This window comes from Cyclobacterium sp. 1_MG-2023 (genome assembly GCF_030546805.1).
In the GTDB taxonomy this organism is placed as follows: domain Bacteria; phylum Bacteroidota; class Bacteroidia; order Cytophagales; family Cyclobacteriaceae; genus Cyclobacterium.
The window spans coordinates 115,344-171,030 of record NZ_JAUOPC010000015.1; the positions used below are offsets into that span (position 1 = coordinate 115,344).

The 55,687-nt window shown below is 39.4% G+C and carries 39 protein-coding genes (1 of these 39 running past the window's edge); 31 read left to right on the plus strand and 8 right to left on the minus strand.

Annotation, left to right across the window (positions count from 1 at the left end; genetic code table 11):
• The 17 genes from Q4534_RS20615 to nagB all read left to right on the plus strand — a co-directional run.
• Positions 1-1,568: the 3' portion of a hypothetical protein gene (locus tag Q4534_RS20615; RefSeq protein ID WP_303615046.1), read on the plus strand. 787 nt of this gene lie to the left of the window's left edge; only the last 1,568 of its 2,355 coding nucleotides appear in the window; its start codon lies off the left edge, out of view; its stop codon occupies positions 1,566-1,568.
• A gap of 280 nt (positions 1,569-1,848) precedes the next feature.
• Positions 1,849-2,421 carry a DUF6515 family protein gene (locus tag Q4534_RS20620; RefSeq protein WP_303615047.1) on the plus strand — a complete coding sequence of 191 codons (573 nt, stop codon included), beginning with the start codon at positions 1,849-1,851 and terminating at the stop codon, positions 2,419-2,421.
• 325 nt (positions 2,422-2,746) lie between these two features.
• The gene (locus Q4534_RS20625) at positions 2,747-4,084 is read left to right on the plus strand and encodes a sulfatase-like hydrolase/transferase (protein WP_303615048.1); all 1,338 of its coding nucleotides are present in this window, start codon (positions 2,747-2,749) and stop codon (positions 4,082-4,084) included.
• 45 nt (positions 4,085-4,129) lie between these two features.
• The gene (locus Q4534_RS20630; protein ID WP_303615049.1) at positions 4,130-5,299 is read left to right on the plus strand and encodes an MFS transporter; all 1,170 of its coding nucleotides are present in this window, start codon (positions 4,130-4,132) and stop codon (positions 5,297-5,299) included.
• Between the two features lie 109 nt (positions 5,300-5,408).
• Positions 5,409-6,728, plus strand: coding sequence for a gluconate:H+ symporter (locus Q4534_RS20635; RefSeq protein WP_303615050.1), 1,320 nt, complete (start codon positions 5,409-5,411; stop codon positions 6,726-6,728).
• A gap of 21 nt (positions 6,729-6,749) precedes the next feature.
• Positions 6,750-7,214, plus strand: coding sequence for a RidA family protein (locus tag Q4534_RS20640; protein ID WP_303615051.1), 465 nt, complete (start codon positions 6,750-6,752; stop codon positions 7,212-7,214).
• Positions 7,207-8,334 (plus strand): D-TA family PLP-dependent enzyme, encoded by a 1,128-nt coding sequence (locus tag Q4534_RS20645; RefSeq protein ID WP_303615052.1) that lies wholly within the window; start codon positions 7,207-7,209, stop codon positions 8,332-8,334. The genes Q4534_RS20640 and Q4534_RS20645 overlap by 8 nt, the downstream gene beginning before the upstream one ends.
• A gap of 34 nt (positions 8,335-8,368) precedes the next feature.
• The gene (locus tag Q4534_RS20650; RefSeq protein ID WP_303615053.1) at positions 8,369-9,439 is read left to right on the plus strand and encodes a dipeptidase; all 1,071 of its coding nucleotides are present in this window, start codon (positions 8,369-8,371) and stop codon (positions 9,437-9,439) included.
• 227 nt (positions 9,440-9,666) lie between these two features.
• Positions 9,667-10,179 carry an RNA polymerase sigma factor gene (locus tag Q4534_RS20655; RefSeq protein WP_303615054.1) on the plus strand — a complete coding sequence of 171 codons (513 nt, stop codon included), beginning with the start codon at positions 9,667-9,669 and terminating at the stop codon, positions 10,177-10,179.
• A 4-nt stretch (positions 10,180-10,183) separates the two neighbouring features.
• Positions 10,184-11,665 carry an NAD(P)/FAD-dependent oxidoreductase gene (locus tag Q4534_RS20660; RefSeq protein ID WP_303615055.1) on the plus strand — a complete coding sequence of 494 codons (1,482 nt, stop codon included), beginning with the start codon at positions 10,184-10,186 and terminating at the stop codon, positions 11,663-11,665.
• 26 nt (positions 11,666-11,691) lie between these two features.
• Positions 11,692-12,534 (plus strand): phytoene/squalene synthase family protein, encoded by an 843-nt coding sequence (locus tag Q4534_RS20665; RefSeq protein ID WP_303615083.1) that lies wholly within the window; start codon positions 11,692-11,694, stop codon positions 12,532-12,534.
• 170 nt (positions 12,535-12,704) lie between these two features.
• A complete protein-coding gene (locus Q4534_RS20670; RefSeq protein WP_303615056.1) occupies positions 12,705-13,550 on the plus strand; it encodes a 4-hydroxy-3-methylbut-2-enyl diphosphate reductase in 846 nt (281 codons plus the stop codon).
• Positions 13,551-13,581: 31 nt separating this feature from the next.
• Positions 13,582-14,292 (plus strand): fatty acid desaturase, encoded by a 711-nt coding sequence (locus Q4534_RS20675; protein ID WP_303615057.1) that lies wholly within the window; start codon positions 13,582-13,584, stop codon positions 14,290-14,292.
• 58 nt (positions 14,293-14,350) lie between these two features.
• Positions 14,351-16,753: a TonB-dependent receptor gene (locus Q4534_RS20680; RefSeq protein ID WP_303615058.1), complete on the plus strand. Its 2,403-nt coding sequence runs from the start codon at positions 14,351-14,353 to the stop codon at positions 16,751-16,753.
• Positions 16,754-17,080: 327 nt separating this feature from the next.
• Entirely contained in the window at positions 17,081-17,710 is a 630-nt protein-coding gene (locus Q4534_RS20685) for a class I SAM-dependent methyltransferase (protein ID WP_303615059.1), read from the plus strand.
• A gap of 8 nt (positions 17,711-17,718) precedes the next feature.
• Positions 17,719-18,321 carry a trimeric intracellular cation channel family protein gene (locus Q4534_RS20690; RefSeq protein WP_014019352.1) on the plus strand — a complete coding sequence of 201 codons (603 nt, stop codon included), beginning with the start codon at positions 17,719-17,721 and terminating at the stop codon, positions 18,319-18,321.
• A gap of 96 nt (positions 18,322-18,417) precedes the next feature.
• Positions 18,418-19,149, plus strand: a complete 732-nt coding sequence (gene nagB / locus Q4534_RS20695; protein WP_303615060.1) for a glucosamine-6-phosphate deaminase — start codon at positions 18,418-18,420, stop codon at positions 19,147-19,149.
• A gap of 39 nt (positions 19,150-19,188) precedes the next feature.
• Here the strand turns inward: nagB and Q4534_RS20700 are convergent, their stop codons facing one another.
• Positions 19,189-22,173, minus strand: coding sequence for a PAS domain-containing sensor histidine kinase (locus tag Q4534_RS20700; protein ID WP_303615061.1), 2,985 nt, complete (start codon positions 22,171-22,173; stop codon positions 19,189-19,191).
• Positions 22,174-22,313: 140 nt separating this feature from the next.
• Positions 22,314-23,573, minus strand: coding sequence for a retropepsin-like aspartic protease (locus tag Q4534_RS20705; protein ID WP_303615062.1), 1,260 nt, complete (start codon positions 23,571-23,573; stop codon positions 22,314-22,316).
• A gap of 362 nt (positions 23,574-23,935) precedes the next feature.
• Here Q4534_RS20705 and Q4534_RS20710 point away from each other — a divergent pair, with 362 nt between their 5' ends.
• Positions 23,936-24,406, plus strand: coding sequence for a Fur family transcriptional regulator (locus Q4534_RS20710; RefSeq protein ID WP_014019348.1), 471 nt, complete (start codon positions 23,936-23,938; stop codon positions 24,404-24,406).
• 39 nt (positions 24,407-24,445) lie between these two features.
• Here the strand turns inward: Q4534_RS20710 and Q4534_RS20715 are convergent, their stop codons facing one another.
• The 4 genes from Q4534_RS20715 to Q4534_RS20730 all read right to left on the minus strand — a co-directional run bounded on the left by Q4534_RS20715 (position 24,446) and on the right by Q4534_RS20730 (position 27,709).
• Positions 24,446-24,895 (minus strand): hypothetical protein, encoded by a 450-nt coding sequence (locus tag Q4534_RS20715; protein ID WP_303615063.1) that lies wholly within the window; start codon positions 24,893-24,895, stop codon positions 24,446-24,448.
• 18 nt (positions 24,896-24,913) lie between these two features.
• Positions 24,914-25,852: a protease modulator HflC gene (hflC, locus tag Q4534_RS20720; protein ID WP_303615064.1), complete on the minus strand. Its 939-nt coding sequence runs from the start codon at positions 25,850-25,852 to the stop codon at positions 24,914-24,916.
• Between the two features lie 36 nt (positions 25,853-25,888).
• Positions 25,889-26,866, minus strand: a complete 978-nt coding sequence (gene hflK / locus Q4534_RS20725; RefSeq protein ID WP_303615065.1) for an FtsH protease activity modulator HflK — start codon at positions 26,864-26,866, stop codon at positions 25,889-25,891.
• A gap of 222 nt (positions 26,867-27,088) precedes the next feature.
• Positions 27,089-27,709 carry a cytochrome C oxidase subunit III gene (locus Q4534_RS20730; protein WP_303615066.1) on the minus strand — a complete coding sequence of 207 codons (621 nt, stop codon included), beginning with the start codon at positions 27,707-27,709 and terminating at the stop codon, positions 27,089-27,091.
• 321 nt (positions 27,710-28,030) lie between these two features.
• On the opposite strand from Q4534_RS20730, the gene mfd reads away from it, so the two are divergent.
• From mfd to Q4534_RS20745, 3 genes are all read left to right on the plus strand, one after another.
• On the plus strand, positions 28,031-31,375 hold the full coding sequence (mfd, locus tag Q4534_RS20735; protein ID WP_303615067.1) for a transcription-repair coupling factor: 3,345 nt from the start codon (positions 28,031-28,033) through the stop codon (positions 31,373-31,375).
• A 261-nt stretch (positions 31,376-31,636) separates the two neighbouring features.
• Positions 31,637-32,881, plus strand: a complete 1,245-nt coding sequence (gene gldJ / locus Q4534_RS20740; protein ID WP_303615068.1) for a gliding motility lipoprotein GldJ — start codon at positions 31,637-31,639, stop codon at positions 32,879-32,881.
• Between the two features lie 188 nt (positions 32,882-33,069).
• Positions 33,070-35,880, plus strand: coding sequence for a YCF48-related protein (locus Q4534_RS20745; RefSeq protein ID WP_303615069.1), 2,811 nt, complete (start codon positions 33,070-33,072; stop codon positions 35,878-35,880).
• A gap of 124 nt (positions 35,881-36,004) precedes the next feature.
• Here the strand turns inward: Q4534_RS20745 and prfA are convergent, their stop codons facing one another.
• The gene (prfA, locus tag Q4534_RS20750) at positions 36,005-37,081 is read right to left on the minus strand and encodes a peptide chain release factor 1 (RefSeq protein WP_303615070.1); all 1,077 of its coding nucleotides are present in this window, start codon (positions 37,079-37,081) and stop codon (positions 36,005-36,007) included.
• 231 nt (positions 37,082-37,312) lie between these two features.
• Between prfA and Q4534_RS20755 the strand changes: the two genes are divergently transcribed.
• Both Q4534_RS20755 and Q4534_RS20760 read left to right on the plus strand, forming a co-directional pair.
• Positions 37,313-37,981, plus strand: coding sequence for a DUF3365 domain-containing protein (locus Q4534_RS20755; RefSeq protein ID WP_368509166.1), 669 nt, complete (start codon positions 37,313-37,315; stop codon positions 37,979-37,981).
• Positions 37,982-38,153: 172 nt separating this feature from the next.
• The gene (locus Q4534_RS20760) at positions 38,154-38,756 is read left to right on the plus strand and encodes a DNA-3-methyladenine glycosylase I (RefSeq protein ID WP_303615071.1); all 603 of its coding nucleotides are present in this window, start codon (positions 38,154-38,156) and stop codon (positions 38,754-38,756) included.
• Between the two features lie 112 nt (positions 38,757-38,868).
• Here Q4534_RS20760 and Q4534_RS20765 read toward each other — a convergent pair whose 3' ends face one another.
• Positions 38,869-41,295 (minus strand): TonB-dependent receptor domain-containing protein, encoded by a 2,427-nt coding sequence (locus Q4534_RS20765; protein WP_303615072.1) that lies wholly within the window; start codon positions 41,293-41,295, stop codon positions 38,869-38,871.
• A 501-nt stretch (positions 41,296-41,796) separates the two neighbouring features.
• Between Q4534_RS20765 and Q4534_RS20770 the strand changes: the two genes are divergently transcribed.
• The 8 genes from Q4534_RS20770 to Q4534_RS20805 all read left to right on the plus strand — a co-directional run bounded on the left by Q4534_RS20770 (position 41,797) and on the right by Q4534_RS20805 (position 55,438).
• The gene (locus tag Q4534_RS20770; RefSeq protein ID WP_303615073.1) at positions 41,797-44,865 is read left to right on the plus strand and encodes a TonB-dependent receptor; all 3,069 of its coding nucleotides are present in this window, start codon (positions 41,797-41,799) and stop codon (positions 44,863-44,865) included.
• 18 nt (positions 44,866-44,883) lie between these two features.
• Positions 44,884-46,464, plus strand: a complete 1,581-nt coding sequence (locus Q4534_RS20775) for a RagB/SusD family nutrient uptake outer membrane protein (RefSeq protein WP_303615074.1) — start codon at positions 44,884-44,886, stop codon at positions 46,462-46,464.
• Positions 46,465-46,672: 208 nt separating this feature from the next.
• Positions 46,673-48,385 (plus strand): PQQ-dependent sugar dehydrogenase, encoded by a 1,713-nt coding sequence (locus tag Q4534_RS20780; protein ID WP_303615075.1) that lies wholly within the window; start codon positions 46,673-46,675, stop codon positions 48,383-48,385.
• A gap of 1 nt (position 48,386) precedes the next feature.
• Entirely contained in the window at positions 48,387-49,250 is an 864-nt protein-coding gene (locus Q4534_RS20785; protein WP_303615076.1) for a sugar phosphate isomerase/epimerase, read from the plus strand.
• A gap of 3 nt (positions 49,251-49,253) precedes the next feature.
• Positions 49,254-52,091: a PVC-type heme-binding CxxCH protein gene (locus Q4534_RS20790; protein WP_303615077.1), complete on the plus strand. Its 2,838-nt coding sequence runs from the start codon at positions 49,254-49,256 to the stop codon at positions 52,089-52,091.
• Between the two features lie 41 nt (positions 52,092-52,132).
• Positions 52,133-53,599, plus strand: a complete 1,467-nt coding sequence (locus Q4534_RS20795; RefSeq protein ID WP_303615078.1) for a glycine--tRNA ligase — start codon at positions 52,133-52,135, stop codon at positions 53,597-53,599.
• 1,086 nt (positions 53,600-54,685) lie between these two features.
• On the plus strand, positions 54,686-55,033 hold the full coding sequence (locus tag Q4534_RS20800) for a cupin (protein WP_303615079.1): 348 nt from the start codon (positions 54,686-54,688) through the stop codon (positions 55,031-55,033).
• A gap of 6 nt (positions 55,034-55,039) precedes the next feature.
• Positions 55,040-55,438, plus strand: coding sequence for a group III truncated hemoglobin (locus tag Q4534_RS20805; protein WP_303615080.1), 399 nt, complete (start codon positions 55,040-55,042; stop codon positions 55,436-55,438).
• The last annotated feature ends 249 nt before the right edge of the window (positions 55,439-55,687 follow it).

A 55,687-nucleotide genomic window follows, 5' to 3' on the forward strand; every position in this document is an offset into this window, starting at 1 on the left:
TCAATCAAATTATACGCAGGTCCGAAAGCAGGCCTGCGAGTTCTTTTGTGCTCGAGGAAGGGGGGAATCTGGTGCTTTCCGGAGAGCAACCCATAATTGATGCGGTCAGCGTGCAACTGGATGGAAATGTTATCTATGCCGGAGAAGGGAGTACCCAAGCGTTTTTAGAAAGTAGCATGACAGCATCTGAGGATGACTTTGTCTACAACCATTTGTATTTTTCAGGTAAGGCAGAGAAGGTCTTGCCACCACTATTAAAGGGTGTAGGAGACATAATGTATTTGGATGGAGGAATGGTCAACGGCACCTCAACCCGCCTGATTGTTGAGGGAGTTACTGACCAGCAGATTTCCATTCCATCTTTTGAACTGGCTGAACTGGATGTGAATAAAGGTTCCGGGATGCTAATTATTGAATATGACCTGAGTATTCTTCAAAACTTTGAGCAACTCGCCGGAGATATTAATTTTTTAAACAATTCGCTTTTATTGGATTTTGGGTCCTCAGGAAGCTATAATTACAGTAGCGGGAATTGGCATAATTTGGAGGAAATAGTTTATCATAATCTTCCTGAATCTCCGGATCAAGGAAATGCTTTGTTTCCATTTTTTGACAATGAACTAGGGTTTCCGAGACATTTATTATTGGACGGAGACCTTCCAGATCAGGGTAATAGTATTGTTATTCGTTATTTTAATAATCCCGGCGTTACCTATGATCCCGGTTTCACTGATGTAGATGGGACAAGAATTGTTTACGAGCTGAACAGTTATTTTGAAATAACTGCTGCGGCCGCACCTTCTTCAACGATTAACCTCTGGGTTTTGTCAGATGATCTGGGTATTCAAGATGTTGATCATTTGAGATTGACTGGGAATGGAGCGGCAGCAGCAGGCTTGCATTTACCTGCCAGTGAGCTGTCAGGTAAATTATGGGCAGGAAGGACGGTGGCTTTGGAGGAAATGTTGAACAATGCTTTTGCTATTTCAAGTATCGATGAATTAAGTGTATTGCCTTTGGACTGGTTGGAGTTTGAGGCCTTGCTTAAAGGAGATGCTGTAGAAATAGCTTGGCTGAATGACACCAAATTGCCTGCAGTCTATACTGTTTTAAGAGCTGATGGTCAAAGCATGGAGTTTATTCCAATAGAAGTAATATCGAGTCAGGATTATGGAGACAAGGTGAGGTTTAAAGATGGTTTTTTAACTTTTGATCAACCCTATTGGTTTTATCAGGTCAAAGCTGAAGATGAAGAAGGCGAGTTAAGTTTCAGTCCGGTTTTAAGGGTGGATAATCCCAGATTTCTCTACCAAGAGCCACGGATTTACCCCATGCCATACACAGGAGGCGATGTTCATTTGAAGCTATTTGATTTACAAGATCGTCGGGATTTCACCTATATGGTGTGGAATTCAGGAGGCTTGTTGTTTTTAGAAGGAAACATCTTGGATTCGTTTGGGAAGATTAAATTAGAGGAAGATTTGAAAGGCCTTCCTCCCGGGAGTTATTTCATTCAGTTTAGCTCTCACAACAGACGGTACAAATTAAGGTGGATAAAAGTTAATTGATTTTAATAGCCTATAATTTACAAATGACTGCCTTGGCATGCTTCAATTGTTGGTTAGTTTTTTTCTAATACCGCTCCTATTTTACTTTATTTCTTGATAATGCAGGTAGGTTTTTATTATTCCCATTAAACCATCCCCTCTATGAGCTGTCAAAAGGATATGTTTAACACCGAGAAAAGCAATGGTTTTTTTATTGCCTTTGGAATTGCAGCTTTTGAGAATACGCTAGGCTGATTGCCAAAAAAAACTATTGCATAAACCGGGTCAAAATTTTAAGATTATGAAAAATATAATTAAAATTTCCAGCCTTTTAATATTCTTACTTTCTGTCTCCATTCCTGAAATGGCCACAGCTCAAAAATCGAGAGAATCAAAAAAAGCTGTTGTCATAAATAAAGAAAATAGACGGGTTCCAAGCAAAAAAGTGGTATACAAAAAACCCAATAAAAAGGTAATTACCGTTAGAACTTTGCCCAGTAGAACCGTTATTAAACACAAAAGTATTAATTACTATTATGCCAATAATAAATTCTATACTTATTCAGGGGGGAGGTATATAGCTATTGCTCCTAAAAAAGGGTTTCGTATAAAAACCCTGCCGATGGGTTATATTAGGGTTAAACACCCGCAAAGAAATTATTTTTGGTTCAATGGAATATTTTACATTCAAGTTGACAATGCCTATGAAGTAGTAGAGCCTGAAGTTGGAACGATAATTTATGAATTACCCAAAGATTATGAAAGGGTCACCATTGATGGTTATACCTATTATGAATTTTCAAATGTGCTCTATGAAAAAATTCAAATTGATGGGACCAGGGCCTATGAGGTGGTTGGCTTTATTGATCAGTAGTCTCTTATTTACTTCCAAAAACGTTCTCCCCTATAATCGCTTGTAATAGCGGTTTAGGGTGTGTCCGGTTGTTTAATTTGAGTTAAGCTGTGAAAAAGTTTTGCGAAGGGAATTAGTGAGGAGGGAAATCTATCACTGAATATTTCCAAAAAGAAGGAAATGTTTTTTTCTATTCCTAACTTAGCTAGGTCATTGATGATTTGTCTATCGACCGGCGTTCGCGTTAGTGTTGGGTTTCTATTCAAGGACAATTCTTTTGGGATCCGACAATATTTCCCCTTTTTCTGCAAATCTTAATTAATCAAATTTAACATACCTGTATAAAATGAAAAATAACTTATTCCTTTTGTTGGTAAGTGCTTGGATAGTGTCATGTAGTGGTAATAAAGAGAACTTGCCGATGCAACCAAATATTGTGTTAATAATGGCCGACGATTTAGGTTATGGGGACATCTCTTGTTATGGGAATGCGTACATTAATACACCAAATTTAGATTTGTTGGCCTCTAATGGGGTTTTGTTTACAGATTATCATTCCAATGGCTCGGTATGTAGTCCCACTAGAGCAGCGTTAATGACAGGGAAGTACCAGCAACGTACGGGCGTGGAAGGGGTTGTTACGGCCAAAAGTCATAGGGAGGTAGGCCTTGCTTTAAGTGAAGTTACTTTGGCAGAGGAGCTTAAACAGGATGGCTACAATACAGGTATGTTTGGTAAATGGCACTTGGGGTATGACAAAGCTTTCAATCCCACCCTTCAGGGTTTTGATGAATTTGTCGGATTTGTTAGTGGCAATGTTGATTATCATGGGCACATTGACCAAGAAGGATATCTTGATTGGTGGAAAGGTGCTGAAATTGAGAATGAAAAAGGCTATACCACGGATCTAATTTCTGATTATGCTGTGAAATATATCCAAGAAAACAATCCCCATGTTGCAGGGAAGCCCTTTTTTCTATATCTACCTCATGAAGCACCCCACTCTCCTTATCAAAGACGTATTGATAAAGTTTTGAGAGAAGTTGGAACAGCAGGTACCCAAGAGGTAATCCAGGATAGTATATCCTCTATTTACAAAGAAATGGTGGAGGTGATGGATGAAGGCGTTGGGAAGATTATACAAACCCTAAAAGAAACAGGTCAATATGAAAACACTATTGTCGTATTTATTTCTGACAATGGTGCCAATCATTATGGGAATAATGGAGGGTTGAGAGGATTTAAGGCAGGGCCTTATGAAGGAGGAAGTAGGGTTCCCGCTATCTTCAGCTTTCCTAAACAGATAAAAGGAGGAGGTGTCAATGATCAAACGGTCCTCTCCATGGATTTGCTACCAACTTTGTTGGATTTTATCGGCAAGGAACCCGGCTCAGCAATAGATGGGATTAGTATTAAAGAGAACCTACTTGAACAGAAAAAACTACCCGAAAGAGATGTTTTCTTTGCCTATGGCAATAAAAGTTTTATCAGAAGTGGTGATTGGAAGTTGGTGTTGGTTGAAAATAAAGCAGGTAAAAAAATTGAACTTTTTAACTTGTCTGAGGATTTAGAAGAGCGGAATGACTTGGGTTCCAAAGTGCCCGACTTAAGTAAAAGGCTTTTGAACAAACTTGAAACCTGGGCTGTAGAAGTTAGAGAAGGAGTGGATTTGGTGTCAAGATAAAATGTTCTCCAAAAGTCACCTAAGGGTCCATTGAAAATATAGCATTTGAAACACTCTAAAATAATTCTTCCTGTAATTGTATTCTCCCAGTTTTGCTGTACCTCCCTTTGGTTTGCAGGAAATGGTGTGATCAATGACCTTGTTTTGAATTTTGACTTGAAACCAGGTGCTTTAGGGCATTTGACTTCAGCCGTACAGTTTGGTTTCATTATAGGTACCTTGGTTTTTGCACTCTTAACAATTGCGGATCGATTTTCACCTTCGAAAGTGTTTTTTTTCAGTGCCTTGATAGGAGCTTTGTTCAACTTAGGCGTGACTTGGGATGGCAATGGATTGCTGAGTTTGATTTTTTTGCGATTTTTCACGGGCTTTTTTCTTGCAGGGATTTATCCCGTGGGGATGAAAATAGCGGCTGATTACTATGAAAAAGGGTTGGGTAAGTCGCTTGGATTTTTGGTAGGTGCACTGGTGCTCGGAACAGCCTTTCCTCATTTGCTAAAAGAAATGGGTGGATCCTACCCATGGAAAGCTATATTGGTTGCCACCTCCGGATTGGGCCTTTTGGGTGGCTTTTTGATGTTGATTTTGGTACCGAATGGCCCTTTTCGTAAACCCGGTCAGCCTGCGAAAATTTCCGCTTTTTTTAAGATTTTTGAAAACAAAAAGTTTCGTTCCGTATCCTTTGGGTATTTCGGTCATATGTGGGAACTTTATACCTTTTGGGCCTTTGTGCCTGTGATTTTATTAAAATTTATTGCTGAACAGCCGGATTCGACTTTGAATGTGCCATTGCTTTCCTTTTTAATCATTGGTGTAGGAGGTCTTGCTTGTGTGTTTAGTGGTTTTCTGGCTTCAAGTTTTGGTATTAAACGTTTGGCTTTTATCTTTTTGCTGTTGTCAGGCCTTTGTTGCCTTTTATCTCCCCTATTGCTTTCTAGTCATAATGAGTTTCTGTTTGTTGGTTTTCTTTTTTTCTGGGGAATCGTGATCATTGCTGATTCTCCTTTACTGTCTACCCTAGTGGCACAGCATGCAACGGCTGATATCAAAGGAACAGCGCTTACAATAGTAAATAGTATAGGTTATACAATATCGATCATTAGCATTCAATTGGTCACTGGAATGATGGTCTTTACGGATTCCAATGCGATATTCCTTGTTTTAGCCATCGGTCCCTGCCTAGGTTTAATAGGCTTACTCAACGAAAAAAAATAGTGACTTCATCTGTTCTAGCTAAAAGTCAAATTAATTATTGAAGTTTTTTATAGCGAAATAGGCATTTAGCAGAATATGCTGTAATTTTTGGCTTAGTTTAAAAACCACTATGACTTTTATTATTGTCGCCTCAAGTATTTTGTTTTTGGTTGGACTGATCGTTTGGATCAAGGTTGAGCCATTTATAGCATTCCTAATAACCTCCATTATAGCGGGGCTATTGCTAGGAATACCTCTTGATGAGATCTCTAGTGCGGTGCAAAGGGGGATAGGAAACCTGATGGGAGCATTGGTGATTGTAATTGTTTTAGGAGCTATGCTGGGTAAGATCGTGGCAGATAGTGGAGCTGCTCAGCGGATTGCTCAATTCCTAATGAACAGCTTTGGGCAAAAACATGTCCATTGGGCGATAGGGCTTACCGCTTTTATCGTGGGCATTCCATTGTTTTTTAATGTGGGTTTTGTACTGTTGGTGCCGCTGGTCTTTGCGGTAGCTTACCAATATAAAGTTCCAGTAATGATTTTGGGTATGCCAATGCTTGCTGCCTTGTCCATTACCCATGGTCTTCTTCCTCCACATCCGGCTCCGGTAGCGTTAGTCGCCCAATTTGGAGCCAATATGGGAACTACTCTGATCTATGGATTTATTATTGGGATTCCGGTAATAATTTTGGGTGGGCCTTTATTGGGAAGGCTTCCCTATTTACGCAAAATGCAGATTACTCCTTTAGATGTTTTTAATGTGAAACCAAAGGAAGAAAGTGAATTGCCAGGCTTGGCGAATAGCCTTTTTACTGCCTTACTTCCAGTCTTCCTTCTGATAGTGTTGTCTTTGGTAGGTCTTAAAATGGATACAGATAGCCCTGCGTATGGATTCATGATGTTTATTGGAGACCCTAATATTGTCATGTTAATTTCTTTGACTTGGGCGACCTTTAGTCTTGGTATCCTGAAGAAGATCAAAGTGGCAGAGGTTATGAATGGTTATGCATCAGCGGTAAAAGATATTGCGCTGATACTTTTGATTATAGCAGGTGCAGGAGCCTATAAAGAAGTGTTGGTGGAAAGTGGGGTTAGTGGAGATATTGGTGCTTCGTTGCAGCAATTGTCCATCAATCCTCTTTTATTGGGCTGGCTGATCGCTGCAGTAATTAGGGTTTCCGTAGGATCTGCCACAGTTGCAGCCCTTACCGCAGCAGGTATAATTGCTCCCTTGGTTGCTTCAGGGGTTGGAAATCCTAACCTTATGGTATTGGCGATTGGAAGCGGGAGTTTGGTTTTTTCTCATGTCAATGATGGAGGATTTTGGTTGGTAAAAGAGTATTTTAATTTAAGTATAAAGCAAACCTTTCTCTCATGGACCATGCTGGAAACAGTATTGTCAATTTTGGGTCTTTTAGGTGTGCTTATTTTGGATTTATTTATATAATATAAACTAAAAAAAAATAATATGTCTGCAGAAGCAAAAGTTAAAGAGTTGGGTTTAGTATTGCCTCCTGCACCACCTCCAGGTGGTGTATATCGTCCTATTGTTATCACCGGTAATCTACTGTTTCTTTCAGGTCATGGGCCGGTTTTACCAAATGGTGACATGATCAGAGGGAAAATAGGTATAGACTTGGACAAAGAGCAAGGAAAAGAGGCTGCGCGCCAAGTAGGCTTGACCATGTTGTCAACACTTCAAACCCAGTTGGGAAGCCTTAATAAAATCAAAAGGGTGGTCAAGGTATTGGGGATGGTAAACTGTGCCCTAGACTTTGAAGAGCATCCTTTCGTTATCAATGGGTGCAGTGAATTATTTGCCGATGTCTGGGGAGAAGACAATGGTCTTGGCTCTAGAAGTGCTGTAGGGTTTGGTTCTCTGCCGGGAAATATATCCGTAGAGATTGAGGCCACATTTGAATTAAATGAATAGAAATAATATGCAAGACAATTGGTTTAAATTAAACCATCCCGAAAAAATTGATAGTCCTGCTTTGCTGGTCTATTTGGATAGGGCCAAAAAAAACATTGAGAAAGTAATCCAAGAGGTAGGTACCGCTGACCGGCTTAGACCTCATGTGAAGACCAATAAATCTGCCGAGGCCTGCCTACTCATGATGGATGCGGGAATCACAGCCTTTAAAGGCGCGACAATTGCTGAAATTGAATTGCTTGCTACTGTTGGGGCAAAGGATATATTAATGGCTTATCAGCCAGTAGGTCCTAAGGTTGATCGGTTTTTGACTTTGGTTGCCGAGTATCCGGAAGTTAAGTTTCAGTGTTTAATAGACCATGTGGACGCGGCCAAAGCCTTGAATGAAAAAGCATTGGAAGCCGGTCAAACGATTGGTGTTTATATTGACCTGAATGCAGGGACAAATAGAACAGGTATTGCTCCCGGAGCAGCTGCAGAGGAATTGTTTGAGGAATTGGTGGCCATGGAAGGCTTACAGGTAGTGGGTTTTCATTTGTATGATGGTCACTTGCGAGATCCAGACCTTAAAAAAAGGGAAGCAGCTTGCGATGCTGGTTTTGCTCCAATCGCTCAAATGCGAGAAAAACTGGAGAAAAAACACCATATAACTTTAGATGTTATTGCCGGAGGGTCAACCACCTTCCCTTTTCATTCCAAAAGGGAAAGAATCACTTGTGCGCCCGGTACATTTATTTACTGGGATGAAGGGTATGCAAGTGGGCTTCCTGAGCAGTCTTTTTTATATGCAGCATTGGTATTGTGTCGGGTGGTGTCTTTACCTACTTCCAATTACATATGTGTCGATCTAGGTTATAAAGCAATTGCTTCCGAAAACCCTTTAGATAATAGGGTTAAATTTCTTAATGCCCCGGAACTGGAGCCGGTAAGTCACAGTGAGGAACACTTGGTCTTGGAAGCCAAAGAGGGACATTCCTATAAAATAGGAGATGTTTTATATGCGGTTCCGATTCATATTTGTCCTACAGTTGCTTCTTACCAAGAAGCACTGGTTATTCAGGATGGAGAGCAAGTAGCAAGCTGGAAAACCCTAGCCAGAGACAGGAGAATTACTTTTTAGGTATACTCATTTAACACATAAATTAACAACAAAGATGTTTACTATAGATGCCCATTTGGATTTAAGCATGAATGCCCTTGAATGGAATAGGGACCTTACCCAGCCTGTGGAAGCCATAAATGCCCGAGAAAAAGGGATGACTGATAAAACAGACCGTGGAAATGCTACTGTTTCTTTACCTACCCTAAGAAAGGGAGAAATTGGTCTGGTAGTGGCGACACAAATTGCTCGGTACGTGGCACCGGACAACCCACTCCCGGGATGGAATAGTCCTGAACAAGCTTGGGCTCAAACCCAAGGGCAGTTGGCTTGGTATAAAGCCATGGAGGACAAAGGGGAGATGGTTCAGATTAGAGATAAAAAGCAATTGAATGAGCACGTCAAACTATGGATGAATGGAGAGCCGAATGATAAAAAACCGGTTGGGTACATTCTTTCCTTGGAGGGAGCAGATTCCATTGTAGAGCTAAGCTATCTAGAAAAAGCCTATGAAAATGGATTGAGAGCCCTTGGACCCGCCCATTACGGGCCGGGTAGGTATGCGCAAGGAACCGATGCTTCCGGTCCTCTAGGAGAAAGTGGCAGGGCCTTGCTCAAAGAAATGGAGCGATTAAATATTATTTTAGACGCCACCCATTTATGTGATGTGTGTTTTTGGGAGGCATTGGATCATTTCAATGGTCCCGTTTGGGCTAGTCACAATAATTGTAGGGCGCTGGTTGATCACAATAGGCAGTTTAGCGATGATATGATCAAAGCCCTTGTAGATAGAGGGGCAGTTATTGGTGGTGCTTTAGACGCTTGGATGATGGTGCCGGGTTGGATTAGAGGGAAGTCTTTACCTAAGGAGATGGATTGTGATCTGGAGAAAGTGGTGGACCATATGGACCATATTTGTCAAATTGCAGGTAATGCAAACCATATTGGGATAGGTACGGATTTAGATGGTGCCTATGGTAGAGAGCAGAGTCCTTATGACCTCGAAACGATTGCGGATATCGCAAGAATCCCGGGAATGTTGCTGAAAAGAGGCTATACAGAAGACGATGTTGAGAAGGTGATGCATAAAAATTGGTTGCGATTTTTGAATGAAGCTTGGTCATAATCGGATTTTTGTTTAATTATATATAGTAAAATTAAACAAAAATATTTCAGGTTTTTGTAGGTTTAAAGCCTTTGAAACCCCTTTCTAATTGGTTAGAAAGGGGTTTTTTGTTTATTATTGAATTGGTCGGTAATTTTTTGTTTAACAATAAAATAAAAAAATTAGACAAAATATTTGGTGTATTGTTTAACAATGTTTAAGTTTGATTAAACAAAAACACAGGATCCATGACAACTTTAGAATTTAGTTATTCGCTTACAAAGCTCAGTCCTTCCTTAAAGCCATTTGCTTTAAAATTGACAAGGGATATGGATGATGCAAATGATTTATTACAGGATACAATGGTAAAAGCCTTTACCAATAAGGACAAGTTTACCGATGGGACCAATTTAAAAGCTTGGTTGTATACCATTATGAAAAATACTTTTATCACCAATTACCAAAGAATGGTGAGGAGAGGGACCTTTGTGGATACAACCGAAAACCTTCATTTTATCAATTCCGGTGCAACAATCATTGAAAATGGTGTTTATGGAGATTTTGCAATGAATGACATAACCAAGGCCATCAATCAATTGGATGAGGTGTATAAATCTCCCTTCCTAATGCATTACAGGGGTTTTAAATATCATGAAATAGCCATGAAATTAAATATTCCAATTGGGACAGTAAAAAACAGGATACATATTGCAAGGAAGCTTTTAAAAGACGATCTTAAGGTTTATACCACCATTAACTAATTAAATGAGACCAAAAGAGATTGTTGTAATCGGCTCCGGTTTTTCCGGATTATCTACTGCTACCCATCTGGCGGCAGCAGGGCATAGTGTAACTGTTCTGGAAAAAAATGAGGTCTTGGGAGGTAGGGCCAGAAAATTCAATGCGAAAGGTTTTACATTTGATATGGGGCCAAGTTGGTATTGGATGCCGGATGTATTTGAAAATTATTTCCGAAATTTTGGTAAAAAAACCGCCGATTATTATGATTTGGTCAGGCTTGATCCTTCCTATGCTGTTATCTTCGGTAAAGGAGAAACCCTTAACATTCCTGCAAAATTAAATGAATTTAAAGCAGCGCTTGAGGAATTGGAGCCTGGCGTATCAGAAAAGTTAGATGCTTTTTTGGAACAAGCAGCTTTCAAATACCAAAGAGGAATCAATGATTTGGTCAAAAGGCCTAGCCTTTCTCTGATGGAGTTCGTAGACTTAAGGCTTTTTAGAGATGTATTGAAAATGGATATTTTTCAATCCATGTCTAAACACTTACAAAAGTATTTTACCAATGAGAAGATTATCAGGTTGATGGAGTTTCCAGTGTTGTTTCTCGGAGAGACCGCACAGAAAATACCAGCATTGTACAGTCTTATGAATTATGCAGACATTGTCTTAGGTACTTGGTATCCTATGGGAGGCATGCATAAAATTATTGAAGGAATGGTTGCCTTGGCCAAAGAAAAGGGAGTGGTCTTTAGAAACAAGGCAGAGGTAGTTTCGATAACAGCGGATAATGGTGCTGCAAAAACTGTAAAACTGGCTACCGGAGAAGAGATTTCCTTTGATTTCTTGGTGGCAAGTGCTGATTATCACCATGTAGATAAAAATTTATTAAATCCTAAATACAGTAATTACAGTGATAAATATTGGGACAGCAGGGTACTGGCCCCTTCGTCCCTTTTGTTTTATCTCGGAGTTAATAAACGCTTAAAGAATTTACAACATCACAATTTGTTTTTTGATGAGCCTCTGGAACCACATGCTGATGCCATTTACACCAATCCACGATGGCCGGAGAAACCTTTGTTTTATGTTTCTGCTCCTTCTGTAACAGATCCTTCCGTAGCTCCGGAAGGAATGGAAAATCTCTTTGTACTGATTCCCTTGGCCCCTGACCTAAAGGACAATGAAGGGTTGAGAAATAAATATTTTGACAAAGTGATGGATAGACTTGAAAGGATTACAGGGCAGGAAATCAGATCACATATTGTATACAATCGTTCCTATGCACACAGCGATTTCAAAAAAGATTATTTCGCTTTTAAGGGAAATGCTTATGGTTTAGCCAATACTTTAAAACAAACAGCGATTTTAAAGCCAACTCTTAGGAATAAAAAATTATCTAACTTATATTATACAGGACAGTTGACTGTTCCAGGGCCAGGAGTCCCTCCATCTTTGATCTCCGGAGAGGTAGTAGCAAAAGAGATTTTAAAGCGTTTTAAAAATTAAAATTTTCAACCAATGAAAATGTTATGATGGATTCGAAGCAACTTTTTGACGATACGGCCTTGGAGTGTAGTAAATTAATTACACAGCGCTACAGTACTTCATTTACATTAGGTATCAAGACTTTGTGCAAGGATCTTCACAAGCCCATCTATGGGATTTATGGATTTGTAAGGTATGCAGATGAAATTGTGGATACTTTCCATGACAAAGATAAAAAGAGATTGCTTGAAAAATTCAGGCAGGACACTTATACAGCAATTGAGGAGGGGATAAGCATGAATCCGGTGCTACATGGGTTCCAATTAATTGTGAACAAATACCATATTGAAACGGAACTCATAGAAGCTTTCCTTAAAAGCATGGCCATGGATTTGGATTTCGCTACCTACAATGATTCCAAGTACAAAGAATACATATATGGCTCTGCGGAAGTAGTTGGCTTGATGTGTTTACGGGTGTTCTGTAATGGAAACAAAGAAAAGTATGAACATTTGAAGTATGCGGCTTGTAAACTAGGCTCTGCATTTCAAAAAGTCAACTTTCTGCGTGATTTGAAAAGTGATTTTGAAGACAGAGGTAGGGTGTATTTTCCGGGAGTGGATTTCAAAACTTTCAACACTACCGTTAAGTCGGAAATTGAGTCTGATATTGAAAAAGATTTTGACGAAGCACTAATTGGAATTAACCAACTTCCAAGAGGAGCTAAATTAGGGGTAAAAATTGCCTATCTCTACTATTTGAAGTTATTTTATAAAATTAAATCTTTGTCTCCTGAAACAATTACCCAAAGGAGAATTAGAATTCCCAATACAAGAAAATTTGCCTTATTGATAGGGACCTATTTTGGTTATAAGGTGGGATGGAATTAAGCAGTAAAATAAGTGTTTTCCTGAGTTGTTTAATTCACTCTTTAGCCGGTTTATAAGGAACTGTTTTTGTGACTTAAAGCGTTAATGGAATGGGGTTTAGTTCTCCTAAACTATAAAAATTAAAATAGGCATATTAACAAACAATTGGATAAGTAGTCGGTTTATTATATATGTTAAAACTTGATGTACATATTGATCAATTTTCAGGCTTTTGCTTTGGTGTGGTTTACGCAATAGAAATGGCGGAAGACATTCTAAATGAAGAAGGTCATCTTTATTGTTTGGGAGACATTGTGCACAATGATGAGGAGGTTAAAAGGTTAACGAAGAAAGGACTAATTATCATCAATCACGAAGAATTACAAGATTTGACCAACGAAAAGGTTTTGATTAGGGCTCATGGAGAGCCTCCCGCCACCTATGAATTGGCTATAAAAAACAACCTCACCTTGGTGGATGCCAGTTGCCCGGTGGTTTTAAAGCTTCAGAATAGAATTAAAAATTCTTTTGACAAGGATGAAAACATTTACATCTATGGAAAACATGGGCATGCTGAAGTAATCGGACTTCTTGGACAAACCAGAAATAAAGCGGTGGTTTTCCAAGATATTAATGAATTGGATCTTGAAAATATCCCTAAAAATATAACTCTCTACAGCCAGACAACCAAGAGCACAGACAAGTTTTACGAGATCAATAAAATATTGCAAGAAAATGGTATTACTATCAATACGAATGATACCATTTGTCGCCAAGTTTCTAACCGTGACAAAGAGCTAAGGGGCTTTGCTGCACAGTTTGACCATATTGTTTTCGTAAGCGGTACTAAATCTTCCAATGGAAAAGTACTGTTCAATGTTTGCAAAGAAAAAAATCCTCAAACTTATTTTGTTTCTTGTCCTGAAGAGGTGGATCCCAAATGGTTTAAAGAGGGGCAGAGCGTTGGGATCTGTGGCGCTACATCAACGCCGATGTGGCTGATGGAAAAAGTGGAGGAGACAATCAAGACATTTTGATTTTTTTATCCCATAACCCATGCGCACATTCATGAATACTTCAATAAAAAGACAGTTGTCTACATCCATTGATCCAAAAGGTGTCATCATCGCTTTTTTGATTATTTTACTTTGGGGGACTTCTTTGATGTTTTTGCTGCATTATCCAATAAATTATTCAAGTCCAATTTTGTATCTAGGTATTTTGGTGCAAACGCACCTTTATACGGGTCTTTTTATTACGGCACATGATGCCATGCATGGGGTAGTTTCGAAGCATAAAAAATTAAATCATTTTATAGGATGGTTAGCTGCCATTTTGTTCTCTTTTAATTTTTATTGGAGGTTATTTCCCAACCATCACAAGCATCACCAACATGTGGCAACTGAGGAAGATCCTGATTTTCACACCTCAGATAATTTTATTTTTTGGTACCTTAGTTTTATATTAAATTACCTTACCATTTGGCAGTTTCTTTTGATGGCAATTACATTTAACCTATTGCAATTAATTTTTCCTGTAACCAATCTGATATTGTTTTGGATGTTGCCCGCTATTTTGTCTACCTTTCAATTGTTTTATTTTGGCACCTTTCTTCCGCACAGAGGAAAACATTCCAATAAACACCATTCAGGAACATTGAAAAAAAACCATGTATGGGCATTTATATCTTGTTATTTTTTTGGTTATCATTTTGAACATCATGAGTTTCCCAATGCTCCATGGTGGAGGCTTTGGAAAACAAAAAAGCTTACTAATTAATATTTAAGTCACAAATTTTTATCTAAACCTAATTCGACTGCTGATACACTCGCTTGCTATGAAGAAGTATTTATTGTCAACCTTAATGTTTTTTTTCTTCCTCACATTATATGCCCAAGAAGGGGTAATTCAGGGAAAAGTCCTTAACCCGATCAACAATGATCCCATACCCTTTGCCAATATTATTGTTCAAGGCCTGGAGGTTGGGGCTGTTTCAGACTTGGAAGGAAATTATGTTATAAGTGGATTGGAACCGGGCTTGTACAATGTGAAGGCTTCTTTTGTAGGCTTCAAATCAAAGACTGTATTTGAGGTTCAGGTTACCAAAGCCAGTGCTGTTCAATTGGACTTTGAGTTAGAAGAAGATGCTTCCAATTTGCAGGAAGTGGTGGTGGATGCAACATTCAGTAGAACGGAGGAAACGCCGGTGTCTGCCCGCCAACTCAATTCCAATGAAATTGAACGATATCCCGGAGGAAACAGAGACATTAGTAGGGTAATTCAGTCCTTACCGGGTGTGGCAAGTTCTGCAAGTTTTAGAAATGATATCATTATTCGAGGAGGAGCGCCCAATGAAAATAAATTTTTTGTTGATGAAATAGAAGTGCCCGTAATCAATCACTTCGCTACCCAAGGATCCTCGGGAGGACCGGTGGGGATTTTAAATGTTAACTTGATACAAAATGTTGAAGTACTAAGTGGAGGCTTTCCCGCCAATAGAATGAATGCCTTGAGTTCATTTTTCGAGTTCCAATTGAAAGATGGGAGACGAGACAAAATGCTTACTCAGGTCACCTTAGGGGCCAGTGAGGTAACCCTCTCCAATGAGGGGCCAATTGGAGAGAAAACCACCTATATTTTTTCTGCAAGGAGGTCATATCTTCAAGGACTTTTCAGATTGATAGGGCTACCTTTCCTGCCAACTTTTAACGACTTCACTTTCAAAACCAAGACTAAAATTAATGACAAAACGGAATTGACAGTGTTGGGGGTTGGAGCCATAGATCAATTTGCCCTAAATTTTGACGTTCCTGATGGGGAAACAGAAGAAGAAAGAGACGACAGGCTGTATTTGTTGGACAACTTGCCCATATCTACCCAGTGGAATTATGCCATGGGCGCTAAATTAAAGAAGTTTAGAGACAATGGCTTTTGGGCCTTTATTTTAAGCCGAAATATGCTTAACAATCGTTCTTATAAGTATTCAGGAAACGATGAGTCCAGTGAGGACAATTTACAATTCGATTACCTCTCTCAGGAAAGCGAAAATAAATTTAGAGCGGAAAACAGTATTTTCTCAAAAGGATATACCCTGCAATACGGAGTAAATTATGAATTCAGTCGGTATTTGATAGAAAACTATGATGTCAAATTTACGGATCAAAACGGGCTGCCTCGGGATGTTTCTTCCGTCTCTCTATTTAATAGCTATGGAGCCTTTGTGATGGGAAGTAAAAAGTACTTTGAGGATCGGTTGGTAGTGAATTTGGGTCTTCGTATGGATGGCAGTGATTTTGGCGAAACGGCTAAGAATCCCTTGAACCAACTTAGTCCCAGGTTTTCTACCAGTTATCAGTTAAAAGACAATTTGTTTTGGAATGCGAATGCAGGCATATACTACCAAAAACCACCCTACACTGTCTTGGGCTTCCAAAATAATGAAGGGATATATGAGAATCAGGTAAATGATGTGAAATTTATGCGGAGCACACATTATATCACAGGTTTTGAATGGCAATTTCCGGCAAAGAACAGAAAACTCTCTGCGGAAGTCTTTTATAAAAGTTATGCAAATTATCCCAGTTCTATTAGAAATGGGATTGCCTTGGCAAACCTTGGAGCTGATTTTGGCGTGATAGGAAACGAGCCAGTTACCTCTGACGCCAAAGGTCGGGCCTATGGTTTGGAGCTTCTTGCCCAGCAGCGTTTGTACAAAGGCTTTTATGGCATTGCAGCACTTACACTTGTGAGGAGTGAGTTTACCAATCCAAATACGGGATACCTTCCTTCTTCTTGGGACAATCGATTTATTGTTAGCCTAACAGCAGGAAAGCGGTTTAAAAAGGATTGGGAATTGGGGGCCCGGTGGCGGTTTTTGGGTGGAACGCCTTACACACCTTATGATCTGGAATCCTCCTCTTTGCGTGCCAATTGGGATTTATATAACAGTGGAAGGTTTGATTTTACAAGGATAAATGGCGAGCGATTAAAAAGTTTTCACCAGCTAGATCTGAGGGTAGATAAAAAATATTACTACAATAAATGGAATCTCAATTGGTATTTTGATATTCAAAATGCTTATAATTTCCAAGCCGAACAGCAAGCGAATTTAGTTCCCAATCGGGATGATCAGAACGGTCTGGTTGTGGACCCTGAGGACCCAAGCCGCTATTTAATAAGAGAAGTAGCAAACCCTGCAGGCACGGTGTTGCCAACTATTGGAGTGATCGTGGAGTTTTAATATTGGCTGGGTTATATGAAGTTATAAAAATCGGCTTTTATACATTATGGTTTCTTATTCCTCTATCTACGCTCTTTCATGTTTGCCAGGGTTTATCTTATTTTCTCATTCAGAAGGTAAAACGTAAAGTAAAGGAAAATGCTTCTTTGCTACTCCCCGTCTTCATGCGTTATTTTTAATTTTTAGTTCTATTTCTTTGGCTTAAATGAATGAGTTTTTATCAAGTAAAAGAACGACCTTTGTTTTTATGGGGTGATATTTTAGTTTCAATTTGAGATTAATAAAGCTTTTGCTTCGGAAAAACTTGCTGCAATTAAGGCACAAATTATGGAGATTAATGAACTAAATAAATTGCTAGGAAACATAGACCTTTATCTTTTAGATCAATTGCTAAAGGGGAGGTTTACCAAGGAGATGATGATCCTTGATGCAGGCTGTGGAGAAGGAAGAAATACCCACTATTTCATTCAGAAAGGTTATCGAATAGTTGGGGTAGATGGCAATTCATCCGCAATTAGCATGGCCAGGATTTCTGGTAAAACTTTGGATCCAAATTTTGACCCATTGAGGTTCCAAGTTGCCGAGCTGAAAGATATTCCTTTCCATTCCGAAGCTTTTGATGCAGTGCTGAGCAGTGCAGTGTTGCATTTCGCCAAAAATAAGGTTCATTTTCTTGAGCTTTTTCAGGAACATATGCGCGTGTTAAAGCCCGGCGGACTCTTTTGGTTGAGAATGTGTACAGATGCCGGAGGCGCTTTTGTCCTAAAAGATCAGTCCTCTGATTTGATGCAAAATCTACCAGATGGAACGGTGCGATTTGTATTGACTGAACCCTTGATCAAGGAAATAATGAATAAACATCAACTTAGCTTGCTTGAGCCGGCAAAATCGGTATTGGTACATAATAAAAGAGCCATGGGTGTTTTTGTTTTTCAAAAAAAAGCCAAAAAGAAATAATGGGAATAGTGGATTTGCAATATGCATTAGAGTTGGTAGGGACCTACTTTTTTGCAATTTCAGGTGCGTTGGCAATTCAAAATAAGGACCAAGATTTATTTGGTGTTGGATTTATGGGCTTTATCACGGCCATAGGAGGGGGGAGTCTGAGGGATATTCTTATCGATTCCTACCCCTTGGTTTGGATTGAAAATGTTAATTTTCTATATGCCATTTTTGCAGGCTTGATCACAACCTTTTTATTTTTTAATCACATGACCAAACTAAGGAAAACTTTGTTCCTATTTGATACCTTAGGGATAGCTTTTTTTACGATTTTGGGAGTGGAAAAGTGTTTGAATTTGGGCTTCAGGCCGGAGGTGGCAGCCATTATGGGGATGTTTAGTGCTGTGATGGGAGGCGTTATCAGGGATACACTGACCAATGAAATACCAATTCTTTTTAGAAAAGAAGTATATGCCTCAGCTTGTCTAGCCGGTGCGGTATTGTACCTCTCTTTGGATTATTTTGGTGTGGTTAGGAATACAAATTTGTTGGTTTCTATTGCATTGATTATTATAATCCGCTTGGTGGCTGTAAGGTTCAAGCTTAATTTACCCATTCTCAATTAATGAATGATTTCGATTTTAATTCTTTAACAGACAGATGGTCATTTAACCTTAATTTGAGTATCTCATTAACCATTTATATTTAATTACTATTGAATTATGCAAATACAGATTTTTCAAGACAAGGAAAGTTTACACCGTGCTGTTGCACAAATGTTCATTGAGGCAGTAAAGGTAAAGCCAAACATTATATTGGGTTTAGCCACCGGAAGCTCTCCCTTGGAAACCTATGAAAATTTGATTAAAGACCACAAAGAGAATGGTACCGATTATTCAGAAGTGGTTACTTTTAATCTGGATGAATACATTGGTTTAGAAGGATCCCATTCACAGAGTTACAGGTATTTTATGAATACTTCTTTATTTAATGGGCTTAACATCCCTTTGGGGCAAACCAATGTGCCTAGCGGAACCGGAGATGTCAATGAAACCTGTGAGGCTTATGAAAATGAAATTACCAATGCTGGAGGAATTGATTTACAATTACTGGGTATCGGCACGAATGGACACATAGGGTTTAATGAGCCGGGAACGCCTTTTGATACACGAACGCATGTGACCGCATTGACTCAAGAAACCATTGATGGAAATGCTCGATTTTTTGAAAGTGCTGATAGCGTACCCAAAAAAGCAGTAACCATGGGGATTCAGAGTATTATGGGTGCCAAAAAAATTGCACTGATTGCCTATGGTAGTAAAAAAGCTGCAGCCATTAGAGATATGGTGAATGGTCCTATTACGGAATCAATGCCTGCTTCAATTCTTCAAAATCATCCTGATGCGACTTTATTTCTCGATGAAGAGGCTGCAGCACTTTTGAAGCCTCAATAATTTTGTAATTGGTAAGAAGAAGGGAGCCATTATTTAGGGCTAGGACTGATTAATGATTAGGTTTCTCAGATAAATTCTAAATATGGTTCCTTTACCAACTTTACTTTCTACCTCAATTTTACCATCATGAGCCCTGATTTGCTCCCTAACTAGGTAAAGCCCCAGTCCCTTGCCTTCAACATGGGTGTGAAACCTTTGGTAGAGTCCAAAAATACGGTCTCCATATCTCGATAAATCTAGCCCTATGCCATTGTCTTCAAATCTTATGACACAATACTTTCCATCTTTATAAGTTTTGATGTTGACAATAGGACTGCGCTCTGGATGCTTGTATTTGACGGCATTAGTCATGAAATTCATGAAGAAGTTTTCCAGATGTGCATAAATATAGTTGATATCATTTAAAGCTTTGAAATCTTTATGGATGATAATACCCGATTCTTTGAGTTGGTTATATAAGCTTTTTTCAATATTGTTGAGCAGCAATTTAAAATCTATATGCTCAACCTTAGGTATTTTCTGTTTTTTAATGGAAACTACTTCTATCAGGTCCTGAAGGGTGGAGTCCAATAAATTGGTTGAGATTTTTAGGTTTTCCCAAATTTCGTGATTTTCAGGATCACCTGGATTTTCCTCATTATAGAGATCTAGCAAGAGCGAAATGTTAACTATTGGTGCTCTTAGGTTATGGGAAACGATATACGCAAATCTCAAAAGTTCTTCATTATGGGATTTAAGGTCTTTAATTAAGTTGACACGATCGGATTCAAGTTTTTTGGCTTCCGTAATATTTTGCTTTACCAACAAAATTCGGGCTACTTCATCGGAGCCATTCATTAGAGGTACGGCACTTTGTAGGTATTTTTTGCTCTTGGTCTCAGTCTCAAAACTAACTCTTTGGCCTTCCAGTACTTTGCTAAGCTTGCTCTTGACAATTTTTAGGTTTTTACCTGTAAACTGTTTTAAGAGGTTGGTTCCTAATAAGGATCTGGGATCTGTAGCCGACAATTTATATTCTTCACCATCCGTGAATAAATAATGATAGTTTTTGTCTAACACATCTACAGTTCCTTGTGGGAAATTTTCTGCAATGCTTCTGTAAAGCTGCTCAGATGCTATAAGTTTCTTCTCTGAGAGGGTTCTTTCCGTAATGTCATCCACGAAAACTACATAGGACTCCTTGTTCTCTTTTCCGTATAAGATCTTGGTAAATGATATTTTCAGCTCCCTGTCAATGTTGTTTTCACAAGGCAGATGAAAGTAGGCTACTTTTCGATCGGTTTTTAAAAAGTTGATAATTACTTGACGCAGTGATTTCCTAATATTATCCTTTATTAGGATGGTTTTTAGTAAGTCTTCTTTCTTCTTAATATTGAATACCGGGAGGGTCTTATTGTTTATCAGGATAGGTTCAAATTGATGGTTGACGGCAAAAATGGCATAAGCTGTGCCATTCAGTATGGCATCGTGCATGTAATTGGTTTCCTGCAGCTTGTTTTCAAATCGGAAACGGTATAGCTCTTTGCTTACCCAATCTCTAAGGATGCTAAACAACTCACTGTAGTGGGCCTTATTTTTAATGGGCTGATCATGAAGCAAACACATAGTGCCTATTTCATTTCTTTCAGTGTCGTAAAGCTTGAGCCGTATTAGTGATTTGATTTGCTGTTCAGCCAAACTTGAAATGTTTGCTAAACTCTCACTATTTCCGGTACTGATCATCAAAAAATTATTTGTGCTGTCCAAAGAAAGCAATTCTTCATTCAGAATTTCGCCCCATTTCCCATCCTTGTCTAGTAACTTTTTTCCGTCTTCACAAAGCGCAAGGACTTTCATTTCCTTCTTTTCATGAGCTAAATTTCCTATAAGACAATATTTGAACCCTAACTTTCTGAAAAGAAGGGAGTTTATTTCTTCAAATAAATTTTTCCCTTTAAACAAACTGGAGATGGCAGACACCTCTGTCAACATACCCTGAATAAATTTTTTTTCGAAAAGCTTTTTTATGAGGCCTTCTTTGCTATTTGGCCTAATAGGGTTGGGCTGAGGAGGAGTGATATTGATGATGTTGCCTGTAAGCCCTTCTTCTAACGTATATGGGCTTTGAAAGAAGCGAACATTATTCTTTATTTCTTGGTAATGCCCTTTATTATGTTTAACCCTATAAGAAATAGAGTAGTTATTTTTCCCGTATTGGTCAAGAGATAAAAAGTCTTCGATTTTTTGCTTATCCTCCGGATGAATTAAATTCAGCCAATCCCATATGTGAAAACTTCTAAAGTTCCCATCCTCATAGCCCAGTAAGTTCTGCAATGGCCCGGCCCATAATACTTCTTTAGTTTTCCTGAGGTATTTGAAGTAGACTTTTTCATGGTATTCAAGATCAACAATCTTATGCTGCTTTTTTATTTTTTTTAAGGAAGACTTAAAGGTCTGTGACTCCTTTAAGGTTACCAACCGGTAATCAGAAGTAATATTTTTGATTTTGATATTTAAACCATTGGTATCTAATGTGGCATTACCTATATTTTGTGGGCTCAATAGATCAAAATATTTCTCCTTAAGTTGAGGGTGCTTTGCTAATAAGTACTCATGAAGATCATTTACATTGTATACTTGATTCTTGTCTGGGCTTCCTAGCTCTGTTAATATCCTTTGCTCATCGGAATGGATTAACCAAGCACTCCCGGAGCTGCAAGGGGTATGGTTGATCATAGCATTCACCAAAAAACCATTGTCTCCATGGGAGACAATGCAGCCTTCAATTTTCAACCACAGAAAGGATTGCTTGTTAAATAAAAGAGGAGTTTTGAATTGATTGTTCTTCCTTAGTTGTTTAAATATATAGTCTAATAAGGAGTCACTTTGAGTAGAGAAAATATCATTTAGTATATTTTTATTTAATAAGTTGAGCTCATGGTCATCCCATGGAATGGTCTTATTGGATTGGTAAAGAATCTCAAATCTACCATCATTTAATCTTGTAAAAGTCAGTAATTGTGATTTGAAAATATTTTCAAACATCAGTTTGGTGGGGTGAAAGACTAAAAACTAGGTAAAAACTTCATTAAATTTATAAAAAAAATACGGGCTTAATACAAAAAAAATATCAAATTCATAATTCTCTATATTAAATTCATTATTATACTTACATTTCAATTTGCTTACAATTGCTTCTCAAGCAAAAAGGTGACTTTGTGAATTCTGTCCCTAGAATTGCCCTCAGGGTCTGCTCTTAATAGCTCCAAAGAAATTACTTCCCCTTCCTCAGACCTTAGCAATTCTGTAATATCTGAGAGCTCCCAAAACATGGCCGGTATTTTATTAATGGTAAGAATCTCATCCATTTCTCTGGCACCATGGCGGTATGCAGGAGAATCTTCACGGACCTCGTGGATATAGTATCTTTTCTCCTCTAATGAACTTACTCGTACACTCAGACCGCTCATGTCATATTTGAAAGGCGTTTTGTACTTGGCGCTTTTTTTATACAAAATTCGATGTCTTGGATAATCGAAAATTATCTTCATGTGGTTGAGTAGTTCCGAACCCAGACTTCCCATTCTACCCGTATTTATCAGGACTTCAGAAAACTCATTTTTTTCAGGGTAGGAGGTAATAACTCCTTTAAAATTCAAGCCGTTGATATTTAATTTTCTCACCCGTCCAACAAAACCTTCCAAATCTCCCCCAAGGGATCTCCCTAAGCTACTCTTTAGGTTTAGCTCTGGAAGGACGATGTCTTCACTTGTTTCTTGGTTGAGTAGCAAGCCATGATTTGCTCCGGTATCAATGAGAAGTTTGGCTTGCAAATCAGGCCCATTTGTTTGCTTTATACTAGTAAGGATATAAGGTTTGTTACCGATTAGTTCTATAGGGATCTCTCTAAGCCAAAAAGGCTTCCATTTAAATGCTTGTCGATTATAAAAGGTGATCAACCCATTGTCATAATCCACTTTAATTGGATTGTTTTTAAAAAACTCATGTCCAATTACCCCATAAATAGGTACGCCAAGGACTTTCTCTAACTCTAAAAAATCCTCATCCAATACCAGAATGGCCTGAAAAATCCCCTCTATGGGGCCCAAGTCAAAATGGTTGTTTGGAGATACAGAGGCGCTCAAGACGGTTTGTCCATCTGCACCCACCAAATTGAGTTTTCTGGTATAATGCATTTGCAACTCATCTGCTATTGATTTGCTAAAAAAAATGTTTGATTTCACTCCGGTATCAAAGATGAAATTTACCGGTGGGCCACCATTTATGGATACAGGTAGGATAATGAGGCTGTTTGAATCTATAAAGGGTAGTGTGATTTTCTTTTCCGCCCTTTTCATATAAAAACCAGGGACTTGACTCTTTACAGCTGAGACCGGTAAAGACCAAATTAAAAGAATGATTAGCCATTGGTTCCTATAATGCATGATGGTTTATTGTTCCTTTAATATAAAAAAATAATTTGATTTAAGAAGGGCTTTATTTTCTTAGTTGGCTATTAAAACCTCCTTAATCAGTGACAGAAATTGAACAAAAATTATGCGAAAAGGTTTTAATGAACCTTAATTTTTTACGCGTAGTTGAGTAAGAGATCTTAAATAAGTGAAGGTAAAAATAGAAAAGGCGTTTATTTATCGAAATAGACAGTTTTATGGATGTTATTGTTCGCAATCCTGACTAAGTACTAATTTAGAACCATTGAAAATAACCGGTCTTTTGGCGATTCAAAAGTTTTATGGTTTGAAAAATCTAAAAAATAACTGACCTTTATTCTTTACAACAATAAATCATGGCCGAAAAGTCTATCATTGAGAAAGCGAAGAAAATTTTTGAAAATTACCTTGTCAGACAAGGTAGCCGTAAAACCCCTGAGCGGTTTTCTGTTATAGATGAGTTATATGCTTTGCCGCAAGATGAGCATATAGATGTTGAAGGCTTGTTTTTGAGAATGCGAAACAATGGTTATTCCATAAGTAGGGCAACCATTTATAATACGCTGGATTTATTAGTGGAGTGCGGGTTGGCGGTAAAACATCAGTTTAAGGATAAAGTAGCCTTGTATGAGCAAGCACTTACCTACAAGCATCACGACCACTATGTTTGCAATCAGTGCAGAAAAATTTTGGAGTTTTCTGACGAAAGAATCAACCTGATTAAAGAAGAAATGGGAAATGCTTTTTCCTCCCACATTACCAGTCATTCACTTGTGCTGTATGGCGATTGCCAGATTCGGAATTGTGAAAACTTGCCGGTACATTAATTGACCCAGGGGGTAGTAGCTATTTTTAGTTCTTTACTTTCAAGCTGTGTTTTTAGAAAAGACCTTCTTGTAAATGGGTTTTCTCAATGAAAACTGAAAGTACAAGACAGGGTAGATAAGATAGTCCAAGATAGGGTTTGGAGAAGAAAACATTATTTCATCTATTATTATACTTTGCTCACTACCATCGGCTACTATTCGGTGTTTATGCCTCCATTTTTTGAGAAAAAAAGGCAGTTTTATTCCTTCATCAACGAAAAAATATTCTTTTTCATCTAAATGATCAGCTGTAATCTTGCTGGTCCACACTTGCTTGAAAAAAATAAAATTAAGCGCCAAACTTACCAAATCTCCAGGGGAAGATCCGTCAAAGCGGAGCAATTTCACAGGAGGAAAAGGAGGATTTAACGCCTTAAACAATTCGGCATTAAATCCCTCTTTTACTTTCATGTAGTTTTGATCTACCTTGGTGCTCAGGTTAATTTTCATCAATTGCTTGAGATGTGATTAATTCATTTGTTTTAAGTATTTGAACAAGTCACTATCAGAAGAAATTACCAAGTTGGTTTCTTCATCAAGGGAGTTTTCGAGGGCTTCCATTGATCGAAGAAACTTGTACAAGTCAATGGATTGCCTGTTTTGGTTATAAGCAGAAGCATATATCTCGGTGGCTTCCGCGTCTGCACGTCCTCGGATTTCCTCTGCTTGTCTTTGGGCTTCTGACTGAATCTGAGCCAGATCTCTTTCTTTGTCACCGAGGATTTTTCTGGCTTCACCTTGTCCTTCTGATCTGAACTGGTCTGCGATCCTGTTTCTTTCACTAATCATCCTATCGTAAACCCTGTCCCTTACTTCATCTACGTAGTTCATTCTCTTAAAACGAAAATCCAATATCCTTACTCCAAGATCGGAAGTTCTTTCATTGGCTTTCTGCAGAATGATCTCTTCAATTTTGTCTCTACCTACTTCAATTTCTTCAAGTATTTCCAACTCTTCCATAAACTCCTCGGTTACCTCTGGCTCTCTGTTGGTGGAGCGAACAATATCTAATAGGTTGTGGTTTGCGATTGCATTACGTGTTTCTCCGTCAAGGATATCGTCAAGTCTTGATTGAGCAGACCTTTCATCCCTTAATCGGATAAAAAATTGAAGGGGATTGGTGATCTCCCAGCGGGCATAGGTGTCTACAAAAATATATTTTTTGTCTTTTGTAGGTACCTGATTTTTGTCCCCATCCCATTCAAGGTATCGTTTGTCAAAAAACTGTACTTTTTGAATAAATGGAACCACAATATTTACTCCCGGGCTGGTTCTTGGCTCACCTACGGGTTTGCCAAATTGAGTGACGATGGCTTGTTGGGTTTCGTCCAGTATAAATACGCTTTGAGCGGATAAAATTACGGCAACTACTACCAATATTATATAGAATAAATTACTTTTTTTCATGCTTTGATGAGGTTAATTGTTAAGTAGGTACTTTACTTATTGGGTAGGGGCTGTAGCTTTATTCAGGTTTAATAATGGCAGTACATTGCTTCCTTTTTCATCAGTGATGATTTTATTTCCAATTTTTGGCAGTACTTTTTCAAGCGTCTCCAAGTAAATCCTTTGTTTGGTCACTTCCGGAGATTTGATATAAGCCTTAAAGATTGAATTGAATCTTTCAGCTTCTCCTCTGGCCCCATTTACTCTTGTTAATGCATAGGCTTCTGCCAATTGAATGGTCTCTTCAGCCTCTCCCCTTGCCCTTGGAATAATCCGGTTATAATCTGCTTCCGCTTGATTAATTAAGGTTTCCCTCTCCTGTTGGGCTTCATTTACTGCATTGAAACTTGGTTTGACAGGTTCAGGAGGATTGACATCTTGTAATACCACCTGGTCAACCCTAATGCCATTTTCATATTCATCGCACATTTCCTGTAACAAAACTTCTACGCTTGTGGCAATTTCTTGTCGACCCACTGTAAGCACTTCGTTGACCGTCCTATCTCCCACAATTTTTCTCATGGCAGACTCTGACATATCGTTCAAAGTCTTTTCTGCATTCCTTACCTTAAATAAATACTTGTAAGAATCTACAATTCGATATTGAACCACCCATTCCACATCAGTTAAATTGAGGTCACCCGTTAGCATCATGCTCTCATCAATATAGCCGGATTTGACATATTGCGATTGGCCATTTGAGGTGGAGGAGGAACGAAACCCAAACTCCAGCTTTAATTGCCTTTGAACCGGTATTTTATACATGGTTTCCACGAAAGGAATGATAAAGTTTAGCCCCGGTGAAACCGTACGGTTGTACTCACCAAGTTGAATCACTACACCTTCTTCTTCTGGGCCTACTGTTTTAATAGCTGAAAACACCATGATAATTACTACCAATCCGAGAATGATTTTGGACAAGTACTTTTTTACCCAATCCGGATCGATATTTATTTCAAATTGTTTTTCTGACATAAGATTACTTTTTTTGCAATTTACGATTAATTGACAGAAATACCTTCGGTAATATTTTTCATTTCCTCAATTAAATTATCTAAACGAATTAGTTGGGGAGAGGTTGGAACTACCACTCTAAATAAAAGAAGGGAATGCCGATTTCTGTATTTGATGGGGGTGTAATCGGTTAGATTATAGCGATTTATTTTTGGTGATTAATTTTTTCTACGAATTTTCTCGCTAAAACACCCAAAGGAAGAGTCCAAAGAGTATTAGCCAGACAATGTCCATGAATTTCCAGTATAGGCTAAACAATTCTAGTCTCATTTTCTCATAAGGATTTGTTAAAATCACCAGCGATTTCACCTGATCTTTTTCACTTTTCTGCAATAATAGCAATAATATTACTGCGTAAATCATGGCTCCGGCAAGGTGGAAAAGGTGAATGCCACTAAGTAAATAAAGAAAACTACCTGAGGGTAACCCGGTGAAATCTATACCTGATGTAGCCAACTCTTGCCAGCCCTTGAATTGAAAAAAAGTAAAAAATATGCCCAAGCCAAGTGTATAGGCAAGGTTACGTTTTGTTTTCTTTAAATCGTGTGCCAAAAAAGCAGGAATGATTTGTGCAGAAATAAAGGCACTTCCTATGATCAAAAAACTACTGATAATAAATGATTTTGGCATTTGGTATTGTCCAAGGGAATTGGATGCAGACTGAGAAAGTACAAATGCTGTTGCTAAGAAAAAAAAGACCAACCCACTACTAAACATCGCCAAATAAATTAGCATACGGTAGGGGTGCAATTGCTCTATTTTTTTAAACCAATGGGTTTGTTCCCTTTCTTTTGATAGACTCATGATGGATAAACAAATGAAAAGGGGATAACGTTGGCACAAATAAATAAAAAGTTAAACTTTTTTCAATGTTTACCATTTGTTAATCTATATATCCTTTAAGCCCTAATGGGGTTTCAATGATATTTAATAAATTGCATCCACTTAATTTATAAATCGAAAATAGATTTGTAGGTGAAGTAAATAAATAATTTAATGATAAGCTCGTCCATGGAGGCTGTGGGAAAAGCTAAATAGGAAGAGAGAGGTAGCTTTAATTGGGTTATTGTTAGTTGTTAAAGTGTAAATAGTAATTGCCCCAGGGGGCACCATAAAAGAGAATAGTTGGACAAGCAATCGTTTTTATCGCTTTACGAAGAGGATCCGTTTGTAAAGAACCTTGCATTAGGTATTGGTTCCGGAGAACAAAAGAAAATAAATGTGAAGGGGCTTTCAGGAAGCATGGACATGTTAATTGTTCATACTATCAGTAAGCTTAACGGTGGCTTTCATCTTGTTTTGGCCAACGACCGTGAAGAAGCTGCCTATCTGGCAAGTGATTGGCAGACTTTCGCCGGGGAAGCTGCTTACCATTATCCAGCCAGTTACAAAAGGCCCTATCACTACGAAGAGGTGGAGAATGCAAATGTATTGATGCGTTCTGAAATCCTCAATCGCCTATCTGATGAAAGTTTGACCGGAAAGGTGCTGATCACCTCGCCGGAAGCGATATATGAGAAGGTAATCAACAAAAAAAGCCTCAAAGAAAACACCTTTGCAGTAAAGGTGGGAGAGAAGGTCGACTTGGAGTTTATTGAAGAATTATTGAGTACTTATGGTTTTGAAAAGGCTGACTTTGTGTATGAAGCCGGTCAATTTGCCGTAAGGGGTGGGATCATCGATATTTTTTCATATGCCAGTGATTTGCCATATCGGCTGGAGCTTTTTGGTAAAGAAATTGACAGTATCAGGACTTTTGATCCGGAGAGTCAGTTGTCAACAGAAGCTGTGGATCAAATCAGTATATTGCCCAATATCCAGACCAAAATGGAAAAGGAGATTAGGCAATCTGTCATGGACTTCTTCCCTGAAGGTACCTGCTTTTGGATCAAAGACTTCAAGCATGTTACCAACACCATTAAGCAGTTATATGACAAAGCTTGCCAACATTACGGTGATTCCGGAGAGAGTAGTTCATTACTTATGGCCCCGGAAAAGTTGTTTCTTGATGAAAATACTTTTGCAGCGCAAATAGAACCTTTCACCTTGCTTGCTTTTGGTCATGTTTTTGAATGGAAAGGCGTGCCTGAATACCAATTTAAAGGACAGCCCCAGCCCTCATTTAACAAGCAGTTTGAACTCTTGGTACAAAATCTCAATGAAAATTCAGCCAAAGGGATTGCGAATATCATCTGTTCTGAAAGCGAGAAGCAAATAAGCCGCCTGACCAATATTTTCCATGAATTAGATCCCGCCTTATCGGTTCAAACATTAGCGATTAACCTAAAGGAAGGTTTTGTTGATAATTCATTGAAAATCGCCTGCTATACAGACCACCAAATCTTTGAAAGGTTTTACAGGTACAAAACAACCAAAAAAACTTCCAAGTCGAAGGCCCTTACATTAAAAGAGATCAAAAGTCTGCACCCGGGGGATTTTATCGTCCATGTGGATTATGGGATAGGTCGTTTTGCCGGTTTAGAAAAAGTGGAGGTAAACGGGAAGTTGCAGGAAGCTATTCGGTTGGTGTTTAGGGACGATGACTTACTTTATGTAAATATCCACTCTTTACATAAAATTTCTAAGTACAGCAGTCAGGAAGGTACAATGCCTACCATGTCCAAGCTGGGTACCCAAGAATGGGAAAATAAGAAGAAAAGGGTCAAGAGCAAAGTAAAGGATATTGCCAAAGATTTAATTAAGTTATATTCCAAAAGAAAGGCTGCTTCAGGCCATAAGTTTTCTACAGATAGTGTGCTTCAAGTGGAATTGGAAAGCTCCTTTATTTATGAGGATACTCCCGATCAGGCCTCAGCTACTGCTGATGTTAAGCAAGACATGGAGAAACCTTACCCTATGGATAGACTTGTATGTGGGGATGTGGGTTTTGGTAAAACGGAAGTAGCAGTAAGAGCAGTGTTCAAAGCTGTGAACGATAGAAAGCAGGTTGCAGTACTGGTGCCCACTACTATCTTGGCCATGCAACATTACCAGACCTTCAAAGAACGGCTGGAGAATTTCCCAGTCAATATAGATTATATCAACCGATTCAGAACAGCCAAGGAAGTTAGGGAAATCATAGAAAAGGTAGGAAATGGTGAGATAGATATTTTAATTGGTACGCACAAAATTGTAAACAAAGCAATGAATTTCAAGGACCTTGGGCTATTGGTCATTGATGAGGAACAGAAGTTTGGAGTAAAGGTCAAAGATCAGCTAAAACAGCTTCGTGTCAATGTGGATGTGCTTACCCTGACAGCTACCCCAATACCTCGAACGCTTCATTTTTCATTAATGGGTGCCAGAGATCTTTCCGTCATTGCTACACCTCCACCTAATCGCCAGCCTGTAACAACCGAGATACATACATTTAGGGAGGATGTTATCCGCGATGCGGTTGCCACTGAGTTAGGCCGAGGAGGCCAAGTGTTTTTTGTGCACAATAGGGTCATGGAGATTGACTCAATTGCCAACTTGATCTTGAGACTGGTACCTGATGCCAGAGTCATAGGTGCCCACGGGCAGATGGATGGGAAAAAGCTCGAAAAGATTATGGTAGATTTTATTGAAGGTGCTTATGATGTATTGGTGTCTACCAATATTATTGAGTCAGGACTTGATATACCCAATGCCAATACAATTATTATCAATCGGGCCCATATGTTTGGCATGAGTGATCTGCACCAAATGAGGGGGAGAGTTGGAAGAAGTAATAAAAAGGCCTACTGTTATCTCCTTACTCCACCAACCTCAACGTTAACGCCAGAAACCAGAAAACGATTGCAAGCCATGGAAGAATTTTCTGACCTTGGTGATGGTTTTAAGGTAGCCATGAGGGATCTGGATATCCGTGGAGCCGGGAATTTATTGGGGGCAGAGCAAAGTGGTTTTATCTCTGATATGGGTTTTGAAATGTACCACAAAATATTAGATGACGCCGTACAGGAACTCAAACAAACCGAGTTTGCATCGATTTTTGAGCAGGACTTGAAAAAGGTGGTGGCACCATTGGTTCAGGATTGTGTGATTGAGACAGATATGGAACTCTTGATTCCTGAAAGTTATGTAAGCAATATTTCAGAAAGATTGAGCTTGTACTCCAAATTGGATGACATTAAAGAAGAAGAATCCCTTGAGAAATTTAGAAAAGAGATCAGGGATAGGTTTGGTGCCATTCCGGAAAGGGTTCAGGCATTGCTAGAAACAGTTGAACTCAGATGGATGGCAGTTAACCTCGGTTTTGAAAAACTTTCATTGAAAAATGAACAAATGAAATGTTACTTCGTTTCATCAAAGGAAGACCCTTATTTTAGCTCTCCTATTTTTATGAATATTATCAAGTTTATTCAATCAAAAAGCAGGCTCTGCAAAATAAAGGAAACCAAAGATCGTTTAATCCTCATAGTGAAGGGAGTAGATACCATTCAGAAAGCCCAAAACTGGCTTGTTGAAATGACTGCAGATAAATAATTGTTTATCTTGAAATGTGGATTTATTTAATAAACAGTGAATTAGAATAGATGATTAATAAATAACTCCTTCTTTTTTTTAAATTTAAGATGAAATTTCGTGTGGAGAATTGTTGAGATTGTACAATTTTTTTTGTCGTTTTTCACAGGAATTTGATATAATTGGTTTTTATCTTGGGTTTGATAAGAAAAAGAATATTGTTATAATATATTATTGGTCATATATTAGCGTTTTATTAAGACAAAACTTAAAACTTGTCGCATGAAATTTGAGAATAAAAATTTTCAATTTAGTTTTTTTGTTGCAGTAGCTTTACTGGGATTATTGATGTCTTCTTGTGGTCAACAAACTTCGAGAAGAACCGCTAGTAATCCAGGAGGTGTAAGTGCATCAACTGGAGCTAAATACAGTTTTGATGAAGAGGATTCTGCTTTTCAGGTATTTAGGCTTCCAAGAGAAGTGATTGGTCCAAGGCTGGTTTTTATCCAGGGAGGAAGAGCTGTTTTGGGATCGCAGGAACAAGACATAATGGGTTTCCGCGACAATGTTGAAAGAACAGTAACAATTGCTTCGTTTTATATGGATGAAACAGAGGTTACCAATGTAGACTATAAAGAATTTCTTTTCAATATAGCAGACAGTGTAAGTGCTGATTCTCTCAAAAAATTAGAACCAAACGAAAATGTATGGGCAAATGCAATGTCCTACAATGATGTTTACTCAACTTACTATTTTCGGTATCCCGGTTTTAATTTCTACCCGGTTGCAGGTGTAAGCTGGACACAGGCCAATGCCTACAGTGCTTGGAGAACCCAATATGTAAACGAGTTAGAACGAGAAAGAAATTTTGGAGGTAAGAAGAGAAATGATGATGGAGAAGAAACTGCTGAACTTTCTTTTGATCAGTTAATAGAACGCGGCGTGGTATTTCCTAATTATCGACTTCCGAATGAGGCAGAATGGGAATTTGCAGCCAAGGGGATGATTGGAACACAATACATGGATGAAAACCAAGAGAATGGTAGGATTTATCCATGGGATGGAAGAGGTCCTCGAAACCCATACAATATCAAAAGAAAATCCAGACAAGGTGATTTCTTGGCCAACTTTAAAAGAGGCCGAGGGGATTATGCCGGTCTATCTGGAAGTGTGTCAAACGACGGAGAAATTATCCCTACAAACGTTTATGATTTCCCTCCAAATGATTTTGGCTTGTACAATATGGCGGGTAATATGAATGAGTGGGTACAGGATGTCTACAGACCGCTTTCTTTTCAGGATTTTGATGACCTCAACCCTATCAGGAAAGATGGGACAAATGATGAAGAAGACACTTACAACACCACTTTGATAGACGATAATTTCAGGGTTTTCAAAGGTGGGTCTTGGAGAGATGTGGCTTATTGGTTGGCTCCTGGAACCAGAAGATTTATGCACCAAGATTCTTCTTCCAATCATATTGGTTTTAGATGTGCCATGATTGCAGTTGGAGGCAAAGACAGATAATATATAAACTTGTTTTAAGTTTTACAAAAAGGGCTTTTCAGCCCTTTTTTTTATATCCTGTTTTTTTGATTTTGTAATAGGAAAAAGGTCTTTCAGACAGAGGGGGCATATTAAATTTCTTTTTACTGTTATATGCTGAATTATATATTATTTTTGTAAGTATAATTTATTTAGACTTAGGCATTTATATGAAGCGGGGTTTACTTTTATGTTTTTTCACTTTTTTACTTTTTCAAATTGGGTTTGGGCAAAGTTGGAGAAGAGTAGGGAGCTGGGGAAATGACTACAGGTCTATTCAATGGGTGAACACCAATGTGGGGTATATTGGAGGAGAAAACATATTGCTAAAGTCCATAGATGGAGGGCTTAGCTGGATAGAAATGGAGCTCCCGGAACAAATGAATGTTAATGATGTCTCATTTTTTGATGACCAGAATGGGGTCTTACTTGGAGATGAAGGGCTAATTTACAGATCCACAGACGGAGGAATTAGTTGGGTAAAACCTACTTATCCTGAAGGGGGCATATTGAATAATGTTGTTCACGTGGATGAAAACATTATGGTAATTAGTGGTGATAACGGTGTTATTTTACGTTCAAGTAATAGTGGTTCTACTTGGGTTGCAGTGAACGTTCCAACGACAGCTTCAGTCAATAAAGTGTCTTTTGTCGATGAAATTCTTGGCTATGCTGTAACCGCCGATTCGGAGATTCTTAAAACAACAAATGCCGGCCTGACTTGGGAATTGTTTGATTCTGGATTTGATGTTTCCTTAAATGCGATTTATTTTACAGATGACACTACTGGATATGCTGTTGGTGACGAAGGTGCCATTATCAAAACAGAAGATGGAGCGGAAAACTGGGAGTTTATAAACAGTGGCATTGATTCAGACCTTAAGGATGTCATTTTTAATCCTTCGTATCCACTGATAGGGGTAATAAGTGGAGATGGAGGAACAGTTTTGCGAACTGCTAATGGGGGGCTAACTTTTATAGGAGCTATTTCAAGAACTGTTGAAAATATTGAACGCTTGTCCATTAGACCCGAAACCAATAATGTTTTGGCAGTTGCACCCAGTGGTATTTTAATCTCCTCAAACAATACCGGCTCGAGTTGGAGTTTGAGGCTATCGGGGAATGCCAATGATTATAAGGGGGTGGAATTTGTGACAGATCAGAAAGGTTATATTGTCGGCGAAAACGGTTTAATTATTACGACGACAAATGGAGGTTCTCGTTTGACAGATCGCTCCAGATCTATTTCATTGCCATTCAATGCTGTGTATTTTGTTACCAGTACTGCCGGATTTGTTTCGGGAAATAACGGGAATATTATTTCAACACGGAACTCCGGAGTAAATTGGACTACCCTTAATCCAGGAACAATAAAGAATGTAAATGGACTGTATTTTTTCGATTTCAATATTGGTTTTGCTGTTGGCGATAGGGGGTTAATTACAAAAACCGATAACCAAGGTGTAAATTGGGAAGAAATATCCTCCGGTTACGATGATATTAACTTAAATGATATTTCTTTCTTCAACGAAAATGATGGATTGATCATTGGTGAAGAAGGTATGGTAATGGTTAGCTCCGATGCCGGCTTAAATTGGCAGAAAGTAAGTATTGGCAGCAATGTCGAATTAAAGGCGCTGGCAATCTTGGATGAAAATACAGCCATTGCCGTAAGTCCAAGTAGTGCTGTTTTTAAAACCGTTGACAAGGGCTTGAATTGGGAACAGATCCAATCAGGGTTCAACATACCTTTGACTGATATTGAATTTCTTGATGAATCTGTTGGCTTTATAACCGGAGATAATGGTTTGATCCTACGCACCTTTGATGCAGGAGAAAATTGGGAACAATTGGAAACAGCTACTTTTCAAAATTTCACAGGTATCAGTTTTGGGGATTTGAATGTAGGTTATGCAGTTGGGGAAAATGGATTGCTTTTCCAATATACCTGCCAAGTGCCTGATGTTATTCCTACCATTTTTGGGGAGGATAACATTTGTATTAGTCAACAAATCTATTCTATTCAAGACTTTGGCTTGGAAGGTGTAGCGTACGACTGGCGTGTAGATGGCGGAACCGTAATTCAAGGTCAAGGCACCACCAGAGTGGTGATAAGATGGGATACTCCGGGAAGAAATGCCGTAATGGTAAGGGGAACCAATAATTGTGGAAATGGAGAAACCACTGCATTGGAGGTAGTAGTTTCAGAAGAGCCTAAGGAAACTTCTGTGATTCAAGGAGAAGGTGTGGTCTGTGTCAATACATTGGAAGAATATTATGTAGATTCTGTTCCGGGTACCGAGTATTTCTGGGAAGCTACCGGAGGAGTAGTAAGGGAAGGCCAAGGTACCGCTGTAGTCACCATTGAATGGACCAATTTAGACGAACATATTGTGAAAGTGTCAAGTAGGAATCCTTGCGGTGAAGGTCCTACAACCGAAAAGATTGTTCGTGTTATAACTGTTCCCGACCAACCTTCCGAAATTCAAGGGACTGTTAAGGTCGGTTTTCAAGAAGCAGATTATGAAGTGCTTGGTGAACAAGATATCAACTATCAATGGTCAATTTCCGGAGGTGGAGACATTATTAGCGGTCAAGGAACCTCTACCATACGTGTTAACTGGACGAGCCCAGGGGACCATATAGTCCAAGTAACGCCGGTAAATGCATGTGACCAAGGACCTAGCAGAGTACTTTCAGTAAATGTTAATCTTATCACTTCCATAGAGGAAGAGGCAGCTGATGCGAATATTGAAGTGTTTCCAAGCCCTTCTTTCACTGGAGATATTCATGTTTCTGTAAAAGGTATTGCAGGGTTAGAATACATTGGTATATACAATTCCATGGGGCTGAAAATTAAAGAGGTAGCCACTTCAACAGGGCAATTTGTGTATTTTATCAATGACTTGCCTAAAGGATTGCATGTGTTACTTATTCGTACCAGAACAAAAGAGTATAAAAGAAAAATTCTTATACTTTAAAGATTGATTGAGTGCAAAACAAAACCTTGACAGTTTCTTCCGTCAAGGTTTTGTAGCAAATTAGATGTAAAGCTGTAAAGGTATAAATCCTGATTACCGGATTTTATAGAAGGCTGATTAGCAACTAATCCTCCATTCCCCCGCCCTTCATTTTTTCAGCATTTTCAGCAAACCTAAGGGCACTTATAAAGTCTTCTATACTGCCTTCCATTACCTCCGGTAGGTTATAAACGGTTTTATTGATGCGGTGATCTGTCACCCTACTTTGTGGGTAATTGTAGGTCCGGATTTTGTCTGACCTATCTCCACTTCCTACCATAGATCTCCTTTGGGCTCCAACCTCCTCGTTATGTTTAGCAAGCTCTATTTCATAGATCCTTGACCGCAATACTTTAAGTGCTTTTTCAAAGTTTTTAATTTGCGATTTTTGATCTTGACAGGTCACCACAATACCTGAAGGTTCATGTGTAAGCCGTACAGCTGAATAAGTGGTGTTTACAGATTGTCCACCCGGCCCTGAGGAACAATAGGTGTCTTTTCTAACTTCATTCATGTCAATTTCCACATCCACTTCTTCCATTTCAGGCAAAACAGCTACTGTGGCTGCTGAAGTATGCACCCTTCCTTGTGTTTCCGTGGCAGGAACCCTCTGAACCCGATGAACACCGGATTCATACTTTAGCATTCCATACACATCAGCACCGGAAACGGAGCTAATGATCTCCTTATAACCTCCGGAAGTTCCAAAAGTCAAATCCAAGATGGTAAGGTTCCAGTTTTGCTTTTCGCTAAACCTTTGGTACATTCTAAAAAGATCTCCGGCAAAGATGGCCGCTTCATCTCCTCCTGTTCCACTTCTAATTTCAAGAATGCAGTCCTTGGAATCATTGGGGTCTTTAGGAATTAACATTTTTCTGAGATCTTCTTCCATCTCATTTTTTTTGTTTTTCAATTCCTCCCACTCTATTTTGGCCATCTCACGAAATTCCGGATCTTTCTCCTTGTCTAGGATTGCCTTGGTGCTTTCTATATTTTCTAAGGTGAGTCGGTAACTGTCATATGCAGCAACAACTTTTTCCAGGTCTTTGTATTCCTTAGATAATTTGGTGTAATTTCCCATGTCACTCATTACATCCGGTTGGATGATGAGTTGTGAAACTTCTTCAAATCTATCTTTTATTGCTTCAAGTTTGTCCAGCATGCTTGTTGTATTTGGAAGGCAAAATTAAGCAATAATGTTGATGATTACCCGACACAGATTTATTTTATATGTTAGTGGGACCAAAAAAGCCGCTTAGTGTAAATTAAATTTAGGTTTACCATAACTAAAAAGGGTTGGAAGTCCCTCTTTCATCTCCTCAGCAAAGGTGGCCCGGTAGGTTGTCTTTTTTTTGATAAGTCCGTATATTTAATAACACAACAAAATACATAGATGATGGGCTTGAAACACAATTGGTATATCTTAGGACTTTCCTTTATTATAGGCATTAGCAGCTGCAATGATGGAAAAAAAATTGATCGTGATCTTGTAGATGAGGTGAATAAAGCCAACGAGGTAAAAAAACTAAGCGAGGCTGAAATTACAGCGCATGCCATGAAGTGGGGGGAGGAGATAAGTATGGAGGCCCAGAAAGCCCTAATGGGGACCTTGCAAAAGGCCATGCAGGAAAATGGGCCTGAAGGGGCGGTAAGCTTTTGCAATGTGGAGGCTTTAGACATTACAAAAGAAGTAGCAGATAAATACAAAGTCACGATTAAGAGGGTTTCTGTGAAAAATCGCAATCCGAAGAATGTCCCCAACGAAAAAGAGAAGGAATTACTGGATGCTTATGCTTATAACAGTGAAAATAAGATAGAAAACCAAGCCAATATTCAGAAAATTGAAGATGGACAGGTCTTGTTATTTACCAAGGCTATCACCATTCCAAATGGGCTTTGCCTCAATTGTCATGGACAACCCGGCAAGGACATCCAAAAAGGGACAGCCGAAAAAATAAAAAACCTTTACCCTGATGATAAGGCGATTAACTATCAAGTGGGTGATTTAAGGGGGATGTGGAGCATTGCCATGCCTAAGAAAGAAGTAGTAAAAGGGATTTAGTAGGAAGAGTAAATTAACGTAACTAGCTTCAGTATTGAATTCCCCGGCTAAGCGTTTGGTGTTTCCGGTGTCTGGTTTTTATTGATACCAATTATTAATTGCGTGATTTCGCGGGCTTCGATGCCATGTTGATCTTTGAATTGACTATATTTCTTAGAAATCCAGTAACCATATGAGCGAATACATGCACAACCAGACCCAAAAATTTCGTTGCCCATGGTGTCTTGGGTTTGAAGATTATATCAGGTATCATGACGAAGAATGGGGGGTTCCGGTGTATAGTGATAGAACCCACTTTGAGTTTTTGATCTTAGAAAGTGCTCAGGCAGGATTAAGTTGGGCCACCATCTTAAAGAAAAGGGCAGGATATGCCAAAGCCTTCAAAGATTTTGATTACCAAAAAGTGGCGCGTTTTACCCCTGAAGAGATTAATAAATTAACGGCTGATCCTAGTATCGTTCGCAATCGAATGAAAATTGAATCCGCTGTGAACAATGCCCAGCGCTTTATAGAAGTTCAAGAGAAATATGGAACCTTTACCGGATTTATGCTGGATTTTGTAGATGGAAAACCCATACAAAATGCTTGGAAAAACATGGGAGAAGTTCCTGCCACTACAGACCTGTCCAATAAAGTGGCCAAAGAGTTGAAGAATTATGGCTTTAAATTTTTAGGAAGTACTACTGTTTACGCACATTTACAAGCCACAGGAATAGTGAATGACCACCTGGTCCATTGTTTCCGACATTTAGAAGTCAAAGCAATGGCAAAGTAGTTCATTCAACCGAATAACAAACCTATTTACACTCTAACTAATGTGTCCTTCCGGTGAAAAATGGAAATTTACCATTGGCCAACAAGGAACCCATTGGCCAATGGTAAAATTATTATTCTGCTCCCATAAGCTTGCTTTTACTCTGAGCTTTGGATTGTTTGATTCGGTAATTCAATGTAAGGTTAATTTGTCTTTTCCTAGGGAATACATCTCCTACTGTTTTGAAACCCGGTCCTTCATAAATGTATCGGCTCCTTCTTGAATTAAATACGTCCAAAACATTAAGAATCAATGTTCCCCTGCCCTTCATAATGTCTTTGCTTGCCGATATGTCCATAAAGGCCATGGCTTTTTGTACTCCTTGGGCCACTTTTCTTCTGCCTTCATAATTTCCCCGAACTTGAAGATCCAGGCCATTGGCAAAGGTAAATCGAGAAGTAAGTCGGGTAAACCAAGAATAAGTGTCGGTAGTATAAGTATCCAATACATTACTTCCATCTATTTTGGCATAGAAAAAGTTAAAATTGGCATCTAACTTCCACCAATCCACAGGGATGTAATCTGTAGTGAATTCAAAACCCATGGATTGCTCACCTAATAAATTTTCCGGGATAGTTGTAGAATTTCCCTCTGCGTCCACACTTCTTATTCTTTCAATTTTATCCTTGGTATCCCTATAGTAAACGGTAGAAAAAATGGATCCTTTGTCCATGTATTTGATATGGCCTATTTCGAAGGCATCTGTATATTCAGGGTTGAGATCCGGATTGCCACTAAAAAAGTTTCTCGCATCAGAAAAAGTCATAAAGGGACTCAAGTCATTATAAACGGGCCTCCTGATTCTTCTACTATAACTCATTTGAAAAGCATCGTCTTGACTGAGGTTATAAGTGAAGTGAGCAGAAGGAAAGAGGTTGGCGTAATCTCTTGGGTTGATTTCATTTGAGTTTACCAGTGTGGTGGTGACATCAGTGTATTCCGCACGGAGCCCTCCTTGGTAAGAGAATTTCTCATGTTTATTGCCCAAAATGGCATAGGCTGCATGAATGTTCTCATCATAAAGGAAGATGTCATCCAAGCCGGGTAGGGCTTCAAATTCACCAGATTCCAGTCTTTGACTTACGATAAAATCATTTTCCATGTTTCTGAAACTACTTCTGAATCCTGTCTCGAAATTCCCCTCCTTGCCAATGGGTTTGGTATAATCCAATTGAAAGAGCCACTGCCTGTCAAACTCATCGTTTACAGATGTTTGGTAAATTGATGCCCCGGCAATGGGAGTTCCAGACGGTGTAAAACCATCCTGGGTGTAAACCTGGTCTGAATTTTCCCAATAATCCAAGTAGGTAATGGCGCCGGTTAACTCATGCCCACTTTGTTCAAAACTACGCTTATATGTAAGGTTAAATTCAGAATTAGGTTCTTTTTCATCCTCATCTTGGGTACGTAGGGTATAACTTTGTAAGGGTCCACCTTCAAGCTCATAATCGTTGTACCTAATATTTGTTAATCTTCTTGAATCACTCCGTCTCCAGAGATAAGACCCTGTCAAAATACTGTTCTCATTGAAGAAGTAATCCAAGCCAGCCCGAATATTGTTGTTGATACCATTGACGGTTCCTGTGGTGGTTTGATGCGAATAAAAGGTGGTGTCTTCATTGCTTACTTCTTGGTTGATGGTGCCTTCTCTTGGCACCTTTCTGTAAGCTACCCCATAGTTGATAAACCAGTTGATCTTTTTGTGGCGGTAATTTAGGTTGGCTGCCAAACCAAAGTTGTCCGGGTTCCCCACGGTGCCTTCAAAGGAAGCATTAAAACCTTGGGTGTTTTCCTTTTTCAATATGATATTGATCACCCCAGCCATACCTTCGGCTTCATAGCGTGCAGAAGGGTTGGTGATGACCTCCACTGTTTCTATCATGCTGGCAGGCAATTGTTGTAGTCCGCTACTTCCTTTAAAGCTAACCAGACCGGATGGTTTGCCATCTACTAAAATTCTTACATTACTTGAGCCCCTTAAGCTAACCCCTCCTTCCGGGTCTACTGATATTGAAGGAAGGTTCATTAAAATATCATTCGCCGTGCGGCCTGCATTGGACAAGTCTTTTCCGACATTGAATATTCTTTTATCCAGGGACAATTCCATTAAGGTTTTTTCTCCTTGAACCACCACTTCATCCAAGCTTTCAGTGTCTGGGGATAGACCAATTTCCCCTAAGTTTAATTTTCTATTTTCTTTATTGATTGTGATTTGGTTTAATTCGGTAGCCTTATAGCCCATAAATTCAACCAATAGATTGAAGGTGCCTTGTGGAAGCCCGATTGAAAAGCTGCCGTCTTCTGTGGTGATACCCCCATTGATTAACTTTTTATTTTCAGTTTCCAGAGAAAAAACACTGATGGTAGCAAACCCTAGTGGGCTGCCCCCATCCTCATCGATCACTTTTCCTTGGATTTCTCCATAATTGGAGGATTGTGAAAAAGCAGGCTGGAAAGCTAAAAATGTTAGCAATAGACTTAATAGGCTAATGTTTTTCATGAGGGATATCTTGGTATAATTAAATAGCGACAAATATAAAAAATCGAGAGGAAGGAAGTTTGTTTTTTTACATGAATGTTCCATCTAATTGATAGACATAGCCTTTGAGTAAGAATGGGAATACCTTTATTCAGATTTCGAGGGCAATTGGGGGGGATTTTATGGCGTTTGGGCAACCATTGTGATTATAATTAGATCAATATTTTTTTTCTTAAGTACATACAAATGTTTCTTGGTATTTTTGTTTTTAAAATTGTATACCTAATTTTATAAGATTTTATTTGGAGGGTTTGGGTTTTATCAATGTTTCATGCCTAATAAATTGTTGACTTCCCTATTTTTCTTTAGAAAATAATTCTTGAACCTTTTTAAATTTTCATCAAAGAGATCCTGAAAAATTTAACATGATTTTTAATTAACATTAAGTTAATTCTCATTTTACACCGAGAGTATACTTTTGACTAGTTTTGCAAATCTTAATTATCCGTAAAAATTAACCCTATGAAAAAACTTTATTATTTGTTAATCATGATATGGTGCAGTACCATATTCAGTGCACAAGCACAAACCGTAATTAAAGGTACGGTTTATGGGGCCGCCGATGAGCTTCCTGTACCAGGGGCAGCTGTGGTACCAAGCGGAAATACAAATCAAGGTACCGTTACAGATATGGACGGTAACTTTTCACTAGAAGTGAGTGATCGTTCAGGTACCCTTACTATATCCTTTATTGGGATGCAGTCTCAAACCCTAGATTATGATGGGAATGCTGAACTGAAAGTCTATTTGGAAGAATCCCTTTTAGACATGGATGAGGTAGTAATGATTGGTTATGGTACTTCTAGAAGAGAAAACCTCACCTCTTCAGTATCCTCAGTGTCCGGGCTTGATAAAATTAATAGCAGACCGGTAACGAATTTGAATGACTTTTTGCAAGGCAGCGTACCCGGTGTTACTGTTTTACAGCAAGGTGGCGATCCTTCCCAAGAAGGTTTGATAGTAATCCGTGGAATTGGATCTCTTTCTGATGAAAGACCATTAACTGTAGTAGACGGAATGCCTTATTATGGTCCTCCTATTAATCCGAATGATATTGAATCAGTGTCTATTTTGAAAGATGCTTCTGCAGCGGCCATTTATGGTGCTCAAGCTGCGTCAGGAGTTATTGTAATCAAAACCAAAGAAGGAGCCTATGGTAAACCTGTGGTTACCTTTGATGTTTATTCAGGTATCCAACAAGCAAGTAATCTTCCCACTCCACTAAATGCTCAACAGCAGGCAGATGTGTACAACTTGGCAGCAGACAATGCAGGAGCAGCGCGTCAGGCAGCACATGATGCCAGCCAAAACCCTTGGGGACAGGTTACGCGCACCAATTGGATGGAAGAGATTTTTAGATCAGCATCCGTTCATAGTGCCAATGTAAATATTAGCGGTGCTAGTGAAACTGCGAATTATATGGGGTCTTTTGGTTACCTAAATAAGGAAGGATTACTTCAAGGTACTGAATTTGAAAGGTATGCATTTAGGTTGAAAACAGATTTTCACCTATCCGATAAGGTTACCATTGGAGAAAATATTTATTTTACCCGATCCAATTCAGTGGGTACAAACTCAAGCAGTTCTTATTCAGGAAGTATCATTAGTGCTTTGTATATGCCATCTGCCGCACCAGTATATGATGAAAACGGTGTTTTCCATGGTGTTGTACCTTACGAATTGTCGCAGTTTGCCGGTACTTACGGAGATGTTTACAATCCTATGGGGCTTCTTTTGAGACCTACTTCCAATAACCCTGTCTCAAACTTGAACTCAAATACTTATTTAAATTATGAAATTATTCCGGGCTTGTCCTTCAGGAGTACTTTTAGCTACAATTTAAATATGACCAATAGCAAACAGTTCAATCCTAGAATTCCTGAACTAGGCAGGACCAATCTTCAGAATTATCTTTATCAAGGAAATTCGAATACACAAAGGTGGATTTGGGACAATCAAGTTTCTTTTCAAAGAAGATTTGGCCTACATGACTTGAACGTTACAGCTGTTTATTCTTCTCAATTTACCAAGAGTGAGTCCTATTTTCAGGAAGGTAGAGGCTTTAGTAGTGAAGAGCCTTTTAACCAATACATGAGCAATGCTGAAGAATTTTTGACCCCAACTACCGGTGTGTATGAAGACGCTTTGACCTCAGCAATTGGTAGGGTAATGTACAATTATGACGATAAATATTTTATCGCAGGTAGTGTTAGAAGAGACGAAACTTCTCGATTGGCCATTCAAAATCAATCAAGCGTATTCCCTGCCGTTTCAGGAGCTTGGAAAATTTCGGGTGAAGATTTCTTCAATGCTCCATCAGTAAATATTTTGAAACTAAGAGCTTCATGGGGCCAAATAGGAAATATTAACTCTGTAGGCTATTACTCTTTTGATGTTCCCCTTGGTACGCAAACAGTTATTTTGGGACAAGATGCATCCCTTGATTACAGGGCAGTATATGCCAATAGACAATCCAATCCGGACCTGAAATGGGAAATTTCAGAATCTACCAATATTGGATTGGATGCAGGCTTATTTAACAATAAAATTGACCTGACTTTGGATTACTTCATAAAAACTACCAAAGGGATGATTCTTCCCGGATTGGAAGATTTGCATCAGGGAACAACTGCAGCTGATGTGAATGGTGGAGAGGTGAGAAATTCAGGTCTTGAATTTTCAGCCGGATACTTTACCCAAGTTGGGGAATTTAATATTGCTGCAAGAGGTAATTTCAGTGTGATCAACAATGAGCTAATTAATCTTGATGGTTACAATAAAAGTAATATAGATTTTATAGCCCACAGTGATGAGGTAAGAAGTACGCTTTATCCTTACAGATCAGAGGTGGGGCAATCATTGTATTCCACATTCTTGGTGCCTTACGAAGGGATCTTCCAAAACCAAGCTGAAATTGATGCCCATGTAAAAGATGGTACATTGATTCAGCCAAATGCCCAGCCGGGAGATTTCAAGTTTACCGATGTGAATGATGACGGTAAAATTACTGACGAAGATAAGGTGTTTATGGAGAGCTACCTACCGGATTTCACCTATGGCTTTAACTTAAGCCTGGATTATAAAAGGTTTGATTTAAGTATGATCTTGCAGGGAGTGGCAGGAGTGAAAGTTTTCAACGGTTACAAATATACAGCATTGAATGCTTCTCAATCAGGTTATAACCTAGACAATAGGGTGCTAGATGCTTGGACTCCTGAAAATACCGATACAGACATACCAAGGTTGTCTACCAAAGATGACAATAGAAACTTCGGTACTGCCTCAAGCTGGTATTTGGAAGAAGCCTCTTATTTGAGAATGAAAAACCTTACCATAGGATATACACTGCCTCAACAATTGTTACAGAAAGTTGGAAAAGACAGTAGCCTTAGGGTTTATTTCTCTACTGAGAATTTATTTACAATCACTAAATATTCGGGCATGGATCCGGAAGTTGGTGGTAAAGGGATGGACGTGGGGCGTTATCCACTGCCTAAAACATTTACAGCAGGTCTTTCTCTTACCCTTTAATACCTAACAGTGAAAAAAATGAAAAACACTTTATATAAGATTTCGACATTAATTGCCCTTAGCCTTGGGGTGATGACAAGCTGCTCAGATGAGTTTACCAATCTGGAGCCCCTGGGAAGTACTTCTTACGAAAACTTCTTCCAAAATGAACAGGATGCCATAACAGCAGCCAATAGCCTTTATTTTTACATGAAAGATGAGGACATGTTTTCCAGAGGGTTTTTCTGGTACATCAATGCCTCAGATGATATGGTTACCGGTAGAATTAATTCTACTGCGGATAATATCAAAAACTTTAACATGACAGGAGATGAAGGATATGCTTACTGGATGTACCCGCAGAGTTACAAAATCATCCGTCGAGCCAATGACATTATTCTAAATGTTCCGGACATGGACCTGACTACAGACCTGAAAAACAGGATTCTTGGAGAAGCTTATTTTATGCGGGCTTTTCATTATTTCTGGATTGCTCATACTTATGGTGATGACGTGAGTGGCGGTGTGCCGATCGTTACGGAAGAAAATATGTTTGATGAGGCAGGTAGCTATTCTCGTCCTGCCAGTGTGGTGGAAAATTATGCGCAAATTGTAGAGGATCTTGAAAAAGCGGCTGATTTATTGCCTCTTTTTACTACTTACAGCCCTGAAGATATGGGACGGGCTCACAAAGATGCCGCCCTGGCCTATATTGCAAAAACCAACCTGTATTGGGCAGAATATGATGCTTCTCGCTATGCAGAGGTGGTTACTTATGTTGATGCAGTTACCAATTCAGGTTCAGGAAGGGCCCTTTATACCACCAACACCCCTGAAGAAGACTTTAGAATGTTGCACAGTCACTTGAACAACTGGGGACCGGAATACATTTGGACAGTAGTTTCAGGTGTTAATGGTGGATCCAAGCTGCCAGGTGTTTCTTTAGAAAATAAAGGCTGGGGAAAATACAATGGCTGGGGATATTATATGCCTACCAATGACCTGTATGAAGAATTTGAAGCAGGGGATTACAGAAGGGAAGTTACCATTTTGAAATTTGGAGATGATTTTAAATTCTTTGGAGAAGAAAGGAAATACCAATCTGAAAATTCACTTTCCGGCTTACAATTCAATAAATACCTGTATGAATACCAGTTTGAAAATCCAATCGGTACTTATATCAATTCCAATGGGAATGATCCCACAACCATTCTGAATGTTCCTTTATTAAGGTACAGTGAGCTATTGCTCATGAAAGCTGAAGCCTTAATCATGCAAGGACAAAATGGTGATGCACCATTAAACATGGTAAGGGCAAGAGCCGGACTTGAGCCAAAGACCGATGCCACCATGGAAGACCTCAAGCATGAGCGAAGGGTAGAATTGGCCGGGGAGTTTGCCAACAGGCACTTTGACTTGGTAAGGTGGGGTGATGCTGAAGAAGCATACAGCAAGCCGCTTTATGGAAGACTTCATACCGATAGGGCTGATCCGAATTCTGACTTTGTAATAGGTGAAATCTGGCCTGCAAGAAATTTTGATGCCGATGTTATGGGTGTTTGGCCAATTCCAACAAGAGTAGTTAGCTCTTCAGGAATTGAGCAAAATAAGGGCTGGTAAATATTTGTCCATAAAAATTAGAAGAGGTGCTGTTGCAAAACAGCACCTTTTTTTATTGCTTTTTTATTTAAAATTAAAAGAAATAAGGGTTGGGAAAGGATATTTTTTGACCATTGATAAATTAGGTTTTTTTTATTTAATAGGAATAAAGTAGATTGGCTTCATTATTATAATTGTATAAATTGTATTTTGACAGTACCATTACTCTATGAACCCAAATATCAACCGTTTTTTTCTCCTGTTTGTACTTGCTATATGTTGGTCATGTAAATCCGGAGACAAACCATTGGAAGAATTAATTCCAATGGATCAAACAAGCCTAAAGACCGGAGAAGATCTTTTTCAAACCAACTGTGGCAGTTGCCATTCCTTCAAGAAAAATGGTATTGGTCCCCATTTGGGTGGGATTACCAAGGAGCAGTCCTTAGAGTGGTTGCGCGCTTTTATCCAAAACCCTGCCGAGATGATTGACAATGGGGACGAAAGGGCCCGTAAAGCTTTTGAGCGATACAAAACCTACATGCCCTCTTTTAAGCATTTAGAGGAAGGTCAAATAGACAATATAATTGCCTTCATGCACCAGCATGAGGCTCCTGAAGAAAAATCAGAAGTTGGATTGGACTCCATAGGAAACCCGATTCCTGAAAAAATTCCCTTGTCAGATTTGGTTGTAAAATTAGAGCTAATCAGTACAATCCCTGCTTCCGCAGAGAAGAAACCATTTACCCGTATTGCCAAAATGGATTACCACCCGGTAAGCAAAGAGATGTACATGATGGATCTAAGAGGTAAAATGTACCTTATGGAAGGGGCAAAAACAAAGTTATACCTCGATATGTCCAAGGAAATGCCCGAGTTTATTAATGAACCGGGCTTGGCTACTGGTTTTGGTAGCTTTGCCTTTCACCCTGAGTTCGGTGAAAATGGCCTATTCTATACCAATCATACCGAAAAACCTCATACAAAGCCTGCAGATTTTGCCTTTGGAGATAGTATCAGAAGCGATCTTCAGTGGGTAGTAACCGAATGGAAAACGGGAAATCCCATGGCTGTACCTTTTCAAGCCCAAAGCAAAAGAGAGCTTTTTAGAATTGATATGGCCTCAGGAATTCATGGGATGCAAGAGATTACTTTTAACCCTTATGCCAAAAAAGGAGACAAGGATTATGGACTTCTGTATATAGGTATTGGAGATGGTGGTTCGGAAGGAAGAGGACATGCCTGGATATCGTATGGCGGCACTCAGGCTTGGGGATCAGTTTTTAGAATAGACCCGCAAGGTAATAACAGCAAAAATGGAAAGTATGGAATACCAACTGACAATCCGTTTGTAGGCAATGATAAGGGCTGGTTACCGGAAATTTATGCGCAAGGATTTAGAAATCCGCACAGAATTTCATGGACCAAATCCGGAGAGATATTAGTTTCAAATATCGGTCAAGGCCAAATAGAATCCCTTTATATGCTTCGTCCGGGCGCTGATTATGGATGGCCTGTCAGGGAGGGGACTTTTAAATTAAAACCTGAAGATGATTCCAATATGGTTTTTCCTTTGCCTGAAAATGAAAAATCTTTTGGCTTTTCTTACCCGGTAGCCATGTATGACCACGATGAAGGCAATGCCATTTCCGGAGGTTATGAATATACAGGTACTGAAGTACCGGGTCTTGAGGGAAAATACCTGTTTGGAGATATTACAAGAGGTAGACTGTTTTATGTCAATATTGCGGACCTTAAAATTGGCAAACAAGCTCCGATTTATGAATGGACAATAGAGTATGAAGGAGTTTCTGTTCCTCTTTCCAAATTATCGGATAGCAGAAGGGTGGATCTTCGATTGGGCAAAGATGCCGATGGAGAAATGTACTTGTTTACCAAAGCTGATGGTAAGGTTTATAAAATGGTCGGTATAAAAAACTAGGATGAAAAAGTTCAGCAGGCGAAAAACACTTTTCACACTTGGAAGTATGGCCGCATTAGGCCCCATTTGGGCGGCAAATGATCGCTTTGTCAAACCAAAAATTCGGATAGGTGCCTGTGATTGGTCCATAGGAAAAGCTTCGGATCCCGCTGCATTTGAATTGGCCAAAGAGATAGGTCTGGATGGAGTACAGGTAAGTTTAGGGAATGTGGCCAATAACATGCACCTTAGGCAAAAAAGTATGCAGGAAACTTACCTAATGACGGCTAAAAAAAACAAAGTGAAAATTGCCGGGCTGGCCATAGGTGAGCTCAATAAAGTGCCTTATAAATCTGCCCCTGAAACGGAAACTTGGGTTTCCGACAGCATAGATGTAGCCAAAGCATTGGGTTGCAGAAATGTCTTGTTGGCATTTTTTTCAGCAGGAGACCTGAGAAATGATCCTGCAGGTAAAGCTGAAGTAATCCGTAGATTAAAGAAAGTTGCCCCCAAGGCAGAAGCAGCCAATGTGGTGCTGGGAATTGAATCTTGGCTTTCTGCAGAAGAACACCTGGAGATTTTAGCAGCAGTGGGATCTTCCCATGTAAAGGTCTATTATGACCTGGCCAATGCTACCAAAATGGGCTATGATATATTTAAAGAAATAGCCCTTTTAGGAGCTGAAAATATCTGTGAAATCCATTTCAAAGAAAATGGGCAATTGCTTGGGCAAGGGAAGGTGAATTTTGAAAAAGTAAAAGTGAGTCTGGATAAAATTGGCTATAAAGGTTGGTACATCATGGAGGGGGCCATTCCTAAGGGGATGGAGGTACTTCCAGCTTATCGAGAAAATCTCAACTTTGTTTCGCAACTTATGAAATCCTAAAAAATGGTAAAGTGGCCTCTCTGTTGTTGTTTTTTATTCTTGGGGTTGTTCGCATGTGATTCCGGTAAACAGCAAGAGACTCAGCCATTGTTATATGTTCCGGAAGGGTTAGAGGTAAGTGTATGGGCCGAAAGTCCCCTATTCTTTAATCCCACCAATATGGATGTGGATGCGAAAGGTAGGGTATGGGTCACTGAAGCAGTTAACTACAGAGATTTCCGGAATGCTGATGGACACAAGGTGCAGGATAAAGGTGACCGTGTAATGATCCTTGAAGATACTGACGGCGATGGCAAAGCAGATGCTTCAAAGGTTTTTGTTCAAGACACCTTGCTAAGAAGCCCTTTGGGTATAGCGGTGCTAGGCAATCAAGTAGTGGTTTCCTGCTCTCCAAATGTTATCATCTATACGGACGAAGATGGGGACGATCTTCCTGATAGCAAAGAGGTTTTTTTAACAGGATTTGGAGGAAAAGACCATGACCATGGCCTACATGCAGGTCAGCTGGGTCCGGATGGGAAGTGGTACTTTATAACAGGGAATGCAGGGCCACATCAGGTAGAAGGAAAAGATGGTTGGACCCTTCGATCGGGAAGTGTTTACAATGAATATACCCCTTACAGTACAGAAAATATTCCCTCACAAATCAGTGATGATGGAGAAATTTACAATGGAGGCTTGGTAATCAAAATCAATCCTGATGGAACAGGTATGGAGGTAGTGTCACATAATTTTAGAAATGCATTTGAAGTGGCCGTAGATTCCTATGGCAATATGTGGCAAAGTGACAACGATGACCAGACTGCCTCCTGTAGGACCACTTGGTTGATGGAAGGCAGTGATGCTGGCTATTTTAGTGAAAAAGGGAATAGAACATGGCAAGCTGATAGAAGACCAGGGCAAACCATAGCCGAGGCGCATTGGCATCAACATGATCCTGGGGTTTTGCCAGTAGGCGATGTGTATGGGGCAGGTTCACCTACTGGGATGGTGAGAATTGAAGGTGACGAGCTTGGAGAGCAATTCAGAGGTCTTTTATTAAGTGCTGATGCCGGAAGAAATATTGTGTTTGGCTATAATCCTGAAGTAATAGGTGCCGGTTACCCTCTAAAAAACAGGACTGCCTTTATTTCCTCAGTAGATCAGGACAATACCGGTTATATTTGGCATCAGGTGGAAGAAGATACCCGAAAATGGTTCCGGCCAAGCGATGTTACAATAGGGACTGACGGTTCGTTGTTCATTGCAGATTGGTATGATCCGATCGTGGGAGGTCATCAAATGAGGGACAAAGTGGGGGAAGGAAAGATTTACCGCGTTGTACCAAAAGACAAAAAATTAACACTTCCAAAGATTGATTATACGACTACAGAAGGTCAATTGGCTGCACTAAAAAATCCAGCGGTTCATGTACGTGCTTTTGCCATGCAGAAGTTAAAAGAACAGGGAGCCGCAGTTTTGCCTGAGCTTCAAAAGATGGTTCAAAATGAGGACAATCCTTTTTTTAGGGCCAGAGCGATCTGGACCCTAGCAGACATGGGAGCAGAAGGAATCCATTTCATTTTGCCTTTATTGGGAGTTGCCAACCAGGAAATCGTTTTGACCACGCTCAGGGCTTTGTCAGCCTATGCTCCGGAGCGATTGCTCGACGAAGCGTTGGGGATTGCAAAAGAAGGCTCGCCCTTGATTAAAAGAGAACTGGCCTTATTGCTAAGGGATGAGGACTGGGATAAAACTTCAGAAATCTATGGAGAAATAATCAAAACATACGATGGAGAAGACCCCTGGTACAGAAATGCCTTGGGGATAGGGATGAAAGCCCATGCGGAAGTCTATTTCTTGGCCAATATCGCTACAATGGATCCGGCAAAATGGTCTCCTCAAATTGCATCTTTGGTATGGGAGTGGCATCCCAAAGCTGCAATCCATGCCCTGAAGGCCAGATTGGGGAATGAGAACTTAGCAATAGAGGAACGAGATCTGGCTTTGGAAACACTGGCTTTTATTTTTGAGAAAGAGGCAGTTGAGGCTGTAAAGAAAGCCGCTGAAATGGAGGGAATACTTAGAGAAAAAGCCCAATGGTGGCTTCAATTCAGGAAATACAATGAGTGGAGCGCTTTTTTGGAAGGTTGGGACGCGCCAATTGTTTTACCTGATGCCCAACCCAATTTATTGGTCCTAAAAGCGCAACTGAATGATAGTTTAACCAATCTGGAGCAAAAGCAGGAGGTTTTCGCTCAATTGACGGAAAGCCCGGAAGGTAGACTTCATTTGGTTCTGATGGCCGCAGAAGGTGCATTTAAAAATTATAATTTAGATTTTTCAGCTGTTAATAAGGATGAAAAAAGACCTTCGGTGCTTAAGTTATTGAGGTATTATTTTGGAGAAGACACAGCAATGGATGAAAAAGAAATTTTATCCCTTGGCAAAGACCCAGTAGCCGGAAAAGTAAAAGCCATTCAGAATTGTGCTGCCTGCCATAAAGTTGCTAATTCCGGCAATGAAATTGGACCGGATTTGAGTCAAATCGGACAGAAAATGGATTACCCAACCTTGGTTAATGCCATTGTTCAACCTGATGCAGCCGTAGGTTTTGGTTCAGAAGCATATTTAATCGGGCTGAAAAATGGAGCTGTACTTTTAGGTTTGCTACAATCTTCAGGACCGGTGGTTACGGTGCTGGATTTCCAAGGGCAGCGACATGTTTTGCCAGCAGAACTGGTGTTAACCAGAAAACAACTTCCCATAAGTCTGATGCCGGGACCTTTGGAAATGCAACTTAAGGCGCAAGATATTGCAGATATTGCTGCTTTCCTGATACAAAGCCATACCAGTAACTGAAAAACCTTGTAGAGTATAGGTTTTTGCTTAATTTTGCGCTTATGGCAAAATCAGAACAAAAGCAGGAAAGTGGTCTGCTAAAAGATATCATTGCCCATGCCAAAGAGTATGGGTTTGTTTACCCTTCATCTGAAATTTATGATGGGCTTCAGGCAGTATATGATTACGGGCCTTATGGGGTGGAATTAAAGAACAATCTTAAAAGATTATGGTGGGAATCCATGACCCGTCTAAATGGTAACATTGTAGGCTTGGATGCAGCTATATTTATGCACCCTACCACTTGGAAAGCTTCCGGTCATGTGGATAGTTTCAATGATCCAATGGTGGACAATAAGGACAGTAAAAAGCGCTATCGGGCAGATGTACTGATAGAAGAAAAAGCTGCCGGTTATGAAAACGAGGGCAATCAGGAGAAAGCGGATAGCCTTTTGGCTACCATGGGGCGTTTATTGGAAGAAGAAGATTTTACTGCCCTTCGCGAATTTTTAATTGAAGAGGATATCAAATGCCCGGTAAGTGGTACAACTAATTGGACAGAAATAAGACAGTTTAACCTAATGTTTTCAACCCAGGTGGGTTCTGTTTCAGAAGATTCAAGCACCATTTATCTGAGGCCTGAGACAGCTCAAGGAATTTTTGTAAATTTCTTGAATGTGCAGAAAACAGCAAGGATGAAAGTTCCTTTTGGGATTGCACAGATAGGTAAGGCCTTCAGGAATGAGATTGTTGCGAGACAGTTCATTTTTAGAATGCGGGAGTTTGAGCAAATGGAAATGCAATTTTTTGTTAGACCTGGTACCGAACTGGAATGGTACAAGCACTGGGCGGATACACGTATGAGCTGGCACAAGGCTTTGGGTATTCCTGAAGAAAAACTAAGAAGACATGACCACGAGAAGCTGGCACATTATGCCAATGCTGCTTTGGATATAGAATACAAATTTCCTTTTGGATTCAAAGAAGTGGAGGGGATTCACTCCCGTACTGATTTTGATTTGAAAGCACACCAGGAGTTCAGCAAAAAGAAGCAACAGTATTTTGATTCGGAGGTGAATAAAAATTACATTCCTTATGTAGTAGAAACCTCTATCGGAGCGGACAGGTTGTTTTTAATGACCCTTTGTAATGCCTTTACCACGGAAGAAGTGGAAGGCAAAACCAGGTCTTACTTGGCTTTGCATCCTGCCTTGGCTCCCGTGAAAGCGGCCATTTTGCCATTGACCAAGAAAGATGGCTTACCTGACAAAGGCAAAGCGATTTTTGATCAATTGAAATATGATTTCAATATCATCTATGAAGAAGCCGGGTCAATAGGAAAGCGCTATACAAGGCAGGACTTGATAGGTACTCCATTTTGTATAGCCGTAGATCACCAGACCTTGGAAGATGATACCGTAACCATCCGTCACAGAGATACCACCGAACAGGAGCGTGTGCCAATTGCTGAGTTGCATGGTAGGCTTGCTGCGGCTTGTAGCTTCAGAAATGTTTTCGAGAAAATATAATTTTCAATTTTCATAGTGCATAAAAAAGACCGGTCCATTAGCCGGTCTTTTTTATTAGTTGTCTCAATCGGATTGGCTGTTTTATAAACAAAACCCATTAACAGGTTCCTGAGCGCAGCCGAAGGAGTAGGTATGATGTACACGTTACCCTATGGCTTCGACTCTGCTCAGCCGCCGTTTAATGTACTTTCCCAAGAATAAAAATAAACGTTGAAAGTTGCACGCAGAGTCGCGGAGTCGCAAAGAAATAATTTAAGACCCTTTGCGTCTTAGCGAGATAAGCAGTATAGCAATTCAACATTATAAAAATTTCCACCAAACTATTGCAGTCATATAAGTTATACGATTCCAATTTCTGGAATTATTTAAGCCACATTTTAGAAAGAAGTGCGGTGGGCATGCCAGAGAACGAGGCAGCGTTTGGCCTTGTGGGGAGAAGTTTTCTTCTGGCTTGACTTTTCTGCGGATAAAAGGTAAGATTACCACACCCCCGCCTCGCTCTACCTATCCAAAAAGGTTTAGAAATGAAGCATTTACCTAAATGACTAGCTTGCTAATTTCATTCTTTTTAACAATAAAACAGACCTTAAGGGTCTGAACAACACTAGCCGTGGGTGGCAACCCACGGAAAGGAAATACCTACCCTATTCCCAACACTGAAGGTGTTGAACATACTATTATGAGGGCTTGTTCAACCCACTCCGAGCTTGGAGTATTGATAATATATTTGTTGTCCACGGGTTTCATCCTTGGTTAATGTGTACACGTTACTCTAAGGCTTCGACTCCGCTTAGCCACCGGCAGTTTAGCAATTCAGCAATAAAATGCCTTTTGCCGCAACTCCCACTTGACAAAGGGGCGTAGAGCCTGTCCCGACAGAGTCGGGAGGGATTATTACGTGAACGTCAGTTCCTAGAAAATCCGATTCTAGCAAAAAATAACTAAAAAATGAACGTATTGTATTAAAAATTTGTAATACCTATACAATAATAAAAGATAAAAATATCCTTTATTATTTAGGTGAGTTTGAGTACCTTAAAAAGGTATTGATAAATAAGTAGAGTTTGAATTTAAAATACAGATAATATGGAAGTTGCATCATTTAGTGAAGCTTTACAATTTGGAGATAAGATCAGTACCAAAGTCATTTTGGAATCTCCATTCTCCAAAGAAATACGCATCCTATTGAAGGAAGGCCAGGTAATGAAAGAACACAAAACCAAGTTCCCGATAGTGGTTCAGGTCCTAGGGGGCGAGATAGACTTTGGGGCTGAAGGAGAGGTACACAATTTCCAAAGTGGAGATATAGTGGCCCTAGAGGGGAATATTCCACATGACCTGACCGCCATAAAAGATAGTGTAGTTCGCTTAAGCCTTTCAAAATCGGACCAGGTAGAACGTGTAGAAAATGTTGTAAAGGAATCAAATAAATAAAGCCTGATGAAACCAATTGAAAACCGCAAAGACATCAATGTGCTGGTAAACGCATTCTATGCAAAAATCAGAAAAGACGAAGTTTTGGGTCCCATTTTCAATGGACACATTGAGGAAGAAAGGTGGCCGGAACACCTAGAGAAGCTCACTGATTTTTGGGAAACCAACCTTTTTGGAGTGATTAAGTTCAAGGGCAACCCTACGCTCAAACATATCAATGTGGACAAAAATTTAAATCATACCGTAGAGCAAAAGCATTTTGGAATTTGGCTGCAGTTATGGTTTGAAACAATAAATGAGCTGTATGAAGGCGAATTGGCTGATAAAGCCAAAGAGTCAGCCAGAAGGATGGCTCATTTCCAATTTATGGCCATTTGGAACAGAAGGCCGGTAGGTGCCAAATAGGGGTGAATCCGAGTTAGAAGACCTACTATCACAAGCTGATTTTTTAGAATTTTTGCGTTAAAAATCCCCCTGAGTCCCCCTTTCTCTTATGGTTTAAGCAAGTGAATGAATGTATTTTTTTTCATAATCTCGGTCTTGGTTTACAACTGCAAAAACTCTAGCAATTAGTTTTGCCCGAATGGCATTGATCACTGACATTTTATGTTTTCCTTCATCGACTTTTCTTTGATAATAGGTACTTAGTTCTCC

Excerpts from the sequence above, each read along its gene's own strand:
- Q4534_RS20760 (WP_303615071.1), top strand. The coding sequence starts at position 38,154 with ATGAGCGAATACATGCACAACCAGACCCAAAAATTTCGTTGCCCATGG.
- Q4534_RS20745 (WP_303615069.1), top strand. The coding sequence starts at position 33,070 with ATGAAGCGGGGTTTACTTTTATGTTTTTTCACTTTTTTACTTTTTCAA.
- Q4534_RS20660 (WP_303615055.1), top strand. The coding sequence starts at position 10,184 with ATGAGACCAAAAGAGATTGTTGTAATCGGCTCCGGTTTTTCCGGATTA.
- Q4534_RS20640 (WP_303615051.1), top strand. The coding sequence starts at position 6,750 with ATGTCTGCAGAAGCAAAAGTTAAAGAGTTGGGTTTAGTATTGCCTCCT.
- hflK (WP_303615065.1), bottom strand. The coding sequence starts at position 26,866 with ATGTCAGAAAAACAATTTGAAATAAATATCGATCCGGATTGGGTAAAA.
- Q4534_RS20795 (WP_303615078.1), top strand. The coding sequence starts at position 52,133 with ATGGCAAAATCAGAACAAAAGCAGGAAAGTGGTCTGCTAAAAGATATC.
- Q4534_RS20755 (WP_368509166.1), top strand. The coding sequence starts at position 37,313 with ATGATGGGCTTGAAACACAATTGGTATATCTTAGGACTTTCCTTTATT.
- Q4534_RS20730 (WP_303615066.1), bottom strand. The coding sequence starts at position 27,709 with ATGAGTCTATCAAAAGAAAGGGAACAAACCCATTGGTTTAAAAAAATA.
- Q4534_RS20800 (WP_303615079.1), top strand. The coding sequence starts at position 54,686 with ATGGAAGTTGCATCATTTAGTGAAGCTTTACAATTTGGAGATAAGATC.
- Q4534_RS20685 (WP_303615059.1), top strand. The coding sequence starts at position 17,081 with ATGGAGATTAATGAACTAAATAAATTGCTAGGAAACATAGACCTTTAT.
- Q4534_RS20710 (WP_014019348.1), top strand. The coding sequence starts at position 23,936 with ATGGCCGAAAAGTCTATCATTGAGAAAGCGAAGAAAATTTTTGAAAAT.
- gldJ (WP_303615068.1), top strand. The coding sequence starts at position 31,637 with ATGAAATTTGAGAATAAAAATTTTCAATTTAGTTTTTTTGTTGCAGTA.
- Q4534_RS20620 (WP_303615047.1), top strand. The coding sequence starts at position 1,849 with ATGAAAAATATAATTAAAATTTCCAGCCTTTTAATATTCTTACTTTCT.
- Q4534_RS20645 (WP_303615052.1), top strand. The coding sequence starts at position 7,207 with ATGAATAGAAATAATATGCAAGACAATTGGTTTAAATTAAACCATCCC.
- Q4534_RS20790 (WP_303615077.1), top strand. The coding sequence starts at position 49,254 with ATGGTAAAGTGGCCTCTCTGTTGTTGTTTTTTATTCTTGGGGTTGTTC.
- Q4534_RS20700 (WP_303615061.1), bottom strand. The coding sequence starts at position 22,173 with ATGTTTGAAAATATTTTCAAATCACAATTACTGACTTTTACAAGATTA.
- Q4534_RS20680 (WP_303615058.1), top strand. The coding sequence starts at position 14,351 with ATGAAGAAGTATTTATTGTCAACCTTAATGTTTTTTTTCTTCCTCACA.
- Q4534_RS20780 (WP_303615075.1), top strand. The coding sequence starts at position 46,673 with ATGAACCCAAATATCAACCGTTTTTTTCTCCTGTTTGTACTTGCTATA.
- Q4534_RS20625 (WP_303615048.1), top strand. The coding sequence starts at position 2,747 with ATGAAAAATAACTTATTCCTTTTGTTGGTAAGTGCTTGGATAGTGTCA.
- Q4534_RS20665 (WP_303615083.1), top strand. The coding sequence starts at position 11,692 with ATGGATTCGAAGCAACTTTTTGACGATACGGCCTTGGAGTGTAGTAAA.
- Q4534_RS20785 (WP_303615076.1), top strand. The coding sequence starts at position 48,387 with ATGAAAAAGTTCAGCAGGCGAAAAACACTTTTCACACTTGGAAGTATG.
- nagB (WP_303615060.1), top strand. The coding sequence starts at position 18,418 with ATGCAAATACAGATTTTTCAAGACAAGGAAAGTTTACACCGTGCTGTT.
- Q4534_RS20675 (WP_303615057.1), top strand. The coding sequence starts at position 13,582 with ATGAATACTTCAATAAAAAGACAGTTGTCTACATCCATTGATCCAAAA.
- Q4534_RS20805 (WP_303615080.1), top strand. The coding sequence starts at position 55,040 with ATGAAACCAATTGAAAACCGCAAAGACATCAATGTGCTGGTAAACGCA.
- Q4534_RS20705 (WP_303615062.1), bottom strand. The coding sequence starts at position 23,573 with ATGCATTATAGGAACCAATGGCTAATCATTCTTTTAATTTGGTCTTTA.
- Q4534_RS20715 (WP_303615063.1), bottom strand. The coding sequence starts at position 24,895 with ATGAAAATTAACCTGAGCACCAAGGTAGATCAAAACTACATGAAAGTA.
- Q4534_RS20670 (WP_303615056.1), top strand. The coding sequence starts at position 12,705 with ATGTTAAAACTTGATGTACATATTGATCAATTTTCAGGCTTTTGCTTT.
- Q4534_RS20635 (WP_303615050.1), top strand. The coding sequence starts at position 5,409 with ATGACTTTTATTATTGTCGCCTCAAGTATTTTGTTTTTGGTTGGACTG.
- Q4534_RS20765 (WP_303615072.1), bottom strand. The coding sequence starts at position 41,295 with ATGAAAAACATTAGCCTATTAAGTCTATTGCTAACATTTTTAGCTTTC.
- Q4534_RS20775 (WP_303615074.1), top strand. The coding sequence starts at position 44,884 with ATGAAAAACACTTTATATAAGATTTCGACATTAATTGCCCTTAGCCTT.
- Q4534_RS20770 (WP_303615073.1), top strand. The coding sequence starts at position 41,797 with ATGAAAAAACTTTATTATTTGTTAATCATGATATGGTGCAGTACCATA.
- Q4534_RS20650 (WP_303615053.1), top strand. The coding sequence starts at position 8,369 with ATGTTTACTATAGATGCCCATTTGGATTTAAGCATGAATGCCCTTGAA.
- hflC (WP_303615064.1), bottom strand. The coding sequence starts at position 25,852 with ATGAAAAAAAGTAATTTATTCTATATAATATTGGTAGTAGTTGCCGTA.
- prfA (WP_303615070.1), bottom strand. The coding sequence starts at position 37,081 with ATGCTGGACAAACTTGAAGCAATAAAAGATAGATTTGAAGAAGTTTCA.
- Q4534_RS20655 (WP_303615054.1), top strand. The coding sequence starts at position 9,667 with ATGACAACTTTAGAATTTAGTTATTCGCTTACAAAGCTCAGTCCTTCC.